Genomic DNA, 43,316 nt, shown 5'->3' with positions numbered 1-43,316 from the left:
GGATCGTGCCTCCTACTACCCTGGTGTCAGTGAAGGCCAACTTTTAGACAAGATGCAAGTCAAATCACAACGCGGCTTCTCGTTGCTCGAGCTGATGGCAGCGGTTGCGGTGCTGCTGGTGATTTCCGCGGCGGCGTTCAGTTTGCTGAACTATTTTCAGAAGAACTACACCTCAAACCAGTTGAGTGCTGACATGCATTCCGGCGTGCGGGGAGCGATTGAGCTAATCTCCCAGGAACTGACGCAGGCCGGTCTCATCAATTCCTCAGGAGTTGCCAACACTTCGCTGACCAGTTCCGTCGTCAGCAGTGGGAATTCCCAGAATGTTGCGGTCGGTAATGCCGGTTTGTTTTATGCCGGCGAGAGAGTAAGTGTGGACACCGGCGTTAATGCCGAAGTCGTGCAAGTCATTAATGTCGACAGCACGGGCAATAAAATTACCGGCATCTTCACACAGAACCACACGACTGGCGCTCCGGTCTACGCGACTGGCGTGATTGGAAACGGAGTAACCGTTTCGCCGGGCACTCTGGATATTTTGGGTGATGTGAATGCCGACGGCAGCTTGTATCTCGTGGAGTATGTCTGCGATCCTGCAACCGGGACACTGAGCCGCTCTGCGACGCCGGTTAGCCAGGCGAACAAGAATCCGGGGCAAGCGCTTGTGACCTCGGTTAAAGGATGTTCATTCTCGGCGTCTACTGCCGCTGTGAATGGCGTAAGCTACGTGACGGACGTAGCTCTCACTCTTACCGTGCAAACCGCCCAGATCGATCCCCAGACAGGGATGCACGGAGTCATGATGAGCACTTTTGATCTCTCGCCTCGCAATATCACCGCTGCCATGGCGCTGGCGCAAGCTGGGCAGACGGTCCGCTTGCAGCCGGCACCCTCACCGCTGCCGCAGTAGCTAAAGGGTTGCCCAAGTCCCTTTTAGTTCAGCCTGCCGTAGGGCAACGGTGATTCGTCCTCTACGGAACGGCCACCCGTTTTATGAGTTCTTGAATGCTTCGGCAGGACCGCGACCATTACGATCTTTGAGAATTGAGTAGCGCTGCACATCGCAGCAGGCTCTTGGACCGAAATCGGCTGGCGGAGAAGTGCAATCCGCCAGCCGACACGGCAGTGACAGCGCATTGTTACTGCATGGCCCTTGGACCCTGTGGCCCTGGTCGGTCTAGAGGCCTCCCTGGCGCAGCCGGCTGAGCGTATCCACCGACTTGCTTGTCCGGCCATACACCCAACGGGCTACCAGAATGCCGAGCGCGATATAAAGCGAGCGCCACATCGGTGCTCTCCCGATTGAGATTGCGAGGGTTACCTCGCTTGGCCCCGGCGTTCGGAGGGAGCGGGCACCACCGTCCAATTCCTCTATGACCTTCCGTGTGCAATCTAGGACGGGTGCACGGCGGAGTAAACATGGCTTTGGTAATCGGGCGGGCAATCGCAAGAGCTATGGAAGGTTACCGTCGTGCGGGAAGCGTGGCTGCTTGGCTAGATCCCATCATGTGACCCTAAGCGAGGACGAGGAACAACCACCCCGGTCCGAGTCGAGGGGCCAGGTGTTTTGCGAAAGCCAGCGCTCACGAGGTTCTTCGGATCTCTTCGACGGAAACAATCCGGAGCCGCTCGGGAGGATCCTCCACGGCCTGCGCCAGCGCCATCTGATCGTGACCAGCCCGAGACGGCGAGCGGCATCACGCGTGCCGGGCAATTCTCTAAAAGCCAGTATGCGGGCTTCAGCACCACAGGCCAGCGGTGGCCCTCCCCGAGAACATACCAGGGGCGCAGAATGGTGGCTCGCAGGCCGCTGTCGCGAATAATCTGTTCGCACTGCTGCCGTACTTCAATGTAGGCCTTCATTACCGGGGCGGGATGCGCCACGCTGACATAGACAAGATGGCCAATACCGGCTTTCACTGCTGAGGGCACTGCCTCTTCAACCGATTTCAGATCAATGGCCCGAAAATCGGCGGCTTTAGACGGACCAGGGTGAGGCACGCCCACCAGATGGACCCAGGTATCGGCGGGCGCGATTCGATCGGCATAGGTTTCGCGGCGGAGTGGATCGCCCATCACCGTCTGGCATTGCGATGACAGCTTGTGCTCGGAACCAGGCCGCACCAGCGCGCGCACGTCATGGCCGCGGTTCATCATGACGGGGATTAGGCGCCGGCCCATGTATCCTGGGGCGCCTGCTACGAGCACGGAGTGGGTTACGTCGGGCATTCATCTCCACCAACAACTATTACGTGCGCCCGGGCAGAATGGATGGCGAAGATTTCTTTTTCCAGCGGAGGGTAACATGTTCCGTGTTTGGCCTTATTAATCTGAAGGCTATCTCATACGGCCTTGAAAGGGCGCGGCTTCACGCACACACTTTTAGCCCCTGAGGGAAACAGACGCTTCCATGAGATAGCTTGATAACTTCTAGGGCAGGAAAGGAGGCTCTAGCAGGTGGACGGCACTCACGCACCGCCAATCGTGCTCAGCATCGCCGGATACGATCCCTCGTCAGGAGCAGGGATCACGGCGGACATCAAGACTGCTGCCTCCCACGGATGCTATGCGGTTACGTGCATCACTGCGCTGACGGTGCAATCGACGCAGGGAGTGAAGTCGGTGGTGACGCTCAATCCGGAGCTGGTCAAGGCGACGCTCGAGGAATTGGCGGCTGACGTGGACCTTGCCGCCGTCCGCATCGGCATGCTCGGGTCGGGCCCGGTGGCCACAGCGGTTGCGGATTTCCTCGAAAGCGCGGTGCCTAAACACGTGGTTCTGGATCCAGTTCTGAGCTCGAGTTCAGGAGTGGAGTTGCTCGATCAGCAAGGCGTTACGGTTCTGCGAGAGCGCTTGCTGCGCCTCGCCAAGGTTGTCACGCCTAACCTGAACGAGGCCGAGGCGCTTACAGGCATGCGTGTGCGCAATGTGGATGAAATGAAAGCTGCAGCTCTGCGCCTGCATGAGCTGGGAGCCCGAGGAGTAGTCATTACTGGCGGGCACCTGGCGCACCCGGCGGAGCTGGTGAGTCTGGAGGCGGACTCAGGCCGCGTGCAAAAGGTTCTCACAGGCGAGCGAATCGAATCCCGGTCAACCCATGGGACAGGCTGCGCCTTCGCTATGGCACTGGCGTGCAATTTAGCTCTCGGGAAGCAGATCGGGGAAGCCGTTGCTGAGACCAGGGACTTCGTACGAGAAGCAATTTCTAGCGCGCACCCGATAGGACGGGGAACGGGCCCGCTAAATCTACTGCTCGGGAGATAGAAAAGTGAAAACCGTCACTGAGCACATCATGCTCTCTCCGAAGTTGTTATCCCGAGCAACGCACTCAGCCGCCTTTGGACCCGCATCTTGTGCGGTCGCGGGCGCGGAGTCGAGGGACCTGCTTTTTAGCTTGCAGCGATTCGAGATGCGCTAACCCGTTGGCCTGGAGGAGCGGCCGAAGGCCAGAGTTCGCGAAAGATTTCAGTTTACTTCTTTGCCTTCTTCAGCAGAATGCCGGCGACGAACGAGGTAGTGGCAGCCAGCAGCCATTCCATCCGCCAGAGCTGGATCGCCTGCCAATCCAAAACCGTATTCGCTGTGTAGATGAGGCCGGTCAGAATAGCGGCCGCGACACAGACAATTCCCACGAACAGGGCGATCAGCGATCCCAGGGACATTTCCAGAAAATTGGACAGCCGCTGGATGTCGAGCCAATGGGCGATCCTCTTCGAGGCTGAGGTGATGACTGGCTCCCGCAACGCACCGCAAACGTGACAGAACCGGGCCCCCACCATGAATTCGGTTCCACACGTGTGGCAGGCGTCAATTGGGATAGAAACGGAAGTACTTAGCGCGGGCGACTGCGTATGTTGCATGGCCGGACGCCAAAATTCGTGCTGGACACCTTGTGCTGCCTGATCCATAAGCGATCCCCGAACATATCGCGCACGTTTCGGACCAAACCAGGTGCGCTATACAAGATTCAACCTTGCAACGGGTTGCATTGACAATTGGTGAATCAGGTTCTCCCGCGATCCGAAAGTTTTACTCAAAGTGAGAAGTTTTTTGTCACCACACTGTTGTATCCGTGTCAAAAGTACCCGGAGTGGCGGTTGTCATCATTCAAATCCTGTAGACTTTCTTACAGGTAGCTATGAAACGCCTCCCCCGCGCGTTTGCGGCGCGTCTTTTATTCGGCTGTGCCTGTGTGCTGGCCGGAAGTGGCAACGCGCAGGGCCAGGCGGCGCCCATCCAGCGGATCATTCACTTCCGTCCGGATGATCCCCATACTCGCCGCGGATTTGATTATTTCTACAATCTCGACTACGACAAAGCGGTGCGGGAGTTTGAGCTCGCCGTCGAGCTCGCGCCCAACGATCCGTTTGCCGTCAATCACCTGCTCTCCGGTGTAATCTTCAGGGAGATGTACCGGATTGGAGCCCTCGATTCGGAGCTGTATGCGAAGGACGCCTTCCTGAACAGCAAACAGTTTCCCATGGACCCCACGGTAAAGACGCGGATCCGGGAACTGACGGAGCGTTCCCTAGGGCTTTCCGAAACGAAGCTCAAGTCCAATCCCAATGACGTTGACGCCCTCTATACCCGCGGAGTCACGCGGGGATTGCACGCCATGTACATCGGGCTGATCGAAAAGGCCTGGTTTTCTGCTTTGCGCAGCGCCGTGGGGGCACGCCACGATCATGAGAGAGTGCTGGAACTCAATCCCAACTACAGCGATGCCAAGATGATCGTGGGCATTCACAATTACGTGATCGGGAGCCTGAACTTCGCCACCAAAGTGGCGGCATCGATCGTCGGACTGAGCGGCAGCAAGAAGAAGGGCATCGAGTATCTCTATGACGCCATCAACGGCGGAGGCGAGAACACGGTAGACTCGGCCATCGCCCTGGCGCTATTCCTGCGGCGCGAGCAACGCTACACGGAAGCCATCAAACTGATCGATGGCCTTTGCGGCATCTATCCGCACAATTTTCTTTTTGCTTTGGAGTTGGCGAATCTTTATAACGCCGGGGGACACGGGCCGGAGGCTGTCGCCAGCTATCGCCAAATCCTTTCCAATGCGCAGGTGGGTGTATATGGCGATCCACGGTTGGCCATGGTCTACTACGGGCTCGCCGAAGCTCTTCGCGGGCAGCGCGACTATGCCGGTGCTGCCGATGCTTACGACAGAGTCCTGCAAAACGCCAAGGTTGATCCCGACATGCGCGCCCGAGCTACGCTGGGGGCGGGCGAAATGTATGACCTCATCAATAAGCGTGATGATGCCGTCAAGAGATATGAGGCGGTGATTGCCTCCGACGGGACTGGAGCCCGCGCTGAACTCGCACGCAAGCACCTGAGAGAGCCCTACCAGAACCCCTAAGCGTAACCTGCGAAATAAAAAAGACTTAGACTCTATTCCGCACCCCTTGGGTCTCCGGGAACCAGGGACAGCGTGGAAGCGTATTCTAGAGAGGACCAGTTCCGATGGACGAGCTGTGAACTGGGGGCGTGCGCTTCTAATCAGCTCGCTGGGAGGGAAGCGATGTTCTGCAATTATTGCGGCAAACAAATTCAGGATGACGCCCGCGTCTGCGCATACTGCGGCAGGCTGATAGGCGGTCAAACTTACATGCCTAAGAAGTTGATGCGCTCACGCACAGACAGGAAAATAGGAGGGGTAGCAGCGGGGTTTGCGGATTACTTCGATGCGGATGTGACTCTGGTTCGGCTTCTCTTCGTATTTATTATCTTGCTGACGCTGCCCCTGGGGATCATCGCCTACATCGTGGCGTGGATCATCGTGCCCGAAGCCCCGCCGCCGAGCGTTCCCGCGACCAACGCGATCTCCGTAACCGGGCAGCATTCCTAAATCACCGGAAGCTGCCCTTCACTACGCAACAGTCTGTGCGGCCTGACAGCCGAACCTCTGTGGAACAGCCACTCCCTGTGTAGGACAGGCAACCCTGCCTGTCATCAGGCAGACTTCTGGTTTTCCGCGCTGGGAAATTCGATCAGCTTTCCGCGCTCTTCTCCCGGCTGCTCTTTCGATTCAGCGGATCGTTGCCACTTCGGCTGGAACGAATCCGGAATGTAAAACTCGATAACCCGGCCCATATTTGATTCCTCTTTCGCTCCGTACCTCTTTCCAGGACATCGGCACGTTGCGCTTTCTGCTTTAACTGATGCGCGGCCATAGCCCGCGCCTTCGGTACTTTGCTGTACTTCACGCAGGTATTTTTCCTTAGCCCGCGCGCATGTGTGCCTTACAACCTCGCCAGTGAGTTGATATCCTTCCGCCGATGATGATCCATAGCGGCGACGCTGAGTTGTTCTATGAAGTTCTCGGCCAGGGTCCTCCACTGGTGCTGCTGCACGCCTTTCCCTTGAATTACCTCGTCTGGATGCCTGTTGCTGAGAGGCTCTCCACGCGATATCGAGTGATTCTTCCCGACTTGCGCGGCCATGGAGAATCAGGGCTGGGGGATGGCGTAGCTACCATGCAGAAGCACGTCGCCGATGTGCTGCGAATCTGCGACGAAGCCGGAGCCGACAAAGCAATCTTCGGCGGAATCTCTATCGGTGGATACATCCTGTTCGAGCTCTGGCGCAGAGCGCGGGAGCGGGTGCAGGCCCTGATCCTTTGCAATACACGCGCTGGCCCGGACACGGAAGAGGGCCGTCGGGCCCGGCTTAGCTCTGCCGAGGATGTAGAGAAGCGTGGCCCGGATCTATTTTTCGATAGCATGGTTCCCAAGCTGGTAAGCAAAGCCACGCTCGCCTCTCGGCCAGATCTCGCTGCCCAGGTGCGCGCCATGATGGACAAAATGAGCGTAGCCGCAGTCGCAGCAGTACAGCGCGGGCTGGCAGCCAGGCCGGATTCCATCACCACACTGAAGACGATCGACGTTCCAACTCTAATAGTTGTTGGTGAGGAGGATTCGCTCACTCCGGTTTCAGAAGCTCAGCTGATGCATCAAGGAATTGAGGGCAGCCTGCTAAGGGTTATCCCCAAGGGCGGTCATGTTGCCGCTTTTGAGCAACCGGAGGAGATGCACCGGGTGATGCGAGGCTTCCTCGAGCAGCTCCCAGTCAGGAGCTAGAAAATAGTTCTGCATGATTCAACTCTCCGACGAATCTGCAGTTAATGTGCTTGATGCAGCAGAATCACGTGGGAACGGACGTCCTCGTCCGTTCAGGTCGAGCACAGCTCGACAGGACCTATCAAGCTGGCCTCCGCGCGTAGCCCACCCTTCCGCCCTCTTTTGGGGGAGGCTGGAATCAAGGGCTTTTCGGGGGTTTCAGGGATTAATGTGCACGCGCTACAATGGCCGCCGCCATGATCGATTCCTTCCTGGTTCCCGAGAAAACGGTGGTCAACGCCAAAGGTGATGGCCAGCCCATAGACGTCAGTGGCGCAGCTAATAAAGTCTTCCTGCTGACCCTCGACATCACCAACATCATTGAACAGGAGTCGCTGGACGTAAGCATCTATGGCTCCGCCGATGCAAAGACGTGGGCAGGGAAGCCGCTGGTGTCGTTTCCGCAGAAGTTCTATCGAGGTCAGCATCCTCTACTACTGGATCTGAAGCCTCACCCGGAAACTAAATTTGTGCGAGCGCATTGGGAGGTCAATCGTTGGGGCAGAGGTGCCGAAACTCCCATGTTCGAGTTTGGGGTGGCGATCAAGGAAGTAGCCCCGGAAATCCTCGGCGAGCTCTCAGCCGCGCAAGCGCGCCGTTAAACTAATCTGGCAAATTTCACCAGACATCCTGAGCAAGGGCCGTCAGGTGCCCCAGGTTCGCGCCGTGCAGTTCGGCGCTAACCTGGGGTCCGATAATTACACCACCGCATAGCCCGGCATATGACGAGTCGAGGAACGCACGAATCGGTTACTCTGGATGCCAGACAAGCGTGGATCAGAGTCGTAACGTGGTGACAATTCGTCCCGCGAAGAATGTGCTGGGAGCCATCCGTTTTCCCGGTGACAAATCCATTTCGCATCGCTACGCCATGCTGGCCGCGATCGCCAAAGGCAAGACCCAGCTGGCAAACTACTCAACCGGTGCCGATTGCGCAAGCACCCTGGGCTGCGTGGCAGCACTGGGATGCACAGTCGAACATCGTGACGGCATGATTGAGATCGAAGGCTTGGATCTCCAGTTGCAGCCTCCCTCCGGCCCGCTTGACTGCGGAAACTCCGGTTCGACTATGCGCATGCTGTCGGGGATCGCGGCGGGGCAGTCGTTTACCAGCGAGATGATCGGCGACGAGTCACTCTCGCGTCGTCCGATGCAGCGGGTTATCGATCCGCTCACTGCTATGGGAGCGAAGATCGAGTCCCATGGTGGCTGCCCGCCATTGCGGATCACGGGCGGAAATCTGCATGCAATTGACTACCGCATGCCCGTCGCCAGCGCGCAGGTAAAGTCGGCCGTCTTGCTTGCGGGATTATTTGCCGACGGCCAGACCTGGGTTGAGGAGCCGCTGCGAACTCGCGATCACACGGAAGTGGCTCTGCACGAGTTCGGGGTGGAGGTGAAGCGAAGCGGGAATCGAGCCGGACTCCGGGGCGGCCAAAAGCTGCACGCCATTGAAGCCACCGTGGCCGGCGATCTTTCATCAGCCGCTTTTTTCATGTGCGCGGCGGCTCTGTTTCCCGAATCCAACCTGGTCATTGATGGATTGCTCCTGAATCCTACACGTGGCGTGCTGCTGGACGTACTGACTGCGATGGGTGCGCGCCCGCGGGTCCTCAACCTGGAGGAACATCGTGGCGAGCCGGTGGGGACGATTCACATGGAGGTGGGGTCGCTCAAGGGCGCGAAAATCTCGGGCGCGCAGACGGCCGCTCTCATCGATGAGATTCCTGTTCTGGCGGCGATCGCGCCCTATACCAGCGATGGCGTGGAGATTCGCGACGCGCGCGAACTGCGAGTGAAAGAATCAGACCGCATCACCTCAATTGCGGTCAATCTCCGCAAGATGGGCGCCCAGGTCGAGGAATTCGAAGATGGCCTGCGAATCCCCGGGCGGCAGACCCTTCATGGCGCAGAGATCGACTCCTTTGGTGATCACCGCATTGCCATGGCATTTGCAGTTGCAGCCTTGCGCGCGAGTGGGGAGACACTCATATCAGGCGCCGACGCCGCGCGAATTTCCTATCCGGAATTTTACGAAGTGCTGGAGCAGGTGGCGGAACGATAGGCATCGGGTCTTTGAGGCGACCGGGACAGCAAAGTCTGTGTGAGAACTCAGAAAATTTCAGTCTGTCATCGGTGAAGATCAACGCCAACGTGGATCATGGCGCGCCTCCTTCAGGGCCTGTGCTTCGAGCAGGTGCCCCCAGGTTCGCGCCGTGCAGTTACGGCGCTAACCTGGGTGGACAGTCACACAAAACAGCCCGCACGTCGTGCATTCCGAAAGACAGCCAGTCGCGGACAAGAGTGTTTGCGCCACACCCGCGATCAGGAAAAAGCTTTTCCCAGCTCCATCAGATCGTGAACCACAACGTCAGGCTCGATTTCCCAGGGATCGAAGACGGCTTCTTCTTTGCGGCGGATCCAGGCTGCCTTCAGGCCCGCCGATTTGGCGCCGATGACGTCCCAGGCATTGGACGAGACAAGCCAGACGGATCCCTTATCGCGGCCCAGGCGCTCTGCCAGGTACTCGTAAACCCGCGGATCGGGCTTGAAAGTCTTCAAATCATCCACGCTGATCACTTCCGAGAAGAGTGACAGAATCCCGGCGTTATCGAGCACGCTGTGCACTGTCTTTTCCGTGCCGTTGGAGAAAGCCACGACTCGGTGGCCATTGGCCTTCAGTATCTCCAGACCGGAGACCACGTCAGAGTAGGGTGGAAGATTCAAATATTGCGAGAGCATGCGCAGCTCATCGGCTTCAGGCAGATTGATCTTGAGCGATCGCAGCGCAAACGTGAGCGCCTGCGCCGTGCAGACGCCGAAGTCCTGGTAATTGCGCATCAGGCCGCGGCGGAAAGCGTACTCCACCTGCTTCTGGCGCCAGAGTTCGGAGAGATGCTGCGCCTGGTCGCCGGCAAACGACCGGAGCTGCTCCACCAGGGCGTGGACGTCAACCAGGGTGCCGTAAACGTCGAAACCCAGGGCATGCGGCATGCGGGAAATCCTCCTGCCGGCTGTTGTCATGACGAGGCCCGCTGCAGCGGGCCGAGGGACCTGCAGTTCTTGGAAGCATCCAGGAACTTCAACTCCCTAAAATTGCTCTTTCTTTTTCGAACCGACCATCTTGATGCTAACCCGCAAGATCGCAGGCCACGCGAAAGCCGTAATCAGCGTACTGAAATTCCGGTGGGATGCTGGAGCGGGCCGAGCAGCGCGAAATCTTGATGTGATGCCGCCACGAGCCGCCGCGCGATGACTTGCGACTACCCGTCGCAGGCCCTTGCGGATTGCGCTCCGGCGAAGTTGCGTAGTAATCCGCCTGGAACCAGTCACTGCACCACTCATGAACGTTCTCGCACATTTCGCGGAGCCCATATGCATTGGGCTCGGAAGTGGCGACCGGCTCCGGTCCGGACTTCCAACGCGCGCCGTAATGCGCCCGCGACTGCGGAGGCTCATTGCCCCAGGGAAACAGCAGACCCTCGCGGCCACCGCGCGCGGCACGTTCCCACTCTGCTTCGGTGGGGAGCCGATAATGCCTGCCGATCGAGCGAGACAGCCAATCGCAGTACACCGCCGCTTCAAACCATGTGATGGCTACAACCGGCTGATGGGGGTCGCGAAAATCGGGATTCTGCCAGAAGGGCGGTGCAGGACTGCCAGTCTCTTCCAGATACCGAGCGTACTGGGAATTGGAGACCTGGGTTGAGGCGAGCGAGAATGTGTCGACCCAGATCCGGTGTACCGGCTTTTCCACGTCCTGCCCTGAGTTACAGCCCATCAGGAACCAGCCCGCGGGAACCACGATCATCTGCGGCTCGATTACGGGCAGGATTTGTGGGGCTGCCATGTTCATGAAGGAAGCACTCAGCAATTAGTAATCAGCAATTGGCCCTCAGCAACAGCTTTAGATTGTAAATGTGCTCGCAGGGACATTTTCGCCAAAACAAAGCTAGAATGGCACCCGCCTGCAAACGCAAGATCCTTCGACTCGGACGGGGTTTGTATTCCCGTCCTCGCTCAGGATGACACTCTCAAGACTAATTGCTGACGTAGGAGACGTCTTTCGGAGCAGCAGGCCGGTGCGAGAAGAAGGGAATTGCCCAGCTCAGAAGTCGCCAGAGTAGCAGGACAGCGAGTGCTATGCCGTAGTACAGAGGCCGGCGGATGTCTGCCTTCACCAACCAGAGGTAATGAAAAACCCCCAGAGCTGCACTGGCGTAAATCAGCCGATGCAGCCCGCGCCAGCGCTTGCCCCCCAGGCGGCGGATCATCCCGCTGGTCGAGGTCAGCGCCAGCGGAATCAGCAGCACGAATGCCGTGAATCCCACCGTGATGAATTTGCGCTTGGCGATGTCGGCCAGCATCTCATGTACGTCAAAAAACTTATCGAGCCAGATGTAAGTCATGAAATGCAGTGTCGCGTAAAAGAAGGCAAACAAGCCGAGCATGCGCCGGAAGCGGATGAGCTCTAAGAATCCGGTGAGTTTCCGCAGGGGCGTGATGCTGAGCGTGAACAGCAGAAACAGAAGCGTCCAGTCACCCGTAGAATGGGTGATCACCTCGATCGGATTGGCCCCCAGCATCCCGTGAAAACCCTTCCACACCAGATGCGCGACCGGTCCCAGGCAGAGCAGGAACACGAGGACTTTTAAGAACCTGATTTGAGCCTTGGTCATTCTGTTGTCCCTGGTGTTCCTCTCGATCGCCCTCAAAAGTATTTTCGCAAATCCATGCCTGTGTACAGTCCAGCCACCTGATCACCGTAGCCGTTGAACATCAGGGTGGGGCGCTTGTAAAACTCGCCGATCCGCCTCTCGGTTTTCTGGCTCCAGCGGGGATGGTCAACATCCGGGTTCACATTGGAATAGAACCCATATTCATTGGGCGCCGCAGCCGACCACGTAGTCGTAGGCTCCTTCTCCACAAAGTTGATCTTCACGATGGATTTGATGCTCTTGAAGCCGTACTTCCAGGGGACCACCAGGCGGATGGGTGCGCCATCCTGCTTGGGCAATTCTTCGCCATAGAGCCCCACTGCCAGAATCGTCAGAGGATGCATGGCTTCGTCCATGCGAAGACCCTCGACATAAGGCCAATCGAGCACGCCATAGCGCTGCCCGGGCATCTGCTTGGGATCGTACTTGGTGGTGAACTGCACATACTTGGCGGTTCCCAGAGGATTGAGCTGCTTGAGCAATGCGCTGAGCGGGAAGCCCACCCAGGGAATCACCATCGACCAGCCCTCCACGCAACGGTGGCGGTAGATGCGCTCCTCCAACCGAGACGACTTCAAGATCGAGTCGATCTCGAGAGTGCGAGGCTTCTGTACCAGCCCGGCAACTTCGACCGCCCAGGGCCGCGTTTGCAGCGACTGCGCCAGGTGAGCCGGCTCGTATTTATCGGTACTGAATTCGTAGAAGTTGTTGTAGTTCGTGATGTCGTTTAACGGGGTTTGTTTCTCAGTAGTACTGAATTGGCTCTTGGCGGCATCAAGTTTGGCGGCAGCGCTCACAGTTTCGTGCGGCGATAGGAGATGGCCGAGAAATCTGCCTGCCACCAACAGCGCGCCTCCCGCGGCCACCCCCGTCATGAATTTGCGCCGATTCATGTAAGTGGACTTAGGGGTGATCTCAGACGAAGGAATATCGTTAGGCTTCTTAATCAACATCAGATACGTTGTCCTCTGTTATCAATACGATCCAAATGAAGAACCGGATTGCTACAAGGTTGGACGCTCAGAGAATGGGAAAAGTTTCATGCGGCGGTGGCGGCCAGCAAAGTGCGCATTCAAACCGTAAGAATTTGGAAAGGGGCTTGCCCCACCCTTCCGCCGTCTTTGGGCGGAGGCTGGGGGCCGTGAAAAGGGCACGATCTTTATTCGTGCCGAGGCGCCCCCAACAATATTGTCGTCACTAGCCGGCAAAGGCGGCGACGCAACCCTGTCCACGAGAATCACGTGGGAACGGACGCCCCGTCCGTTCAGGGCGAGCGCAGCTCGACTGAGGATTACTTCTTCTTGCGAGCTTTCCCCCGGCTCAATCGTCTCCGGGCGTCGTCAATGAACGTCACCTTCTGTAGCGCATCACCGGAAGGATGTGTGCCATTTCGAAGTTGCCGTATGCGCATCAGGGCGCGGTCAACCACGCGCGAAAGCTCGGCCCCGTATTCCGGTGAGCGGTCTTCGCGCAGCCGTCGCTTGGCTTTCTCGGGAGGAAACCATGTCGGATTACGATCAAACTCCTGCGGCGGATCCTGCCGCAGCACCTCGCAGAGATGCGCATTGACAGCCAGCTCGATTGGCGAGTCCTGTGCGTCGCCACGCTTGCGGCGGACATAACGCGCGAAGGAGGCCTCCTCCATGCGGCCATGCACCCCCGCTTCTTCGAATGCTTCCAGGGCGGCGGTCTGCGCGTGAGTCAGACCGGATTCGAGGCTGCCCTTGGGAAATGTCCATCGCCCGCCCCGGGTCCGCACCAGGAGGAATTCGATCGTCCTATTTCGCACACGGTAGCAGACAGCCGCCACCTGCTCGCTGCCCCGGAGTCGGCGAAGATGTGAGAGGCGAAAAAATTTCGCGAATCCTGGATACCCTCGACCCTTGGTCCGCCCGGCAGGCAAATGCAGTTCGTTATCATCCATGATGTCCACGCTCAATTTCATTGCAGCAGAGTGCACGATGCCGCGACCTTCTGCCTAGAGCACAGCTTGATTCTCTGCCTGGCCGCCTGGCCTCCTTACCGCCAACGTTTACGCCCAGCTTCCAACTTCTGACTTCTAACTTAGTTGTCGCTGGTCTTTCACGGGTTGGTCCCGATGCCGGGAATCTCGCTGCATACTTGCGCGGTCCTTGCAGCAGACGCCAGTATTCCCTTAACGCCACATTGGCCCCAGGAAGGTAGGCTTGGAAAACCTGTTTTGTCTTCGCTGTAATCGCGAGCTGGAAGCGGGGCACAAGTCTGTAGCGGTGTACATGTTCGCCCAGACGGTAGGCATCCGGCCGCGGCAGAAATCCGCGGCGCAGCGCATCTGCTTCTGCTCGCAGTGCTCAGTTTCGCTCGCCATGGGACCGCCCCCCGACGGCGCCCTCAACATCGCTGCCTGGCAGATGATCCGCGACCTCGTCGGCGCCGACCCCGCCCTCAACCAGGCCGCCTGGGAGACTCTGCGCAGCGTCGTGGGCCTGCTGCCGGCCACCGGAACCGATGGCGCCCCACACCGCGCCTCGGCGGGCTACTTCGAGTTCTGAGTCCTTCTATGTACCGTTCCGACGGCTCGCGTCTCGCCGTCGCAGGGACAGGCTACGAATTTTCTTTTTCAATATTGTTGAACACAGAGCTGCTGACTTAGGGCGACACCCTGATTCTTGGGTTTAGGTCCAGTTCTTGCTCCGATCGGTGTACGGCGGCGAATTTCCGCATCCACGCGCCACTAGCCCCAATCTCTATGAGGAGCATGCGTCACGCGGTTCGCCATCTGAAAAAATCCGATCCTGTGCTTGCCGCCATCATCGAGCGCGTCGGACCCTGCCGTCTGACCTTCCGCGATCCCACTTTCCAAAGCATGGTGCGATCGATTGTCTTCCAGCAGTTGCACGGCAGCGCAGCCCGCGCCATCTTCGATCGTCTGGTCGTCGCCGCGGGCGGCACCCTGACTCCGGAATCGATCCTCGCGCTCAGCGAAGCCCAGATGCGCGCCGTCGGGCTTTCCAAGCAGAAGCTCTCCTACATTCGCGACCTCGCTGAGCGCACGCACAGCGGCGAAATTGAATTCGACCGGCTGCCTGCTATGACCGACGAAGACGTGATCGAGCACCTTACCCGCGTCAAGGGTATTGGGGTTTGGTCAGCGCAGATGTTCCTGATCTTTGCCCTTAGACGGCCGAACGTCATGCCTACCGTCGATTACGGTGTGAATTCCGCCATCCGCCGGGCTTACGGCAAACGCAAAATGCCCAAGCCGAAATATATTCTGAAGATCGCCGAGAAGTGGCACCCCTATCGCTCCGTTGCTTGCTGGTACCTGTGGCGCTACGCGGAGATGAAGGATGGCAACCCACAGCGCAAGTAGGCTACGTTGGGGCCAACACCTGACCTGCGACGATTTCTCCTGGTGAGCTGGCTATTGTTTCCTTGGTTTTGTTTCTGCTTTAGTAAGTCCTTTGCTTGCAGCGAATCGCCCTTCGCATAACTCTCTGGTTTTGTGTCGGGGATCAGGGCAGACGGGATTAACTGAGTTGTACACTCCTGCCCCAATCCCCTCCCTTTCCACACCCAGCGCCCCGCCCGCGCACTTTCCTCTGTGTCCTCCGTCCGCGACGTCGAATCCGCCATGTTGTATGCTTCGAGACACCGTAATGGTCAAAGCGAGTGAAAAGAAAATCCGGGTCCTCGTAGCCAAGCCGGGCCTCGACGGCCACGACCGCGGCGCCAAGGTCATCGCCCGCGCCCTGCGCGATGCCGGAATGGAAGTCATCTACACCGGCCTCCGCCAGACTCCCGAGATGATCGTCACCGCCTCTCTCCAGGAAGATGTGGACGTCATCGGCCTCTCCATCCTCTCCGGCGCGCATAACGCCATCGTGCCGCGCGTCATGGAACTGCTGAAGCAGAATCAAATGGAAGATGTCATGGTGCTGGTCGGCGGCATCATCCCCGATCAGGACGTCGCCGGACTCAAGCAGCAGGGCGTCGCAGCCGTCTTCCAGCCGGGCACGCCGATGGATGAAATCGTGCAGTTCATTCGCAGCAACGTGAAGGGCGAACCGGTTTCTTCGGCGCAATAAGAACGGTTTTTTCGGCACAATGAGGATCAGTTCCTTCGGCGCAATAAATAGACACAGTTCGTTGTCATCACTGGCCGGCGCAGGCGGCCGATGGATCTGTAGTTCCTTCTCTCTTGTTCGCCAAAAGCGGGTTTGCTTTTCTCGCAAAAATCACGTGGGAACGGATGTCTCCTCCGTGCACGTCGAGCGCAGCTCGACACCTGACCCGGAACTGACTACTGATTACTGATTGATTGCTGCTTGCCCGACTTCTTCAGCATCGAGACTCGCGACAAGGTATCTATCCTGCGCTTGGTCTCAGCAGACGGAACCAACCGCCTCTCGCGTGCCTGTGTGCTCGCCCTCACAAAGGCAGTCCGCGAGCTCGCATGCACATCGCCGCCAAGCCCATTGATCATTACAGGCAACGAAAAGTTCTTCTCCGCCGGCGCCGACCTGAGTGAGATCGTTTTGCTGAGCAGCGATGCGCTTGCTTTTGCTCAGATGGGTCAGGCTCTGACCCAACTTGTCGACGACTTTCCCGCTCCCGTCTGTGCGGCGATTCACGGCTACTGTATGGGCGGAGGATTAGATCTGGTCCTGGCTTGCGACTACCGGATTGCCGCGCCTAACGCCGAGTTTGGACATCGTGGGGCCGCGCTGGGACTGATCACCGGGTGGGGCGGCACGCAACGTCTGCCGCGCCTCATCGGGCGCGCAAAGGCGCTGCAAATGTTCGTGGCAGCGGAAAAGCTGCGTGCCCCTCAAGCGCTCGCCGCAGGACTGGTCGACGCGGTTGCAGGCGATCCGCTCACAGAAGCCCTCCGGCTCTGCAATCGGATAAATGGGACGAAGAACCCTGAGGGTGCCCCACTCTAGCCGTCTTTTGGCTAGGGCGGGGTAGTTGATCTCGCTTGCACAGTATTAGCTCAGGGATGTCGCGTCAGAGCGGGGCCGTTCCCACAACGCCAAGTCACACCTCCACCTTCGACTTTGCCAGATATCGCTCGAAGTATTCCGCGAACAATCGTTCCATCCGTTCGGTGATCGGCCCCGGCGCCTGCGAGTACTTATGTTCGCCAATCTGTCCCACCGGCTGCACGTGCCGCGTAGTCGAGGAGATACATACTTCGTCGGCCTTGTAGAGTTCCTCGATCGCGAATGCCCGCTCCATCACTGGCAGATCGATTCTCGGCGCCTCTTCAAAAAGAATTTGCCGCGTTACTCCATTCAGGCATCCGCTGTTCAGCGGCGGTGTCACCACCGTTCCGGCATGGACGGCAAAAATATTGGCGGCGGTGCATTCCGAAACTTCGCCGCGCTCGTTGAGCAGCAGCATGTCATCGCAACCCTGATGGTGCGCCTGCTCCAGCGTCCACGCGTTTTGCAGCCACGAAGTCACCTTGGTTCCCGCCAGCGGATGCGCCGCATGACGGCCGTGCGCCATCACACTTAGTCGCGTCGGCCCCACGCGCTGCGGCAGATCGATGGAGTACATGATGAGATCCACCACCGGGAACGGTTCGTCGCTCGACCAGATCCCGGCGCGATTCAGCACAAAATAAATCCGCAGCGCCGCCGTGCTCACCCGATTGGTGTGCAGCAACTCGCTGATCGCTTGCCGGATCTTCTCCGGGGTGTAAGGCACCGGCATCTCGATCCGTTTAGCGTCGCCAGTGAGCCGGGCCCAGTGACGCTCGAACGCGAAGGGCTGCCCCTCCGCGACGTGGATGGTCGTAAACACTCCCCAGCCGTTTAGCAGGCCGGCCTGGCCTGGGGAGAGGCGGATCTGCTCCATGGGGATCAGGCGATCGTTGTGATAGACGAATTTATGCATGCCCGGTTTCTCGCGAGACTCCTTTGTAACACAAGGGAGTTTGGGGGAATACCGCCTTGCCGATGTGCCAATCGTGAGAAAGCGCTGTTCGGAGATGGAATGATCTACATCCGGGAATGTTGTCGCCAGAGGATCCCCAAAAACTGTTGCAGCTTCTCGTAAGCCCACGGCATGCTTGCGGCGATTGGCAGCGTCCTTGTGCGGGTCCCACGAATTGCATCCGCCTCCCAGTATACCCGCTTGTCCAACATTGCTTGGATTAGCGTGAATTCAAGCACCCGGAATCTTTCGGTCTTGTTTGCGCGGTTCTGCAGCGCTGGTATACCGTAGTTGGTTCGCGATTCACAGCAGCGCGCGCCGTATGAAACCCATCTCCTCGGAAGCCACCAACGTCCTCGAAACCCGGATCGATGCCACCTCCGCCCGCTTCGAGAAGAACATGCGGGCGATGGCCGATCTGGTCTCGCAGGTGCGCAACGAAGAAGCGCGCATCAGCGAAGGCGGTGGTCCCAAGGCCATTGAAGTTCAGCACGCCAAGGGACGCCTGACCGCGCGCGAGCGCATCAATCTGCTGCTCGACCCCGGCACGGAACTGTTCGAACTCGGCATTTACGCTGCGCACGGCATGTACGAGGAATGGGGAGGAGCGCCGGCGGCTGGCGTTATCACCGGCCTGGGCAGAATCCACGGCCGCACCTTCATGCTCATCGTCAACGATGCCACCGTGAAGGCCGGTGCCTTCTTTCCCATGACCGCCAAGAAGGTCATTCGTGCGCAAAACATCGCCATCGACAATCACATTCCAACGGTCTACCTGGTGGATTCCGCCGGAGTGTTTCTGCCGCTGCAAGAAGATGTTTTTCCTGACACCGACGATTTCGGCCGCGTTTTCCGCAACAATGCGGTCATGTCGGCGAAAGGGATTCCGCAAATCGCCGCCATCATGGGTATGTGCGTAGCTGGCGGCGGCTATCTCCCCATCATGTGCGATCACGTCCTGATGACCGATGGCAGCGGCCTCTTCCTGGCCGGGCCGGCGCTGGTGCAGGCGGCGATCGGGCAGAAGGTCTCAGCCGAAGAATTGGGCGGCGCATCGATGCATTCCGCCATCAGTGGCACCATCGACTATCACGAACCCAACGATGAAGCCTGCCTGCAGCGAATCCGGTCGCTGGTGGACAAGATGGGTGAGCGGCCGCGAGCGCCATTCGACCGCGCCAAGCCCGAGGCTCCGCTGTATGCCGCAGAGGAACTCTACGGAATTTTCGAGTCCGATGCCGCGCGGCCCTACGACATGAAAGAGATTATCTCGCGCATTGTGGACAGCAGCCGCTTCGATGAGTACAAAGCCGAGTATGGCAAGACGCTGATCTGCGGCTTCGCCCGCATTGGGGGATACGCGGTGGGCGTCGTTGCCAACCAGGCTCTGCATCAGCAGCAAACCGATGAACAGGGCCATAAGCGCGTGGAGTTCGGGCGCGTGGTGTACACCGAATCGGCGGAAAAGGCGGCACGCTTCATCATGGACTGCAATCAGAACCTCGTGCCTCTGGTTTTTCTCCACGATGTGAACGGATTCATGGTGGGACGCGACGCGGAGTGGAGCGGCATCATTAAAGCAGGAGCGAAGATGGTGAACGCCGTCTCCAATTCCGTGGTGCCGAAAATCGCCTTGATAGTCGGCGGATCATTTGGCGCCGGGCATTATGCAATGTGCGGAAAAGCTTACGATCCGCGCTTCCTGTTCGCCTGGCCCTCGGCGCGCTACGCGGTGATGAGCGGCGATTCTGCCGCCGGCACGCTGGTGGAGATCAAGATCAAGCAACTGGAACGCGGCGGCAAGAAACTGAGCGCCGAGGAGAGAATGCAGCTCTTCGAATCCGTCAAGCAAACGTACGACGAGCAGACCGATCCGCGCTACGGCGCAGCACGGCTCTGGATCGACGCCATTATCGATCCCCTGGACACGCGCGACGCCATCATCGCCGCTCTCTCTGCGGCATCTCTGAATCCCGAGGTGCCGAAGTTCAGTGTGGGCGTTCTGCAAACTTAAAACTGCCAAGGACTGCCGGTTGACACAGGTGCTAGAAAGGCCGCTGGACCTAAATTGGACTCTCTACCAGCGCTGAAATCATCCAACATCTGTGATCATGCGTGTTAATCCGCGGCGAATTGTACTGGCGAGTGCTGACTGCTGATGGCTGAAAGCTTGAAACTAATCGAATGCCCCCGCGACGCCTGGCAAGGCCTGAAGGGTCAGATTCCTACCGAGGTGAAGGTCCAATACCTGCGCGCTCTGATCGGTGCGGGCTTTAAGCACATTGATGCCGTTTCGTTCGTCTCCCCAAAGGCGATCCCGCAAATGGCCGACTCCGAGCAGGTTTTGAAGCAACTCGATCCGCCCGACGACGTCGAGATCATCGGAATCGTGGTAAATGAGAAGGGCGCCGAGCGCGCGGTGGCAACCGAAGCCGTGCGCACGCTGGGTTTCCCTTACTCGGTTTCGCCCACATTCCTCGAGAACAATCAGAAGCAGTCGCTGGAGGATGCGCTCGAGGAGCTCGAGAAGATCGAGAAACGTGCTGACCAGGCTGGGCTGGACGTTGTGGTGTACATTTCTATGGCCCTCGGAAATCCTTACGGCGATCTGTGGAACGTCGACGAGGTCGTGGAGGCCGTCAGTCTGCTCGAGAGCATGGAAATTCAGCAGATATCGCTCGCTGACACTGTAGGCCTGGCAACGCCGTTGCTGATCGGCGAACTTGTCTCAGCGGTCATGGAGAAGTATTCCTATCTCGACCTCGGCGTTCACCTCCACAGCCGCGCCGATCAAGCGGAGAGCAAAATTCTGGCCGCGTACAATGCAGGTTGCCGCCGCTTCGATTCTGTCATCGGTGGTCTCGGCGGATGTCCCTTTGCGCAGGATGAGTTGGTCGGCAACATCCCGACGGAGCGCGTGTTGGAGGCGCTAAAACAGGTGGGTGCGCCCGTACCGATCCGCAAGCCTCTGGACAACGTGGTCGCGATGTCAGCAGATATCGCTAGAAAATTCGGAAGCAATAGTCACGGGTGAGACGGATCATCACAGATCATCATAAGAAATCGAGAAGCATGTCCTTCGCCACTATCACGCTTCGCCACGAAAACCAGATTGCCCTGGTAACATTCAACCGTCCGGAAAAACGCAACGCCATCAGCTTCGAGTTAATTGATGACCTGATGCGCGCGCTGGACGAGATCGAGCGCTCAGAAGCGCGAGTGCTGATCCTTACCGGGGCCGGTAAAGCTTTCTGCGCCGGACTCGACCTGGAAGGACTGCAAGGTCTTGTGGGCAAGACGCACGCGGAAAACGTGAAGGACTCAGCCAAGATGGCAGGGCTCTTCCGCCGCATCTACGATTTTCCGCTCCCCACCATTGCCGCCGTGAACGGAGCCGCCATTGCTGGCGGCACAGGCCTTGCCACCATGTGCGACTTTACCTTGGCGGTCCCGGAAGCCAAGTTCGGATACACGGAAGTGCGCATCGGGTTCGTGCCTGCCATCGTTTCCTCGTTCCTGGTCATGCAGGTGGGTCACAAGATTGCCCGTGATTGGCTGCTCACCGGAAGACTCTTCGATGCGGCAGAAGCCTATCGCCACGGCCTGATTAACGAACTCGTGCCTCCAGACAAGTTGCTGCCGCGGGCAATGGAGATCGCGAACCTGCTGCTGGAGAACAGCCCTTCGTCGGTGATTCTAACCAAGAAATTGATCAACGGCTTCATCGCGGAGCAGTTCGATCGCCAAATTGCCCAAGCCATCGAAGACAACGCCCGCATCCGCACCACGCAAGATTTCCGGGAAGGAATTACAGCCTTCCTGGAAAAGCGCAAGCCTCAGTGGCAGGGGGAATAAGAAGGCAACTGCCCGTGATCAGCGAAAATCAAAAGCCCTTCTCGGAAAGCCGGCTGCGCGTGCGCTACGCAGAAACCGACCAGATGGGTGTCGTCTATCATGCCAATTATTTCGTCTGGTTCGAGGTGGGGCGCGTGGACTTGCTGCGCCAACTAGGCTTCAACTACAAAGACATGGAAAGCCAGGATGGATGCCGCATAGCCGTGGCCGATGCCCGCTGCCGCTACAAGTCACCCGCGCTCTACGACGACCAGATTCTGGTGCGCACGCACATTCGTAGGGTCCGCAGCAGCATGGTTCAGTTCGGCTATAAGGTGCTGCGCGAAACCGATTCCCAATTGTTGGCCGAAGGCGAGACCACGCATATCGTCACTGACGCGGATTTGAAAGTAACCAACATGCCGGAAAAATACGTCCAGGCTTTTCGGGCGGCGGTGGAAAGAAGTCGCGTCTTGCAGGGGAAGGAATAGCCTGTATTGTTCAGCAGCAGATGTGTTGTGGTGGAGGAGGGCGTTAGATACTGCGCCACAACTCCTTGTAAAGGAGAAGTGGAAGCAACTACAACTCAAGCCGCGCAGCGGCGGCACAAAGTAGCCCGGCAGCTCGGTGCCGGGAGAGGAAGTGAAAGAAGATGAGTCCCGACAGGGACAGCACGCAGATTTTTATACAGCCTCTCCTGCCTGCTTTACCGAAAGCACATCCGATTCATGAATAATTCAGGCAAGACTCGTATTGATCTTTGCACTTCGGGAGTCCAGGCCCACATTCCATGAAAGCCCTTCACATCAACGGAAACGATTTATCTTTCTCCGATCTCCAAGAAGTGGTTTATCAGCGGCGCCCCGTTTTGCTGGCGCCCGACGCTCGCGAGCAAGTGGAACGTGCGCGAGCACTGGTAGACCAAATCGTGGCCAGCAACCAGGCAGCCTATGCGGTGACCACCGGAGTAGGGAAGTTGAGTGATGTGCGCATTCCGCCAGACCAGATTCGCGAACTCCAGATTAATCTGCTGCGCTCCCATTCGGTCGGGGTAGGCGAACCGCTATCCGAAGCTGAAACCAGGGCGATGCTGCTCTTGCGGGCCAATTCTCTCGCCAAAGGTTATTCCGGAATACGCCCTCAGATCATCGACACGCTTTGTGAACTGCTCAACCGCAACGTGCATCCGGTGGTGCCATCACAGGGCAGTGTGGGTGCGAGCGGCGACCTGGCCCCGCTGGCCCATCTGGCACTTGTCTTGATCGGCGAGGGTGAAGCGATGTTTGAAGGACCGCGCTTGAGCGGCGCCGATGCCTTGCAGCGCGCCCAGATCGCTAGACTCGAACTGCAGGCCAAAGAAGCGATTTCGCTCATCAACGGAACCCAGGCCATGCTGGCAGTCGGATCGCTGGCCCTGATCGCCGCCCAGACCATGGTGGACAGCGCCGATGTGATCGCCGGTCTCTCACTCGATGCGCTCCGGGGCACCGATGTTGCCATGGATGAGCGCATACAAAACGTCCGGCCGCATGCCGGACAGAAGCAGAGCGCTGCCAATCTGCGTAAGATGATCGAGGGCAGCGCCATCCGCGAGTCCCACCGCCAATGCGGGCGTATCCAGGATGCCTACTCACTGCGTTGCATACCGCAGGTGCATGGGGCGGTGCGCGACACGCTCCGGCACTGTCGCGAGGTGTTCGAGACTGAGATCAACTCCGCCGTCGATAATCCCCTGGTGTTTCTCGAAGCGAAACAGGTTGGCGAGAGAAAAGCGCCGGTGAAGGGCGAGATTCTGTCCGGAGGCAACTTTCACGGTGAACCGGTGGCATTCGCCCTGGATTTTCTTGCCATCGCCCTCAGTGCACTTGCCGGGATTTCGGAGCGCCGGGTCGAGCGATTAGTGAATCCCTCGCTCAATGAAGGCTTGCCACCTTTCCTCGCCAGCGACGCCGGATTGAATTCCGGCTTCATGATGGCCCAGGTCACCGCCGCCGCTCTGGTCAGCGAGAACAAAGTTCTGGCGCATCCCGCCTCCGTGGACTCGATCACCACCTCAGGTAACAAGGAGGATTACGTCTCCATGGGGATGACCGGAGCAATCAAATTGAAAAAGATCGTTCAGAACACGCTTACTGTGCTGGCGATCGAGGCTCTATGCGCAGCCCAGGCGATGGACTTCCTGGCGCCACTGAAACCGGGCAAGCGTGGACAGGCGGCTTATCGCGCCATTCGCGCCGCAGTTCCAGCGCTGAGCGGCGACCGCGTTCTGGCGGGAGACTTCGCTCGCGCGGCGGAGGTGATAACCGATGGCAAGCTGGCCGAAGCCTTGCAGGTTTAGGCTGTTACAACGAGCCCGTGAAGCGCGCAAGGGATCTGCAGCTGCTCGAAGCCGGTTCACTAACCTTACCGGCTTACACATTTCCGACTTCATCAGCCCTGGAAACAGCAGCCCCTCCCTGGTTCTTGGCGGATCCATCCAGCCCCAGCTTCGCGGCGACGTTTTTCATCGCCTCGATGCAGAACGAGATGTGCTCGTCGAGATCGACACCCAGGTCGGCGGCGCCGTTGATGATGTCCTCACGATGAACCGAGCGTGCGAAGGCTTTGTCCTTCATTTTTTTGCGCACGCTCCTGGCGTCGAGCTCGGCCAGCGACTTATTGGGCTTTACCAACACGGAGGCAGTGATGAATCCCGCTAGCTCGTCGCACGCGTACAGAGTCTTTTCCATGCGGCTCTCCCGCTTAACACCGGAATAATCGGCATGCGACAGAATGGCGCGTCGGATCTCCTCCGAATATCCGCGCTGTCCAAGAATCTCGTTGCCTTTGAAGGGGTGGTCGTCGGGTGAGGGCCAACGCTCATAATCGAAATCGTGAATCAGGCCCGTGATGCCCCATTTTTCTTCGTCCTCGCCGAATTTGCGGGCGTAGGCCTGCATGCAGGCCTCGACGGCCATAGCATGTTTCCGCAGGCTTTCCGAGAGGGTGTATTCACAAAGTAAACTCCACGTGCTCTCACGATCCATCGTCAGCTTCCCATGTTTTCTCCGGTTTTTCGCCGGTTATCTTCGGTTGATTTTGGCAGTCAGCGGAATCTTCGCCTGCTTTTACACCGAAAATTCACTTGACACGGTATGTCGTATGCCTCAAATTACGCTCCCAGTTGGTCCGGGATCATGGATGCCCGCTCTGGCATCTCGCGCAACCTGGATGGCTACAACTTTAGCACCCGTTGATTCACGGGAAGTGGTGAGATGCGACCGCTGCCTGCTCGTCCAGTTTCGAACCTTGAGCAACAACTGCCGGCGTTGCCGCCTGCCGCTGGACGAGGAACCGGAACCGGAGCCCGCTCCAGTAACTGCTCCTGAGCGCGTTATCGGCCCTACCCTGGGATCAGGCAATGGACATCTGCAGGTTGCACTCGCGATTCGCACTCTGCGTCAGCGCAGCGGGCTAAGCCAACGCCAGCTCGCCCTGCGCATGCGTGTGCCGCGCACCTACGTCTCCAAGATCGAGAACGAGAAAGCTACTCCTACCCTTTCCTCGCTTGAAAGGCTGGCCAACGCGCTGGAGGTTACAGTGCCGGAGTTGATCAACGGCGGTTGCACCCGGGAGCGTGAGATTCGGGAACTCATGGCGGATGAATTCATCGCGGAACTGATCCCCTATCTCTCCAAGCTCAACGGCATGCAGTGGTCCAGCCTGCTAACGGCACTCCGTGATCTGACCACGCGGCCGAGAAGAACGGCATAGGTTCCATCCTGGGGTCGTCCAACAGACAGAGGCACGGCGTTTCACCGTGCCTCTGGGTTTTATCGTTCGAGCGAGATCCACGCTCCGTCGAAACAGGCGAAGCTGGGTGCGCCACCCTTCCGCAGTCTTTTGGCGGAGGCTGGGAGCCTTGAAAGTGCCTGCCGATGAACTCTTGGATGGCTACCACGTGAGCCCTTGTGGTTTGCGGGAAATTGCACCCCTGTGTTAGGTTCAAGACTCCAGAAGGAATTTCCTTAGAGGTAGAGTTTGCTAGCTAGTATCCCCGCTGGCCTCGAGCGTCGCGAAGCCAAGATCTACGCCAGCCTCGATCCGCAGCAGTTTCCCCAGCACATCGCCATCATCATGGACGGCAATGGTCGCTGGGCCCGCCGTCGTCACCTGCCACGTGTTGCCGGACATAAAGCCGGTGTGGCGGCAGTGCGCTCCGTGGTTGAGACCGCAGCCCGGATCGGCATTCCCGCGATCACGCTATACGCCTTCTCCGCAGAGAACTGGCAACGTCGCCCGCGTGGGGAGGTCGGCTTTCTCATGCGTTTGCTGCGGCACTACCTGAAACAGGAAGTCCCCACTCTTAATGCTAACAATATCCGGCTGGAATACATCGGGCGGCAGCACGAACTCCCGCCTGAGGTCCAGGAGCGAATGAAGTGGGCGCAGGAAGCGACCGCCAAAAACTCCGGCATGAGGTTAACGCTCGCCCTGAACTACGGTGCCCGCAACGAACTGGTGGATGCCTTCCGCGCGATGGTCTCAGCCGCGGCTAACAACGGCGGGATTGCTCATCTGCATATTGACGAAGAAACCGTGCGGCGGCATCTGTACACCCACCACCTGCCCGATCCTGATCTGGTGATCCGTACCAGCGGCGAAATGCGGCTTAGCAACTTTCTACTGTGGCAGGTTGCGTATGCGGAGATCTACGTCACCGACACCCTGTGGCCGGATTTTCGCGGAGAACAACTACTCGAAGCCATTGCCGAATACCAGCGCCGGGACCGCCGCTATGGAGGATTGTCGCCGGAAAACGGCCACAGGAAGAGCAGCCGCTAGGCGATGAAGCGCGTTGCCACCGCATTTGTTCTGATTCCGCTGGTTCTATTGGCTGTTTTGAGAGCTCCTGCTCCCTTATTTGCTCTGCTGGTCGCGCCCATTGCTCTGCTGGCGGTACGCGAGTTCCTCATCCTCGCACAGGACTACGGCGCGCAATCCTCCCGCGTGCCGACGTACATTTTTGTCGCACTGATGTTTGTAGCTATTGCGCTTGAGGGCCTGCCGAAACCGCTGATGGCCACTGGCGCTATGGTATTTGGAGTAGGTTTCGCTGCAGTGTTGTCGGCCTTCGTGTTTCTTGTTTTCGCCATGCGCAAGAGTGAATTGGCGGCCAGCTACCCGGCTGCCTCAGCCTCCACATTCGCGGTTGTGTATGTTGCTTTGCCTCTGGCTTTGATGGCGCAACTCCGCCAGCAGTGGGCGGGTGCATTTCTCTTGCTTTATCTGCTGATCGTGGTTTGGGTAGGAGACACCGCCGCTTATTACGTCGGACGAGCGATTGGACGTCACAAGCTCGCGCCGCGTATCAGTCCCGGAAAGACCTGGGAGGGTGCTGTTGGTTCTTTTGTCGCAAGCGTTGCCGTGGGAGTGTATGTGTTCTCGAATGCCCGCCCGATCAGTATGACTTTGCTGCGAGCCGGCCTCATCGATGCTTCGCAGGGATATCTGGCAATCCAAACGCCCAGTTTGACCGTGCTGATCATATTGTCCGCATTGATCAACGTCGCAGCACAATTAGGTGATCTGGCCGAATCACTGATCAAGCGAGGCGCAGGAGTGAAAGACTCTGGCTCCCTGCTGCCCGGCCATGGTGGCCTGCTCGATCGCATTGATGCCCTTCTCTTTGCTGCTCCCGTGCTGTGGTACTATGCGGCCATGCACGTGATCTCGTGATCCTGCAGCCATCCAGCCAGAGAATGAGACGTATCGCCATCCTGGGATCGACTGGTTCAATCGGTCGCAGCACCCTCAGCATCGTGGAATCCTTTTTGGATCGCTTTACCGTGGTGTCGCTGGCGGCAGGAAACAATGTGGAGCGGCTCTTAGAGCAAGCCCAACGATGGCATCCCCAGGTAGTTTCTGTTTCCCGTGAGCAGCACGCGGAACAGTTGCGTAGCAAGCTGCGCGCATCTGGACTGGCAGATATCGAAGTGGAATGCGGAACGAAAGGTTCGGTAAAGGTCGCCACCCACCCTGATGTCGATACTGTAGTAAGTGCGATTGTGGGAGTGGGAGGCTTGGAAGCCACCTATGAGGCGGTGAAAGCGGGAAAAACGGTTGGCCTGGCAAACAAGGAATCTCTGGTTGTCGCGGGAGAGCTGATTACGGCAGAAGCGCGCAAGCAGGGCAAACCGCTGCTCCCAATCGATAGCGAACATAACGCGGTGCATCAGTGCATGAGGGGCGGTACGGTTGAGGAAGTCGAGCGGATCTGGCTCACTGCGTCTGGCGGCCCGTTTCTGAACAAGCCGGCGGCGGCGTTTGAGGCCATCACGGTGGAAGAAGCACTGAATCATCCTACGTGGAAAATGGGGCGTAGAATTACTATCGACTCAGCCACTTTGATGAACAAAGGATTCGAAGTAATTGAGGCTTGCCGGCTGTTTAACCTGCCGCCCAGCAAGGTCGAAGTGGTGGTGCATCCGCAGTCCACCCTGCACTCGATGGTCGAGTTTCGAGACGGCAGCATTCTGGCGCAACTCTCAGTCACGGATATGCGGTTGCCGATCCTTTATGCGCTAACGTACCCGGAGCGGCTCGATTCGTCCCTAAAATTTAGTATGCGAGACCTCCGGCACCTTGATTTCTGCCCTCCCGATATGGATAAGTTTCCTTGCTTGAGGCTGGCTTATGAGGCGGCAGAGGCTGGTGGTTCGAAAACCATAGCTCTGAACGCAGCCGATGAAGTCGCGGTGGCTGCATTCCTCGAGGGGAAGATCGGCTTTAAGGGAATTCCTGAAGCCATCGAGAGCACAATGGGTGAAACCCGGAGGGAAAAACCACAATCTATAGAGCAGGTATTAAAGTTGGACGCTGAAGCCCGCCGGTTGGCTGAGGAGCACGTGGTCAGGCTGGGGCCGAGTGGGGTACAGCATCCCGTGCGTATTCATTGAAAGGCAGTTATTCGAGATATGCAAGATTTCTTAATCAGTGCTCTGTCCGTAGCTGTGGTGCTGGGCGTCATGATCCTGGTCCACGAGTTCGGACACTTTGCCGCCGCCAAATTCTTTGGAGTCCGCGTCGAACAATTCGCGATCGGTTTTGGGAAACGGCTGTTGGGGTTTCGCAGAGGGGACACCGACTACCGCATTAATCTGATTCCTCTCGGCGGCTACGTAAAGATGTCCGGCGAGAATTTCATGGAGCAGCGCAACGGCGCTCCTTATGAATTCATGTCCCATCCCCGCTGGCAGCGTTTCATTATCGCCTTCGCCGGCCCCTTCATGAACTTCGTCCTCGCCATCGGTCTGCTCACATTTGTTTACATGGTCCGTTACGAGCATCCGATCTATCTTGACCAACCGGCGGTGATCGGCTGGGTACTGGAAAATTCACCGGCAGCGAAAGCCGGCATTCAGCCAGGCGACAAGATTACCCGTATCGACGGGGAACCGAATCCGACGTGGGAAGATGTGATTCGCAGGGTGCTGGTGAATCAAAACCAGTCCTTGAACGTAACCTTGCAGCGCGGCAACGAGAGTTTCGAGAGGAGTATCAGCCCCCAACCAACGGCGCCCGAGCAACTCGAGAACCTGGGCTGGCTGCCGGATGAGCCGAATATTGTGACCTATCTCGACTCTGGCATGCCGGCTGCCAAAGCGGGAATCAAAATTGGAGACACGATTACGGCAGTTAATGGGCAGACGGTTCGCTCGGTCCAGGCGATGATTCGGCTGCTGCAGGAGAATAAAGACAAACCCGCACAGATTACGGGGCTCCGCGACGGGAAGGAAATGACCTTCGTGGTCACGCCGCAGCTGGAGAAGGTACCAGATGGCGAGCCGCGCTACCGTATTGGCATTCGGTCGGAACCGCAGCACGTGGACAAGCTGCCGCTGGCCAAAGCTTTTTCCAAGTCCCTGGAGCAGAACAAGAAAAACTCCGTGCTCATCCTGGAACTGCTGGAAAGGATGGTTGCCCGCAAGGTTTCCATCAAGCAGATGGAGGGGCCAATCGGAATCGCGAAGGCGTCGGGTGAAGCAGCGAAGCAGCAAGGATGGACGCCGCTGCTGTCGCTGATGTCGGCGATCAGCTTGAACCTGGCGATCTTCAACCTGCTGCCAATCCCGATTCTGGATGGCGGAGTGATCCTGCTGCTGCTCATCGAATCCATCCGCGGACGCGACATCAGCATTCAGATCAAGGAACGCATCTACCAGGTGGCTTATGTCCTGCTGATTCTTTTCGCGGTGGTGGTGATCTACAACGATCTGACTAAGGCCATCCCAGGATTCTCGCGCCTGCCGTAGCTTCTCGTTGGCAGTAAATAAACCCCCCACCCTAGTCAAAGGATGGCTACGGTGGGGCACCCCTCGAGTTTCTTGCTCAGATCATCCGATGCGCGCACACACCGCTTTGACTTCGGTGTAGTTCTCAAGGACTTCGTGACCCATCTCACGACCCCATCCTGACTGCTTGTACCCGCCAAAGGGCAGCGCAGCGTCGAAGATGTTGTAGCAGTTGATCCAGACCGTGCCCGCCCGCAGCTCAGCAGCTAGAGAATGGGCTTTGTTAATGTCTTTCGTCCAGACCGCGGCCGCCAATCCGTAAATATTGTCGTTGGCGCGGTTGACCATCTCCTCGGCCCGCTCAAAGGGCAGCGCCGCGACTACAGGTCCGAAGATCTCTTCCTGCACAATCTTCATTTTGTCGTTTGTGTCGACCAGAACGGTAGGTTCTACAAAGTACCCGTGCTGGCCGTGGCGCTTACCACCCACGACAGCCTTCGCGCCTTCCGATACGCCGGATTCCAGATAGCCGCAGACTCGATGCAATTGCTCCTCGGAAACCAGCGGACCCATCTGCGTCTTAGGATCCAACCCCGGCCCGATGCGGATTTTCTTTGCCTGCTCGGCCACACCGTTCACTACTTCGTCGAAAATGTCTTTCTCGACATAGAGCCTGGAGCCTGCGCAGCAGCACTGGCCGTGATTGAAGAAAATAGCGCTGGCTGCTCCGGGAATTGCGACTTTCAGGTCAGCATCTTTGAAGACAACGTTGGGCGACTTGCCGCCCAGTTCGAGGGAAACCTTTTTCAAATTACCGGCCGAGGCGTGAACGATCAGCTTTCCAACTTCTGTCGACCCCGTAAACGCGACCTTATCGACGTCGGGATGTGCCGCCAACGCTGCCCCGGCAGTTTCACCGTATCCGGGAACGATGTTGACGACTCCTTCCGGGAATCCGGCTTCCTGAATCAACTCGCCCAGCCGCAGCGCTGAGAGCGGGGTTTGTTCGGCCGGCTTCAGAACGACGCAGCAGCCCGCTGCCAGCGCTGGGCCGAGCTTCCAAGCAGCCATCAACAGAGGGAAATTCCAGGGAATGATTTGGCCCACCACTCCCACCGGTTCACGCAGGCTGTAAGCAAAATAACGCGCGCCGGGAGTGTAGGGCACGGAAAGCGGAATCGTGTTGCCTTCGATCTTGGTCGCCCAGCCAGCCATGTAGCGGAACAAGTCGACGGCCAATGGAACGTCGGCGGCACGAGCCACGGTCAGGGGCTTACCATTGTCGAGGCTTTCCAATTCAGCAAATTCTTCCAGATTCTTTTCAATCAGGTCCCCCAGCTTCCAGATCAGGCGCCCGCGCTCGGAGACTGTCATTTTCCGCCACGGGCCATTTTCAAACGCATGCCGCGCGGCTCTTACTGCCAGGTCGATATCGGCGGCATTTCCTTCGGCGACGTGGGCGAGAACCTTGCCGGTGGCGGGATCGTAGGTGGCAAAGGTGTTGCCCGACACTGAATCCACCCACTTGCCATTGATCAACATCTTGCGGGTTGAGGCGATGAACTTCGACACGCTATCTTGCAGCTGAACCGGAGCGGTTGCAGTTGTGGTCATTTCTGTTTGTCCTCCTGGAGCGGAGCGCCGGTGAGGGCTGAGACCGCTCGCGTCACGATATGATTTCGGCACAGGCGCGCTGCGTTAGGCCTGCTTAGGTGACTGGGTGCAGATAACGCGAATACCGCCTGGAAAGACGTACTTCTCGAATCAATCTGGTTGGCCATCCTCGTAGTCCGGGCGAAGGAAACTGTACCACAAGCCCGCATTTTGAGTCCGGCCCTGAGGATGTTTTGAAAACAGGGAACTTGGAACTTGCAGATTACCTGTTCATCCTGTCAACCGGCTTGCCCAGACCAGCACCGCTATCCCCAGCACAATGCGATAAACGGCAAAGGGAACGAACCCACGTTTGCGCACCCAGTTGATGAACCACGCCACTACGGCATAGGCGACAATGAAGGAAACCACAAACCCAATCGCCAGAACCACCCATTCGTGAGGGTTTGCCGGGGCCGTCCCAATCGGATGACCTCCTTCTTTGGGCGACCGGAGCGATCTCAGCAGGTCGTATAACGTGGCTGCGGCCATGGTCGGCATGGAAAGGAAGAAGGAAAACTCCAGGGCCGCCGATCGCGACATCCCCGCCAACTGTCCCGCTGCGATAGTTGCCATGGATCGCGAAGTCCCGGGAAAGACCGCGGAAAAAATCTGGCAGAAGCCAATCCATATCGACTGCAGCGGCCTGATGTATTCGATATCTTCCGTTCGCCGCCTGGGGATACCGCGATCATAAAGGGCGTCCACGATCCACATTACGATACCCCCGACAAGCAACGATGCGCCCATGATCGCCAGGCTTTCCAGGTGCTTGCCAATCACCTTGGTCAGCAGAAACGCCGGAACAGCAGTCACAATGAATGCCAGGAGGATGAGCGATAGCGGGTGCGTAAGAACAGTTCTATCGCCGTTGGCGCCTCTGGGGAACGTCCGTAGAAAGTCTGCGATGCGCTTGCGGAAAAATATCGGTAGGCAGAGGATGGCTCCCAGCTGAATCACGATGGAAAACATCTTCCAATAGCCATTTCCCAGATCCACACCCAGGACCGCCTCGGAAATTCTCAGATGCGCCGTAGAGCTTACGGGAAGAAATTCAGTCAGACCTTCTATTACGCCCAGCAGCAGAGACAGCAGGTAATCGTTCATTCCACCGCGTTTCCATACGTGGGAATCTGTTGATCGATCATGTATATCAGACTCTTCGAGCGGTAGGCCCAGTCGCTTTGTGGGTACTTCTCAATCACCCGCTGTCCCAAGGCCTTGGCTTTCGCGCGCGCGCCTTCAATTTTGTTGTTCTTGTTTTCGCTCTTGTAAATCTCAATCAGTGTTGATTGCCGCCAAGCCGCGTTGTACAGCGCCTCAGGTGCCGCCGGTGAGCCGGGGTGGTCGTCGGCATATTTCTCATACATCTCGGACTCTTTTTCCGGACACTTCGACAGCCCCTCCCAGTCGCCGCACAGCTTGTTCTCGATCAGATGATAGGAAGCCAGGTCTGCCCATTTGGTTCCCGGGAATTTCTTGATCACCATTTTCATGAACTGCTCATCGATGGGTATGTGCAGGCCGGGGTCGCGTTCCTTCGACGAGGGACGCGTCCGTACGTCGGCGGCATCGATCTGCCACTGAATATCGGCAGCACGGTACAGACCTTCTCCCGCCAAAGGCGAATTGGGGAAGTACTCGCTGGTGCGGTAGTAAAGGCGTCTGGCTTCCGCCGCAGCCTCCCTGCGGCCACCACGACGGCTGGCCTCCAGTTCGCAACGGGCAGCCTCGCCGAACATGACTCTGTCTCCATCCGGCGTCGTCGCGCGCACTACTCCCTTGTCCACGATCCATCCGGTGATGTCGCGTTCCCGCGATACGCTCGCCAGCACATGCAACCAGTTGCGGCTCTTTTCCAGGATCGCCACCTCGCGCCCGCGATCAATATTGCCCAGCTTGGCAGAACTCGAGTCCGGGGAAAGGAAGATCTGCGCCGGCCTGACCATGATGGCGTGCTCCACTTCTGCTGCCGCCGGAAAGACCAGTGCGGCAATGCAGCACAGCAACATCCAGCATCGCTTGTTCACTGCCAATCCTCCCCCGAGGTTCATATGCTTTGATTTCCCACTCAAGCCAGAAGAGGGCTTCAGTGGGCCACATCGTGTCATGTGGAGCGCTCGATAAGGATCTTCGCCAGCAGATCCGGTTCCACATTTCCACCGCTCAGGATTGCCACCGTGTTGCGGATGGTGAGAAGCCTGTCCCCATGAAACAGAAAGGCGGCGGTGGTCACCGCGCCACTCGGTTCGGCTACCAGCTTTGCGTTCAGAGCGAGAAACCGCATGGCAGCAACGATCTCCGCTTCGCTGACCGTCACGATGTCGTCCACATAATGTTGGATGTGCGCAAACGGTATTTCCCCTACCGACTGTGTGCGCAAGCCGTCAGCCAAAGTCTGCGATACGCGTTCCGCAGGCAGCTCGACGATCCTTCCTGCTCGCAGGCTCTGGAAGGCATCGTTCGCTAACTCCGGTTCCGCTCCAATCACTTTGACCTGTGTCCGACAAAGCTTCAGTGCAGCGGCAACTCCGCTGATCAAGCCTCCTCCGCCGACAGGAACCAGCACCAACTCCACATGTGACAAATCTTCCAGGATCTCCGGGCCGATCGTGCCCTGGCCGGCAATAATCTTCTCGTCGTTATATGGCGGAACGATTGTCAGTCCGCGTTCTTTTGCGATCTCTTCCGCTCGCGCTTTGCGCTCGTGGCTTCCCGGTCCCACGAATACGATCTCCGCGCCGCGGGCGGAAGTGCCATCGACCTTGATCTTCGGGGCATTCCGGGGCATGACCACTGTGGCCTTCACTCCCAAGGTTTTGGCCGCGTATGCGACGGCCTGGGCATGATTGCCGCTGGAATATGAAATGACACCACGGCGGCGCTCCGCATCTTCCAGACTGGCAATCTTGTTGTAAGCGCCCCGCAGCTTGAACGAGCCGACCGGTTGCAAGCTTTCCGGCTTCAAGATGAGCTTGCGCCCGTCGATCGGCTTAGCAAGGGGAATGAGTGGAGTACGCGCAGCTACTCCCTGCAAGCGCGACTGCGCCAGTTTGATGTCGCTGAGGGATACGATAGGAAACCTGACTCCTCGGGAAATCACGGGCAATTTCTCGCCCGCCTAACTCAAATCTCCAGAATCACCGGCATGATCAGCGGCCGCCGGGCCGTATTCTTGGCGATAAAACGCTTCAGATCCTGCCGGATCTTTTCCTTAATCACACCATAATCGGCTTTTTCTTCGTCACTGGAAGCCTCCAGGGTGTTCACCACCACTGTCCTGGCGTCGTCCATAAAACCGTTTTCGCCGATGGCAGCGAAGCCGCGGGTCACGATTTCCGGTTGTGTCTCCACACGCCCGGTCAGCTTATTAATGGCGATAATCGGCAGCACAATCCCGTCTTCGCTTAGATGACGTCGGTCGCGAATGACCAGCTCTTCCACCACATCTCCCATGGAGTTGGAATCGATGCACACCCGCCCCACCGGCACACGTCCAGCCCTGCGTGCTCCCAGTTCGTCGAATTCCAGAATGTCGCCGCTCTCGATCATCATCACTTGCCCGACCGCTCCGTGCATGCTGCGCGCCAGATCGGCGTGGCGCTTCAGTTGACGGTATTCACCATGAATGGGAATGAAATAGCGTGGCTTCACCAGATTTATGATCAGCTTCAATTCTTCCTGGCTGGCGTGTCCGCTGACGTGCACCGGCGGACTCGAACCGTCTTCGTACACCACCAGCGCATCGCGGCGGAACAGATGATCGATCATGCGGTAGATCGATTTCTCGTTTCCGGGAATGATGCGCGCCGAGAGCACCACCGTATCTCCCGGCTCGATCTTGGCGTGCTTGTGATTGTCCACGGCGGCGCGCGATAGCGCCGACATCGGCTCGCCCTGCGTGCCGCTGATCAGTACGCAGACTTTATCCGGCGGATACTTCTTAATGTCGCCGGGATGGATCAACACGCCGTCCGCGACATCCACGTAGCCCAGATCCTGCGCGATCTCCGCTGACTCCACCATCGATCGCCCAACCAGCGCCACTTTGCGGCGGTATTCTTCCGCCAGCTCCAGCGCCAGCTTGATGCGATGTATCGAAGACGAGAAGCACGAGATGAACAGCCTCCGGTTCGCTCGCGAGAACATCTCATCGAATTTGCGGCGCACTGCGCGCTCGCTCGGCGTGTATCCCGTGCGCTCTACATTTGTGGAATCCTGAAACAGCGCCAGCACGCCTTCCTTGCCGTACTCCGCGAAGCTGTGCAGATCAAACAGTCGGTTATCCGTCGGCGTGGGATCGACTTTGAAATCGCCGGTATGAATGATGACCCCGAGCGGGGTGTGGATCGCCAGCGACACGCAGTCCACCAGGCTGTGCGTTACTCCGATGGGGTGGATGGTGAACGGCCCAATCTTGAATCGCTCGCCGGCGCGGATTTCGATAAGCCGCGCATTGTCCAGCAGCCCATGCTCTTCCAGCTTGCCTTCCACGTAAGCCAGCGTGAACTCGGTGCCATAGACGGGAACATCGAGCTCCTGCAGCATCGAAGGCAGGCCGCCGATGTGATCTTCGTGGCCGTGGGTGAGCACGATGGCTCGTACATGCTGCCGGTTTTCGATAAGGTACGTGATATCGGGAACAACGATGTCAACGCCCAGCAACTCGGCCTCGGGGAACATCAGGCCGGCATCGATGACGATGATGTCATCTCCCCAGCGCACGGCCATGCAGTTCATACCGAACTCGCCCAGCCCGCCCAGGGGCACTACATGTAGCTTCGCCGCTGGCATGTAAATTCCGATGCTAACACGAAGACAATTGTGAAGTTGGAAGTAAGAAGGTGGAAGTAAGAAGTCCTAACCGCCTCGGTTGCTCATCCAATTGCTCAGGAGAATGCAGATGTATCACGTACGCCAGGATGACCTGCCTTTCGTCGGCAGCTCGCATCAATTTGTCGGAGCTGAGGAGGGTAACACAGGCGTTTCAGTGTTCCTCTTCCAGGGCAAACCCGGATCTGGACCGGGTCCACATCGCCACCCTTATGATGAGATTCAGTTCATTCGCGAAGGCCGCGGTGTCTGGACCGTCAACGGCAATACCTTCGAAGGGCTCGCGGGCGATATTTTTGTCATCAAGGCGGGCGAGATTCACAGCTTCAAAGCAATTGGTGATTCGCTGCTTGTGCAGCTGGACGTCCACCTCAGTCCGCGCTTTATACAGGAGAACCTCTAGGGGGTCTGGTTGGTGATACCGACGGCAAAACGCTCCCTCGCCCCTTTAGAGGGGAAGCGACAGAGCGGACGGAAGCGATTACGGAACCGAAAGCGGGAGTCGAAACGATAGTGGGTCAACGAGTGTAGCGGCGATTTATCGCCAACTATGCGACCTAGTGGGGACAGAAGACACGAATCGAGGCGAATCCGATGGGTAGACTGGGTTTCGCGGGATGCTTGTACAATGTCTTCCGTTCTTGAGGTCAAAAAGTAGTAGTCTCGGGTCAAGGAGCATTGCTGCCCATGGAAAAGAAAAGCAGCCTTAGAGCCATACACCTGTTGAAAGGTTGGGGTGGAATTTTGACGGGCCGCTCGCCGCTGATGTCCATCGAGATCACCCGCGAGTGCCCCCTGAGCTGCCCCGGTTGCTACGCCTACGGAGATAATCACATCGGTGGGGAATCGAACTTGCGCGACCTTAGCGACTTCAAGGGCGACGAACTAGTGGACCGGGTTGTGGACTTGATCCGCCGCTACCGGCCACTGCATGTCTCGCTCGTCGGCGGAGAGCCCATGATGCGGCACCGGGAACTGGAGACGATGATCCCGCGCATCACCGCATTGGGGACTTTCGTGATGCTGGTGACGAGCGCTGTCATCCCTATTCCAAAGCGCTGGATGAAGTTCAAAGACTTCCGCGTCACTATCTCCGTCGACGGGTTGCCCGAGCATCACGACGTCCGCCGCAAGCCCGCAACCTATGAGCGCATCCTGCGCAATATCGCGGGCTGCGACGTCAATGTGCACTGGACCATCACGCGGCCCATGATGGAGCGCGACGGTTACGTGGAAGAGTACATACGGTTTTGGAGCGAACGTCCGGAGGTGAACTTCATCTGGGTCAGCACGTATTCGCCTCAGAGGGGCGAGGATACGGCAGAGATGCTGAGGCCCGAACATTACCATCGGCTCATCGGTGTGGTGCCGGAACTACGCCGTCGCTACCCGAAGTTCCTTTTCAATGAGGGGATCGCGCGCACCTTGCTGGCTCCGCCTCGCGACCCTGATGACTGCATCTTTTCCAAGATGTCGGTGAACTACACCGCCGATCTGCGGACGCGCGTGGAGCCGTGTATCTTTGGCGGCGATCCGGACTGCAGCAGGTGCGGATGCGCCATCAGTTCCGCACTCCACTGGATCGGCCACCGCAAAGTGGCCGGGCCACTCACCGTCGGCCACCTGGTACGCGGGTCGGTCCGTGTGGGCAAATTCGCCGCAAACTTCCGACCCGGCGTTCGCGAGGCGCTCCGCTGGGAGCGCAACCTGGCCGCAGCTACTGTGCGTCCAGACAAGCTAGTGCAGATCGTTTCACCCTACCGCGAACCGGGTAATGCGGCCGAAGAAGGGTCTTGAGTGCGTGCAGCCGTTGAATCCAGATTGACCGCACAAGAGAGCCTCCTTGCAACCGACACTGGGCGTGTTCCTGAGCGGTAGCGAAGCCGGGATCAAATCACTGTCTTACTTCTCACTTCGTACTTCTGACTTCTTACTTACTAGTACGCCTTCGCGATCACCACTCGCCGCTCCACCCTCTCACCTGTGACTATGCACTTGCCCGCGCCATCGTACTCATCGACCAAAGGAATGTTCCGCACCGTCGCCTTGAATTCCTTCAACCGCGCATCACAGGCCGGGTCGTCCTTCAGGTGAGCCATCACGAACTTCCCGCCCCCCTTCTCCGCTGTCACTGGGTTCAGAATCTCCTCCACTTCCTCAATCGAGTTGGCCAGCACCGTGTTCTGCTTCATCCGCTCTCGCGCGCGATCGTAGAGCGCCTTCTGCATCGCCTCCAACGCCACCGAAACCCGCTCCTTGACCCCAGTCTGCGAAACTGTCTCCTTCTCTCCCGTATCCCGCCGCTTCAGCACCACATTGCCCGAGGCCAGGTCGCGTGGCCCCAGCTCCATCACCAGCGGGACGCCTCGTCGCTCCCAATGAAAGAATTTCGCTCCCGGAGAGTGCTCCTCGCGCCCATCCACCTTGGCGCCGAGATCGATAGCCAATTTGTGCGCTGTCTCCAGCACGCGTGCCCGTTCTTCATCTTTGCGATAGATGGGCACCACGATGGTTTTGACCGGCGCAACTCTCGGCGGAAGAACCAGCCCCTTGTCGTCGGAGTGGGTCATGATCAGCCCGCCCACCATGCGCGTGCTGACGCCCCAACTGGTTTGCCAGACGTAATCCAGCTGGCCGTCCTTGTTTTGAAACTGCACGTTGAAAGCTTTCCCGAAATTCTGCCCCAGGTCGTGGCTGGTGCCCGCCTGCAGCGCCAGCCCGTTCTGCATCATGGCTTCGATGGAGTAGCTGCGCAGCGCCCCTGCGAATTTTTCGGCCGAGGTCTTGATGCCCTTGATTACCGGCATCGCCGCCACCTGTTCGGCGACTTCTGCGTAAATATCCAGGATTCGCAATACCTCTTCGAGCGCTTCCTCGTGCGTCGAGTGGGCAGTGTGCCCTTCCTGCCAGAGAAATTCGGTTGTGCGCAGAAACATGCGGGTTCGCAATTCCCAGCGCATCACATTGGCCCACTGATTGATCAGCAGGGGCAGGTCGCGCCAGCTGCGAATCCATTTGGCAAAGAAATGGCCAATGATCGTCTCCGAGGTCGGCCGGATCACGTAGGGCTCTTCCAGTTCCTTGCCGCCGGCGATCGTCACCACAGCAAGCTCGGGCGCGAAGCCCTCGACGTGCTCGGCTTCTTTCTTCAGGAAGCTCTGCGGAATGAGCAGCGGAAAATAGAGATTCTCGTGTCCGGCAGCCTTGAAGCGCTGATCCAGTTCTCGCTGCAACGCCTCCCACACGGCGTAGCCGTTGGCCTTGATCACCATGCAGCCTTTGACGATCTCGGCCGGTTCGGCCATGTCTCCGGCGAGAACTACATCCTGATACCACGCGGCAAAATCCTCGCTGCGGCCAGTAATTGGGGTTTGTGCCATACCCGCCCAATTTACATTAGTTCACTGAACGGTGCGGATTGCTATTGCGGGCTCGCGTTTCGGGGATGTTGGAAAGCCTTCTCCGGCAACAGAGGCAGCGTTGAAGTTGCACGTATTAGATTGGTTAGAGCCGTACGCGAAGCAAACCAGAAAACATCAATTCACGATCGGAAGAAAGCGGCGCCCCAACAGCTTTGGAGTCCTTGACATTTCGAAGCGAGGGTCGCCTGAGCCGGTTCATTTCACGTGGCACCATGCCGGTGGCATCGGCAAGAGCCATGAGAAACAAGAAAACAAACCCCACGCAGACCCACTTGAGTCCCGTCACTTCTGTCGCTCCCAATTGCGAAGGTTGGCTGGAAGCATGGCTAACCATCACCAAGCCTAGAGATACCGCCCATAATGGACTTGATCAATAGCCATTTTGACGAACTCTGGTATTACCATTATGCTCACCCCCCATGAAGCGCGCACCTTTGCTGCTGTTCGCCCCGACCGCGCTGGACCCTAATTCGCCTGCGCCCCTCCATCGTCAGCTTTACGAGTGGTATCGTGAGGCGATCCTCAATCGGCAGCTGCGTCCGGGAACACGGCTCCCTTCTACTCGGGCCCTGGCCGCGGAACTGAACGTCTCGCGGATCCCGATCCTTAATGCTTTTGAGCAGTTGCTTGCCGAAGGCTACATCGATAGCCGTGTGGGCGCAGGGACCTTCGTCGCGTGCTCCCTTCCCGATGATCTGTCGCGCCCTCAGCGCGTGCATTCGCCAATTTCTGCCAGGCGGTCGGCACGCAAAATTTCCAGCTACGCCAAAACTCTGCTTTCGGCAGGAGCACAACCATGGGCACCCATTCGTGGCGCATTTCGGGTCAGTTTGCCCGAGTGGCATCAATTTCCGTTCGAAGACTGGGGTCGCCTGGTTGCGCGGCACGCGCGAAAAATTTCCCTGAGTCTCTTCGATTACAGCAATCCGCTGGGCTACCTTCCATTCCGCAAAGCGATTGCCGAGTACCTGGCGACCTCACGGTCTGTGCGTTGTGATCCGAGCCAGATTATGGTGGTAACCGGATCGCAGCAGGGTCTGCAACTCGCATCTCGCGTTCTCCTCAACGCTGGCGTTTCCGTGTGGATGGAAGAGCCCGGCTACCGCGGGGCCCGGCTGGCGCTGGCAAGCGCAGGTGCTCGCCTTGTTCCGGTTCCGGTCGATGAAGAAGGCTTGAATGTCGCCGCCGGCATACGGGGTTGCAGGAATCCGCGGGCCGTTTACGTGACTCCTTCACATCAATATCCCCTGGGGATGACGATGAGCGCAGCCCGCCGGCTGGAACTCTTGAACTGGGCAACTCGTAGCGGCTCCTGGATTCTTGAGGATGACTATGACAGCGAGTTTCGTTTCTCCAGCCGCCCTATTGCCGCTCTACAGGGAATGGATTTCAGTCAGCGAGTCATCTACATCGGAACTTTTAGCAAGGTACTGTTTCCTGCTCTCCGCCTGGGGTATCTTGTTATTCCCAAAGACGTCGTGCCCGCATTCATTGCCGCGCGCGAGGCCAGCGACCTGTTTACCTCCACTGTTTACCAGGCCGTTCTTGCGGAATTCATCACACAAGGTCATTTTGCACGGCACCTCCGCAAAATGCGGATGCTTTACCTGCAGCGGCGCAATGCACTGGTTGATGCCCTGGGCAAGGAACTCGACGGTCTGCTGGAAATCCTCAAAGCCGACGCAGGCATGCACCTTGTAGGTTTGCTTCCGAGACGATTTCAGGACGTGGCCGTTTCTGAGGCGGCGGCGCGGGAAAGACTTTCGGTAATGCCCCTCTCGATCTGTTACCTGCGGCCCGCGCCGCGTCCTGGTTTGATTCTGGGCTACGCAGCCTGTGGTCCGAATGAGATTCAGGAGGGCGTACGTCGCTTGTCAAAAATTCTCCGTACCCTATAGGTGAGCGAACCCGCTATTTCTCAAACGGCTAGGCTGCCGGTGTGAGTTAAACTGGAGTCGTCTCATGGCCGAACCACTGAAGCATCCCTGGCTGACCTCGCGTATCGAAGCTGTGCTCAAACGTGGATTTCAGCAAGCTTACGAGACCGTCAAAGTCGACCCTCAGCATTATCTCTGGCACTTGCAGGCCGCTCATGGCGTGCCAGTCACCACTTTTCAGGGACTCTTTTCTGTTCCCCTGGATCAGCTCGACAATATCTCGGCAGGAACCATTCGCGCCAGCATGAAAATCGCGGCTGCTGAAGGCGCGGGTTTTGGATTGGGTGGAATTCTGACCCTGGTGCCCGATCTTGGCATCCTCGCGGTCATCACTCTGCGCATGATCGAGAAGCTCAGCCTGACCTACGGCTTCCAGTTCAATACCGATGAAGAAGTGGCGGAGCTCTGGATCGCCGCTGCCAGCGCCGCCGGTGTGGACATCAGCCGTGAGTTGCTGGAAAAGGAGGTGGTCAATCGTTTTGTGCCCAAAGTGATCCAACGAATCGCTGCCCGCGCCAGCACGGAATTCGTTGAAAAGTGGTCTGCGCGTCTAATTCCATTTGCCAGCTCCATTATCGGTGCAGGCCTCAACTACTACTTCGTTCGTGTCTGGGGAGAACGTGCCATGCGTCACTTCCGCCAGAAGCATCTCGCGATGCGCGAGCGCATGCGCGCTGTTGAACTAGAAGGTGTGAATTCTCCGCTCACCTTGCAACCGTAAAGGCTATTCCCTCTTCATACTCCTGACTTTTGTTTTCAGGAGTCCGTCATGGAAATCCAGTCCTATTTTCAGTCTTTGCAGGAAACTCTGCGCACTTCAGCGCACGTCAAGACCGTCTATGGCGAACCGATCAGTGCCGAGGGCCGCACCATTGTTCCGGTCGCTCGCATACGTTACGGTTTCGGCGGTGGATTCGGGCAGGCACCCAATGGTCAATCGAACAACCAAGACGCCAGCCGTGAGGGGGGCGGAGGTGGGGGCGGCATTGTAGCTGTGCCCGTTGGGGTTATCGAAGTCTCAAACCAGGGCACTCGGTTTATCCCTATCCAAAGTCGCAGGAAACTGGCGTTGGCGGCAGCCGTTGGCGTTTTCCTGGGAAGCATGGTTGGCAGAAGACGTCGTTCGCGCTAGTGCTTAGCGCTGGATACCACGGACCAGATCATCTACAATCCCCCCGCTTAGTGGGGTGAAGAATGATCGGCAAATTCTCGCTCAGCCGGCGTGAAGTGCTGGAACGCTGCATTGCCTTTGGAGCCGTGACTCTGGCTGGTTCGCTGACGCCGTCGCTCGCAGCAGCCGCGTGGGAACAACACGAACGAAATCTGTCTCCAACGCCAGCCTGCGAATTGGGTCCGTTTTATAAGCGACTGGCGCCCAATACGGGCGAAATGCGGCATCCCGGAGACCCCGGCATGCCGCTCTCAATTTCCGGGGTGGTGTACAACATGCGCGGCGAGGTCCTGCCCGATGCGACTCTGGAACTTTGGCAAACCGATCATCTTGGTCACTACGATCTGGAAGGCTACCGCTACCGCGCGGTTCTGCACTCCGATTCCAAAGGAGCTTACGCGGCCGAGTCGGTCATTCCCGGACATT

The 43,316-nt window shown here is 58.0% G+C and carries 43 protein-coding genes and 1 pseudogene (1 of these 44 only partly in view); 27 read left to right on the top strand and 17 right to left on the bottom strand.

Features of this window, described 5'->3' with window-relative positions:
• Positions 1-910: prepilin-type N-terminal cleavage/methylation domain-containing protein (locus tag VEG30_17400; GenBank protein HXZ81708.1), on the top strand; the 910-nt coding region annotated here is incomplete at its 5' end.
• Between the two features lie 584 nt (positions 911-1,494).
• Here VEG30_17400 and VEG30_17395 read toward each other — a convergent pair.
• Positions 1,495-2,229 carry an NAD(P)H-binding protein gene (locus VEG30_17395; GenBank protein HXZ81707.1) on the bottom strand — a complete coding sequence of 245 codons (735 nt, stop codon included), beginning with the start codon at positions 2,227-2,229 and terminating at the stop codon, positions 1,495-1,497.
• Between the two features lie 228 nt (positions 2,230-2,457).
• On the opposite strand from VEG30_17395, the gene thiD reads away from it, so the two are divergent.
• Positions 2,458-3,264 (top strand): bifunctional hydroxymethylpyrimidine kinase/phosphomethylpyrimidine kinase, encoded by an 807-nt coding sequence (gene thiD, locus VEG30_17390; GenBank protein HXZ81706.1) that lies wholly within the window; start codon positions 2,458-2,460, stop codon positions 3,262-3,264.
• A 206-nt stretch (positions 3,265-3,470) separates the two neighbouring features.
• On the opposite strand, the gene VEG30_17385 is transcribed toward thiD, so the two are convergent.
• Positions 3,471-3,779, bottom strand: coding sequence for a hypothetical protein (locus VEG30_17385; GenBank protein ID HXZ81705.1), 309 nt, complete (start codon positions 3,777-3,779; stop codon positions 3,471-3,473).
• Between the two features lie 359 nt (positions 3,780-4,138).
• On the opposite strand from VEG30_17385, the gene VEG30_17380 reads away from it, so the two are divergent.
• On the top strand, positions 4,139-5,368 hold the full coding sequence (locus VEG30_17380; GenBank protein ID HXZ81704.1) for a tetratricopeptide repeat protein: 1,230 nt from the start codon (positions 4,139-4,141) through the stop codon (positions 5,366-5,368).
• A gap of 162 nt (positions 5,369-5,530) precedes the next feature.
• Positions 5,531-5,857 (top strand): PspC domain-containing protein, encoded by a 327-nt coding sequence (locus VEG30_17375; protein HXZ81703.1) that lies wholly within the window; start codon positions 5,531-5,533, stop codon positions 5,855-5,857.
• Between the two features lie 104 nt (positions 5,858-5,961).
• On the opposite strand, the gene VEG30_17370 is transcribed toward VEG30_17375, so the two are convergent.
• Positions 5,962-6,102, bottom strand: coding sequence for a hypothetical protein (locus VEG30_17370; GenBank protein ID HXZ81702.1), 141 nt, complete (start codon positions 6,100-6,102; stop codon positions 5,962-5,964).
• A gap of 185 nt (positions 6,103-6,287) precedes the next feature.
• Between VEG30_17370 and VEG30_17365 the strand changes: the two genes are divergently transcribed.
• From VEG30_17365 to aroA, 3 genes are all read left to right on the top strand, one after another.
• Positions 6,288-7,088 carry an alpha/beta hydrolase gene (locus VEG30_17365; GenBank protein ID HXZ81701.1) on the top strand — a complete coding sequence of 267 codons (801 nt, stop codon included), beginning with the start codon at positions 6,288-6,290 and terminating at the stop codon, positions 7,086-7,088.
• A gap of 224 nt (positions 7,089-7,312) precedes the next feature.
• A complete protein-coding gene (locus VEG30_17360; protein HXZ81700.1) occupies positions 7,313-7,729 on the top strand; it encodes a hypothetical protein in 417 nt (138 codons plus the stop codon).
• A gap of 170 nt (positions 7,730-7,899) precedes the next feature.
• Entirely contained in the window at positions 7,900-9,192 is a 1,293-nt protein-coding gene (aroA, locus tag VEG30_17355; protein HXZ81699.1) for a 3-phosphoshikimate 1-carboxyvinyltransferase, read from the top strand.
• A gap of 260 nt (positions 9,193-9,452) precedes the next feature.
• On the opposite strand, the gene VEG30_17350 is transcribed toward aroA, so the two are convergent.
• The 5 genes from VEG30_17350 to VEG30_17330 all read right to left on the bottom strand — a co-directional run bounded on the left by VEG30_17350 (position 9,453) and on the right by VEG30_17330 (position 13,805).
• Entirely contained in the window at positions 9,453-10,121 is a 669-nt protein-coding gene (locus VEG30_17350; GenBank protein ID HXZ81698.1) for a haloacid dehalogenase type II, read from the bottom strand.
• 136 nt (positions 10,122-10,257) lie between these two features.
• Entirely contained in the window at positions 10,258-10,983 is a 726-nt protein-coding gene (locus VEG30_17345; protein HXZ81697.1) for a formylglycine-generating enzyme family protein, read from the bottom strand.
• Positions 10,984-11,167: 184 nt separating this feature from the next.
• On the bottom strand, positions 11,168-11,806 hold the full coding sequence (locus VEG30_17340) for a protein-methionine-sulfoxide reductase heme-binding subunit MsrQ (GenBank protein HXZ81696.1): 639 nt from the start codon (positions 11,804-11,806) through the stop codon (positions 11,168-11,170).
• Between the two features lie 32 nt (positions 11,807-11,838).
• A complete protein-coding gene (gene msrP / locus VEG30_17335; protein HXZ81695.1) occupies positions 11,839-12,798 on the bottom strand; it encodes a protein-methionine-sulfoxide reductase catalytic subunit MsrP in 960 nt (319 codons plus the stop codon).
• Between the two features lie 338 nt (positions 12,799-13,136).
• Complete coding sequence (locus VEG30_17330; protein HXZ81694.1) at positions 13,137-13,805, bottom strand: NUDIX domain-containing protein; 669 nt, start codon at positions 13,803-13,805, stop codon at positions 13,137-13,139.
• A 226-nt stretch (positions 13,806-14,031) separates the two neighbouring features.
• On the opposite strand from VEG30_17330, the gene VEG30_17325 reads away from it, so the two are divergent.
• From VEG30_17325 to VEG30_17310, 4 genes are all read left to right on the top strand, one after another.
• Positions 14,032-14,376, top strand: coding sequence for a hypothetical protein (locus VEG30_17325; GenBank protein HXZ81693.1), 345 nt, complete (start codon positions 14,032-14,034; stop codon positions 14,374-14,376).
• Between the two features lie 206 nt (positions 14,377-14,582).
• Positions 14,583-15,197, top strand: coding sequence for a DNA-3-methyladenine glycosylase (locus VEG30_17320; protein HXZ81692.1), 615 nt, complete (start codon positions 14,583-14,585; stop codon positions 15,195-15,197).
• A 286-nt stretch (positions 15,198-15,483) separates the two neighbouring features.
• Positions 15,484-15,912 (top strand): cobalamin B12-binding domain-containing protein, encoded by a 429-nt coding sequence (locus VEG30_17315; protein HXZ81691.1) that lies wholly within the window; start codon positions 15,484-15,486, stop codon positions 15,910-15,912.
• Between the two features lie 240 nt (positions 15,913-16,152).
• Positions 16,153-16,770 (top strand): enoyl-CoA hydratase/isomerase family protein, encoded by a 618-nt coding sequence (locus tag VEG30_17310; protein HXZ81690.1) that lies wholly within the window; start codon positions 16,153-16,155, stop codon positions 16,768-16,770.
• A gap of 94 nt (positions 16,771-16,864) precedes the next feature.
• Here the strand turns inward: VEG30_17310 and VEG30_17305 are convergent, their stop codons facing one another.
• Positions 16,865-17,728: an aminotransferase class IV gene (locus VEG30_17305; protein HXZ81689.1), complete on the bottom strand. Its 864-nt coding sequence runs from the start codon at positions 17,726-17,728 to the stop codon at positions 16,865-16,867.
• A gap of 63 nt (positions 17,729-17,791) precedes the next feature.
• Positions 17,792-17,959 (bottom strand): annotated as a pseudogene (locus VEG30_17300) (BrnT family toxin).
• A gap of 130 nt (positions 17,960-18,089) precedes the next feature.
• Here VEG30_17300 and VEG30_17295 point away from each other — a divergent pair.
• From VEG30_17295 to hutH, 5 genes are all read left to right on the top strand, one after another.
• Complete coding sequence (locus tag VEG30_17295) at positions 18,090-19,781, top strand: acyl-CoA carboxylase subunit beta (GenBank protein ID HXZ81688.1); 1,692 nt, start codon at positions 18,090-18,092, stop codon at positions 19,779-19,781.
• A 144-nt stretch (positions 19,782-19,925) separates the two neighbouring features.
• On the top strand, positions 19,926-20,801 hold the full coding sequence (locus VEG30_17290; protein HXZ81687.1) for a hydroxymethylglutaryl-CoA lyase: 876 nt from the start codon (positions 19,926-19,928) through the stop codon (positions 20,799-20,801).
• 38 nt (positions 20,802-20,839) lie between these two features.
• On the top strand, positions 20,840-21,622 hold the full coding sequence (locus VEG30_17285; protein ID HXZ81686.1) for an enoyl-CoA hydratase-related protein: 783 nt from the start codon (positions 20,840-20,842) through the stop codon (positions 21,620-21,622).
• Between the two features lie 14 nt (positions 21,623-21,636).
• The gene (locus VEG30_17280; GenBank protein ID HXZ81685.1) at positions 21,637-22,092 is read left to right on the top strand and encodes a thioesterase family protein; all 456 of its coding nucleotides are present in this window, start codon (positions 21,637-21,639) and stop codon (positions 22,090-22,092) included.
• A gap of 299 nt (positions 22,093-22,391) precedes the next feature.
• The gene (gene hutH / locus VEG30_17275) at positions 22,392-23,939 is read left to right on the top strand and encodes a histidine ammonia-lyase (GenBank protein HXZ81684.1); all 1,548 of its coding nucleotides are present in this window, start codon (positions 22,392-22,394) and stop codon (positions 23,937-23,939) included.
• A 73-nt stretch (positions 23,940-24,012) separates the two neighbouring features.
• Here hutH and VEG30_17270 read toward each other — a convergent pair whose 3' ends face one another.
• The gene (locus VEG30_17270; protein ID HXZ81683.1) at positions 24,013-24,627 is read right to left on the bottom strand and encodes an HDIG domain-containing protein; all 615 of its coding nucleotides are present in this window, start codon (positions 24,625-24,627) and stop codon (positions 24,013-24,015) included.
• A 154-nt stretch (positions 24,628-24,781) separates the two neighbouring features.
• Here VEG30_17270 and VEG30_17265 point away from each other — a divergent pair, with 154 nt between their 5' ends.
• The 5 genes from VEG30_17265 (at position 24,782) to rseP (ending at position 29,895) form a co-directional block, all read left to right on the top strand.
• The gene (locus tag VEG30_17265) at positions 24,782-25,354 is read left to right on the top strand and encodes a helix-turn-helix transcriptional regulator (protein ID HXZ81682.1); all 573 of its coding nucleotides are present in this window, start codon (positions 24,782-24,784) and stop codon (positions 25,352-25,354) included.
• Between the two features lie 267 nt (positions 25,355-25,621).
• A complete protein-coding gene (locus VEG30_17260; protein HXZ81681.1) occupies positions 25,622-26,425 on the top strand; it encodes an isoprenyl transferase in 804 nt (267 codons plus the stop codon).
• A gap of 3 nt (positions 26,426-26,428) precedes the next feature.
• Entirely contained in the window at positions 26,429-27,319 is an 891-nt protein-coding gene (locus VEG30_17255) for a phosphatidate cytidylyltransferase (GenBank protein HXZ81680.1), read from the top strand.
• Positions 27,320-27,342: 23 nt separating this feature from the next.
• Positions 27,343-28,539: a 1-deoxy-D-xylulose-5-phosphate reductoisomerase gene (locus tag VEG30_17250; protein HXZ81679.1), complete on the top strand. Its 1,197-nt coding sequence runs from the start codon at positions 27,343-27,345 to the stop codon at positions 28,537-28,539.
• Positions 28,540-28,557: 18 nt separating this feature from the next.
• Positions 28,558-29,895 carry an RIP metalloprotease RseP gene (gene rseP / locus VEG30_17245; GenBank protein ID HXZ81678.1) on the top strand — a complete coding sequence of 446 codons (1,338 nt, stop codon included), beginning with the start codon at positions 28,558-28,560 and terminating at the stop codon, positions 29,893-29,895.
• A gap of 81 nt (positions 29,896-29,976) precedes the next feature.
• On the opposite strand, the gene VEG30_17240 is transcribed toward rseP, so the two are convergent.
• The 5 genes from VEG30_17240 to VEG30_17220 all read right to left on the bottom strand — a co-directional run bounded on the left by VEG30_17240 (position 29,977) and on the right by VEG30_17220 (position 36,321).
• Complete coding sequence (locus VEG30_17240; protein ID HXZ81677.1) at positions 29,977-31,488, bottom strand: aldehyde dehydrogenase family protein; 1,512 nt, start codon at positions 31,486-31,488, stop codon at positions 29,977-29,979.
• A gap of 270 nt (positions 31,489-31,758) precedes the next feature.
• A complete protein-coding gene (locus VEG30_17235; protein HXZ81676.1) occupies positions 31,759-32,634 on the bottom strand; it encodes an undecaprenyl-diphosphate phosphatase in 876 nt (291 codons plus the stop codon).
• The gene (locus VEG30_17230; GenBank protein ID HXZ81675.1) at positions 32,631-33,557 is read right to left on the bottom strand and encodes a hypothetical protein; all 927 of its coding nucleotides are present in this window, start codon (positions 33,555-33,557) and stop codon (positions 32,631-32,633) included. Before VEG30_17230 ends, VEG30_17235 begins: the two co-directional genes overlap by 4 nt.
• A 77-nt stretch (positions 33,558-33,634) precedes the next feature.
• A complete protein-coding gene (locus VEG30_17225) occupies positions 33,635-34,630 on the bottom strand; it encodes a threonine/serine dehydratase (protein ID HXZ81674.1) in 996 nt (331 codons plus the stop codon).
• A gap of 23 nt (positions 34,631-34,653) precedes the next feature.
• Positions 34,654-36,321 (bottom strand): ribonuclease J, encoded by a 1,668-nt coding sequence (locus VEG30_17220; protein HXZ81673.1) that lies wholly within the window; start codon positions 36,319-36,321, stop codon positions 34,654-34,656.
• Between the two features lie 109 nt (positions 36,322-36,430).
• Between VEG30_17220 and VEG30_17215 the strand changes: the two genes are divergently transcribed.
• A complete protein-coding gene (locus tag VEG30_17215; protein ID HXZ81672.1) occupies positions 36,431-36,763 on the top strand; it encodes a cupin domain-containing protein in 333 nt (110 codons plus the stop codon).
• 284 nt (positions 36,764-37,047) lie between these two features.
• The gene (locus tag VEG30_17210; GenBank protein ID HXZ81671.1) at positions 37,048-38,157 is read left to right on the top strand and encodes a radical SAM protein; all 1,110 of its coding nucleotides are present in this window, start codon (positions 37,048-37,050) and stop codon (positions 38,155-38,157) included.
• 140 nt (positions 38,158-38,297) lie between these two features.
• On the opposite strand, the gene proS is transcribed toward VEG30_17210, so the two are convergent.
• Positions 38,298-39,740: a proline--tRNA ligase gene (gene proS, locus VEG30_17205; protein ID HXZ81670.1), complete on the bottom strand. Its 1,443-nt coding sequence runs from the start codon at positions 39,738-39,740 to the stop codon at positions 38,298-38,300.
• 461 nt (positions 39,741-40,201) lie between these two features.
• Here proS and VEG30_17200 point away from each other — a divergent pair, with 461 nt between their 5' ends.
• The 4 genes from VEG30_17200 to VEG30_17185 all read left to right on the top strand — a co-directional run.
• Entirely contained in the window at positions 40,202-41,680 is a 1,479-nt protein-coding gene (locus VEG30_17200; GenBank protein ID HXZ81669.1) for a PLP-dependent aminotransferase family protein, read from the top strand.
• A 64-nt stretch (positions 41,681-41,744) separates the two neighbouring features.
• Complete coding sequence (locus VEG30_17195) at positions 41,745-42,440, top strand: EcsC family protein (protein HXZ81668.1); 696 nt, start codon at positions 41,745-41,747, stop codon at positions 42,438-42,440.
• Between the two features lie 48 nt (positions 42,441-42,488).
• Positions 42,489-42,851 (top strand): spore germination protein GerW family protein, encoded by a 363-nt coding sequence (locus tag VEG30_17190; GenBank protein ID HXZ81667.1) that lies wholly within the window; start codon positions 42,489-42,491, stop codon positions 42,849-42,851.
• Positions 42,852-42,913: 62 nt separating this feature from the next.
• Positions 42,914-43,316, top strand: the 5' portion of a protein-coding gene (locus tag VEG30_17185; GenBank protein ID HXZ81666.1) for a hypothetical protein. 236 nt of this gene lie beyond the right edge of the window; 403 of the gene's 639 nt are visible here — the first part of the coding sequence; it begins with the start codon at positions 42,914-42,916; its stop codon lies off the right edge, out of view.

The organism is Terriglobales bacterium (assembly GCA_035624455.1).
Lineage (GTDB): Bacteria > Acidobacteriota > Terriglobia > Terriglobales > Acidobacteriaceae > DASPRM01.
The sequence above is the reverse complement of the archived record's forward strand: the minus strand, read 5'-3'. Positions and strand labels throughout refer to the sequence as shown.

What these genes read in the sequence shown, in the direction of transcription:
- VEG30_17360 (HXZ81700.1), top strand. Translation starts at nt 7,313, where the DNA reads ATGGCCGCCGCCATGATCGATTCCTTCCTGGTTCCCGAGAAAACGGTG.
- VEG30_17395 (HXZ81707.1), bottom strand. Translation starts at nt 2,229, where the DNA reads ATGCCCGACGTAACCCACTCCGTGCTCGTAGCAGGCGCCCCAGGATAC.
- VEG30_17270 (HXZ81683.1), bottom strand. Translation starts at nt 24,627, where the DNA reads ATGGATCGTGAGAGCACGTGGAGTTTACTTTGTGAATACACCCTCTCG.
- VEG30_17370 (HXZ81702.1), bottom strand. Translation starts at nt 6,102, where the DNA reads ATGGGCCGGGTTATCGAGTTTTACATTCCGGATTCGTTCCAGCCGAAG.
- VEG30_17340 (HXZ81696.1), bottom strand. Translation starts at nt 11,806, where the DNA reads ATGACCAAGGCTCAAATCAGGTTCTTAAAAGTCCTCGTGTTCCTGCTC.
- VEG30_17350 (HXZ81698.1), bottom strand. Translation starts at nt 10,121, where the DNA reads ATGCCGCATGCCCTGGGTTTCGACGTTTACGGCACCCTGGTTGACGTC.
- hutH (HXZ81684.1), top strand. Translation starts at nt 22,392, where the DNA reads ATGAAAGCCCTTCACATCAACGGAAACGATTTATCTTTCTCCGATCTC.
- msrP (HXZ81695.1), bottom strand. Translation starts at nt 12,798, where the DNA reads ATGTTGATTAAGAAGCCTAACGATATTCCTTCGTCTGAGATCACCCCT.
- rseP (HXZ81678.1), top strand. Translation starts at nt 28,558, where the DNA reads ATGCAAGATTTCTTAATCAGTGCTCTGTCCGTAGCTGTGGTGCTGGGC.
- VEG30_17190 (HXZ81667.1), top strand. Translation starts at nt 42,489, where the DNA reads ATGGAAATCCAGTCCTATTTTCAGTCTTTGCAGGAAACTCTGCGCACT.
- VEG30_17195 (HXZ81668.1), top strand. Translation starts at nt 41,745, where the DNA reads ATGGCCGAACCACTGAAGCATCCCTGGCTGACCTCGCGTATCGAAGCT.
- VEG30_17210 (HXZ81671.1), top strand. Translation starts at nt 37,048, where the DNA reads ATGGAAAAGAAAAGCAGCCTTAGAGCCATACACCTGTTGAAAGGTTGG.
- VEG30_17215 (HXZ81672.1), top strand. Translation starts at nt 36,431, where the DNA reads ATGTATCACGTACGCCAGGATGACCTGCCTTTCGTCGGCAGCTCGCAT.
- VEG30_17255 (HXZ81680.1), top strand. Translation starts at nt 26,429, where the DNA reads ATGAAGCGCGTTGCCACCGCATTTGTTCTGATTCCGCTGGTTCTATTG.
- VEG30_17285 (HXZ81686.1), top strand. Translation starts at nt 20,840, where the DNA reads ATGTCCTTCGCCACTATCACGCTTCGCCACGAAAACCAGATTGCCCTG.
- VEG30_17345 (HXZ81697.1), bottom strand. Translation starts at nt 10,983, where the DNA reads ATGAACATGGCAGCCCCACAAATCCTGCCCGTAATCGAGCCGCAGATG.
- VEG30_17320 (HXZ81692.1), top strand. Translation starts at nt 14,583, where the DNA reads ATGCGTCACGCGGTTCGCCATCTGAAAAAATCCGATCCTGTGCTTGCC.
- VEG30_17375 (HXZ81703.1), top strand. Translation starts at nt 5,531, where the DNA reads ATGTTCTGCAATTATTGCGGCAAACAAATTCAGGATGACGCCCGCGTC.
- VEG30_17265 (HXZ81682.1), top strand. Translation starts at nt 24,782, where the DNA reads ATGCCCGCTCTGGCATCTCGCGCAACCTGGATGGCTACAACTTTAGCA.
- VEG30_17290 (HXZ81687.1), top strand. Translation starts at nt 19,926, where the DNA reads ATGGCTGAAAGCTTGAAACTAATCGAATGCCCCCGCGACGCCTGGCAA.
- VEG30_17305 (HXZ81689.1), bottom strand. Translation starts at nt 17,728, where the DNA reads ATGCATAAATTCGTCTATCACAACGATCGCCTGATCCCCATGGAGCAG.
- VEG30_17235 (HXZ81676.1), bottom strand. Translation starts at nt 32,634, where the DNA reads ATGAACGATTACCTGCTGTCTCTGCTGCTGGGCGTAATAGAAGGTCTG.
- proS (HXZ81670.1), bottom strand. Translation starts at nt 39,740, where the DNA reads ATGGCACAAACCCCAATTACTGGCCGCAGCGAGGATTTTGCCGCGTGG.
- VEG30_17250 (HXZ81679.1), top strand. Translation starts at nt 27,343, where the DNA reads ATGAGACGTATCGCCATCCTGGGATCGACTGGTTCAATCGGTCGCAGC.
- VEG30_17385 (HXZ81705.1), bottom strand. Translation starts at nt 3,779, where the DNA reads ATGGTGGGGGCCCGGTTCTGTCACGTTTGCGGTGCGTTGCGGGAGCCA.
- VEG30_17315 (HXZ81691.1), top strand. Translation starts at nt 15,484, where the DNA reads ATGGTCAAAGCGAGTGAAAAGAAAATCCGGGTCCTCGTAGCCAAGCCG.
- VEG30_17380 (HXZ81704.1), top strand. Translation starts at nt 4,139, where the DNA reads ATGAAACGCCTCCCCCGCGCGTTTGCGGCGCGTCTTTTATTCGGCTGT.
- VEG30_17200 (HXZ81669.1), top strand. Translation starts at nt 40,202, where the DNA reads ATGAAGCGCGCACCTTTGCTGCTGTTCGCCCCGACCGCGCTGGACCCT.
- VEG30_17220 (HXZ81673.1), bottom strand. Translation starts at nt 36,321, where the DNA reads ATGCCAGCGGCGAAGCTACATGTAGTGCCCCTGGGCGGGCTGGGCGAG.
- VEG30_17365 (HXZ81701.1), top strand. Translation starts at nt 6,288, where the DNA reads ATGATGATCCATAGCGGCGACGCTGAGTTGTTCTATGAAGTTCTCGGC.
- VEG30_17295 (HXZ81688.1), top strand. Translation starts at nt 18,090, where the DNA reads ATGAAACCCATCTCCTCGGAAGCCACCAACGTCCTCGAAACCCGGATC.
- VEG30_17240 (HXZ81677.1), bottom strand. Translation starts at nt 31,488, where the DNA reads ATGACCACAACTGCAACCGCTCCGGTTCAGCTGCAAGATAGCGTGTCG.